The sequence below is a fragment of the Paenibacillus motobuensis genome (assembly GCF_039521865.1).
GTDB classification, from domain to species: domain Bacteria; phylum Bacillota; class Bacilli; order Paenibacillales; family Paenibacillaceae; genus Fontibacillus; species Fontibacillus motobuensis.
The window spans coordinates 115,344-173,014 of the sequence record NZ_BAAACX010000006.1 but is presented as its reverse complement, the minus strand read 5'-3'; the positions used below and the strand labels follow the sequence as shown (position 1 = coordinate 173,014).

General features: G+C 44.2%; 57 protein-coding genes and 1 pseudogene (2 of these 58 cut by a window edge). 4 read left to right on the top strand and 54 right to left on the bottom strand.

Annotated features, from left to right (window positions below; genetic code table 11):
* From ABD014_RS04645 to ABD014_RS04625, 5 genes are all read right to left on the bottom strand, one after another.
* On the bottom strand, positions 1-110 hold the start of the coding sequence (locus ABD014_RS04645; protein WP_343858051.1) for a cache domain-containing sensor histidine kinase. Its footprint begins 1,669 nt before the window's first position; the window shows 110 of its 1,779 coding nt (coding positions 1-110); it begins with the start codon at positions 108-110; the stop codon falls past the left edge of the window.
* Complete coding sequence (locus ABD014_RS04640; protein ID WP_343858048.1) at positions 107-1,684, bottom strand: response regulator; 1,578 nt, start codon at positions 1,682-1,684, stop codon at positions 107-109. The genes ABD014_RS04645 and ABD014_RS04640 overlap by 4 nt, the downstream gene beginning before the upstream one ends.
* Before the next feature lie 132 nt (positions 1,685-1,816).
* Positions 1,817-3,502: an extracellular solute-binding protein gene (locus ABD014_RS04635; RefSeq protein WP_343858045.1), complete on the bottom strand. Its 1,686-nt coding sequence runs from the start codon at positions 3,500-3,502 to the stop codon at positions 1,817-1,819.
* A gap of 65 nt (positions 3,503-3,567) precedes the next feature.
* On the bottom strand, positions 3,568-4,467 hold the full coding sequence (locus ABD014_RS04630; RefSeq protein ID WP_343858042.1) for a carbohydrate ABC transporter permease: 900 nt from the start codon (positions 4,465-4,467) through the stop codon (positions 3,568-3,570).
* A 28-nt stretch (positions 4,468-4,495) separates the two neighbouring features.
* The gene (locus ABD014_RS04625; protein WP_343858039.1) at positions 4,496-5,473 is read right to left on the bottom strand and encodes an ABC transporter permease; all 978 of its coding nucleotides are present in this window, start codon (positions 5,471-5,473) and stop codon (positions 4,496-4,498) included.
* Between the two features lie 316 nt (positions 5,474-5,789).
* Between ABD014_RS04625 and ABD014_RS04620 the strand changes: the two genes are divergently transcribed.
* Positions 5,790-6,479, top strand: a complete 690-nt coding sequence (locus tag ABD014_RS04620) for a Crp/Fnr family transcriptional regulator (protein WP_343858036.1) — start codon at positions 5,790-5,792, stop codon at positions 6,477-6,479.
* A 144-nt stretch (positions 6,480-6,623) separates the two neighbouring features.
* Here ABD014_RS04620 and ABD014_RS04615 read toward each other — a convergent pair whose 3' ends face one another.
* The 5 genes from ABD014_RS04615 to ABD014_RS04595 form a co-directional block, all read right to left on the bottom strand.
* Positions 6,624-7,181: a GNAT family N-acetyltransferase gene (locus ABD014_RS04615; protein WP_343858033.1), complete on the bottom strand. Its 558-nt coding sequence runs from the start codon at positions 7,179-7,181 to the stop codon at positions 6,624-6,626.
* 160 nt (positions 7,182-7,341) lie between these two features.
* Positions 7,342-9,576 carry an amylo-alpha-1,6-glucosidase gene (locus ABD014_RS04610; RefSeq protein WP_343858030.1) on the bottom strand — a complete coding sequence of 745 codons (2,235 nt, stop codon included), beginning with the start codon at positions 9,574-9,576 and terminating at the stop codon, positions 7,342-7,344.
* A 99-nt stretch (positions 9,577-9,675) separates the two neighbouring features.
* Positions 9,676-10,554: a carbohydrate ABC transporter permease gene (locus tag ABD014_RS04605; protein ID WP_343858339.1), complete on the bottom strand. Its 879-nt coding sequence runs from the start codon at positions 10,552-10,554 to the stop codon at positions 9,676-9,678.
* An 18-nt stretch (positions 10,555-10,572) separates the two neighbouring features.
* The gene (locus ABD014_RS04600; RefSeq protein WP_251409668.1) at positions 10,573-11,463 is read right to left on the bottom strand and encodes an ABC transporter permease; all 891 of its coding nucleotides are present in this window, start codon (positions 11,461-11,463) and stop codon (positions 10,573-10,575) included.
* Between the two features lie 21 nt (positions 11,464-11,484).
* Positions 11,485-13,197, bottom strand: coding sequence for an extracellular solute-binding protein (locus tag ABD014_RS04595; RefSeq protein ID WP_343858026.1), 1,713 nt, complete (start codon positions 13,195-13,197; stop codon positions 11,485-11,487).
* 268 nt (positions 13,198-13,465) lie between these two features.
* Here ABD014_RS04595 and ABD014_RS04590 point away from each other — a divergent pair, with 268 nt between their 5' ends.
* Both ABD014_RS04590 and ABD014_RS04585 read left to right on the top strand, forming a co-directional pair.
* Entirely contained in the window at positions 13,466-15,010 is a 1,545-nt protein-coding gene (locus ABD014_RS04590) for a response regulator (RefSeq protein WP_343858025.1), read from the top strand.
* 2 nt (positions 15,011-15,012) lie between these two features.
* The gene (locus ABD014_RS04585; RefSeq protein ID WP_343858024.1) at positions 15,013-16,725 is read left to right on the top strand and encodes a sensor histidine kinase; all 1,713 of its coding nucleotides are present in this window, start codon (positions 15,013-15,015) and stop codon (positions 16,723-16,725) included.
* A 76-nt stretch (positions 16,726-16,801) separates the two neighbouring features.
* On the opposite strand, the gene ABD014_RS04580 is transcribed toward ABD014_RS04585, so the two are convergent.
* The 44 genes and pseudogenes from ABD014_RS04580 to ABD014_RS04365 form a co-directional block, all read right to left on the bottom strand.
* Positions 16,802-17,461 carry a copper amine oxidase N-terminal domain-containing protein gene (locus ABD014_RS04580; protein WP_343858023.1) on the bottom strand — a complete coding sequence of 220 codons (660 nt, stop codon included), beginning with the start codon at positions 17,459-17,461 and terminating at the stop codon, positions 16,802-16,804.
* 104 nt (positions 17,462-17,565) lie between these two features.
* Positions 17,566-17,946 carry a VOC family protein gene (locus tag ABD014_RS04575; RefSeq protein ID WP_343858021.1) on the bottom strand — a complete coding sequence of 127 codons (381 nt, stop codon included), beginning with the start codon at positions 17,944-17,946 and terminating at the stop codon, positions 17,566-17,568.
* 104 nt (positions 17,947-18,050) lie between these two features.
* Positions 18,051-18,632 carry a YdeI/OmpD-associated family protein gene (locus tag ABD014_RS04570; RefSeq protein WP_343858019.1) on the bottom strand — a complete coding sequence of 194 codons (582 nt, stop codon included), beginning with the start codon at positions 18,630-18,632 and terminating at the stop codon, positions 18,051-18,053.
* Positions 18,633-18,810: 178 nt separating this feature from the next.
* Positions 18,811-19,416 (bottom strand): phosphatase PAP2 family protein, encoded by a 606-nt coding sequence (locus tag ABD014_RS04565; RefSeq protein ID WP_343858017.1) that lies wholly within the window; start codon positions 19,414-19,416, stop codon positions 18,811-18,813.
* 324 nt (positions 19,417-19,740) lie between these two features.
* Positions 19,741-20,274, bottom strand: a complete 534-nt coding sequence (locus tag ABD014_RS04560; protein WP_343858015.1) for a VanZ family protein — start codon at positions 20,272-20,274, stop codon at positions 19,741-19,743.
* 22 nt (positions 20,275-20,296) lie between these two features.
* On the bottom strand, positions 20,297-21,631 hold the full coding sequence (locus tag ABD014_RS04555; protein ID WP_343858012.1) for a HAMP domain-containing sensor histidine kinase: 1,335 nt from the start codon (positions 21,629-21,631) through the stop codon (positions 20,297-20,299).
* Positions 21,628-22,290 carry a response regulator transcription factor gene (locus tag ABD014_RS04550; RefSeq protein WP_343858009.1) on the bottom strand — a complete coding sequence of 221 codons (663 nt, stop codon included), beginning with the start codon at positions 22,288-22,290 and terminating at the stop codon, positions 21,628-21,630. The genes ABD014_RS04555 and ABD014_RS04550 overlap by 4 nt, the downstream gene beginning before the upstream one ends.
* Positions 22,291-22,587: 297 nt before the next feature.
* A complete protein-coding gene (locus ABD014_RS04545; protein WP_068781401.1) occupies positions 22,588-23,307 on the bottom strand; it encodes a YebC/PmpR family DNA-binding transcriptional regulator in 720 nt (239 codons plus the stop codon).
* A gap of 242 nt (positions 23,308-23,549) precedes the next feature.
* Positions 23,550-25,508, bottom strand: a complete 1,959-nt coding sequence (locus tag ABD014_RS04540; RefSeq protein ID WP_343858337.1) for a GTP-binding protein — start codon at positions 25,506-25,508, stop codon at positions 23,550-23,552.
* A 50-nt stretch (positions 25,509-25,558) separates the two neighbouring features.
* Complete coding sequence (locus tag ABD014_RS04535; RefSeq protein WP_343858004.1) at positions 25,559-26,047, bottom strand: GNAT family N-acetyltransferase; 489 nt, start codon at positions 26,045-26,047, stop codon at positions 25,559-25,561.
* A gap of 30 nt (positions 26,048-26,077) precedes the next feature.
* On the bottom strand, positions 26,078-26,692 hold the full coding sequence (locus ABD014_RS04530; RefSeq protein ID WP_343858002.1) for a cyclase family protein: 615 nt from the start codon (positions 26,690-26,692) through the stop codon (positions 26,078-26,080).
* A 23-nt stretch (positions 26,693-26,715) separates the two neighbouring features.
* Positions 26,716-26,859 carry a hypothetical protein gene (locus ABD014_RS04525; RefSeq protein ID WP_343858000.1) on the bottom strand — a complete coding sequence of 48 codons (144 nt, stop codon included), beginning with the start codon at positions 26,857-26,859 and terminating at the stop codon, positions 26,716-26,718.
* A 23-nt stretch (positions 26,860-26,882) separates the two neighbouring features.
* A complete protein-coding gene (locus ABD014_RS04520; RefSeq protein ID WP_343857998.1) occupies positions 26,883-27,494 on the bottom strand; it encodes a histidine phosphatase family protein in 612 nt (203 codons plus the stop codon).
* A 149-nt stretch (positions 27,495-27,643) separates the two neighbouring features.
* The gene (locus tag ABD014_RS04515; protein WP_343857996.1) at positions 27,644-28,621 is read right to left on the bottom strand and encodes a GNAT family N-acetyltransferase; all 978 of its coding nucleotides are present in this window, start codon (positions 28,619-28,621) and stop codon (positions 27,644-27,646) included.
* Between the two features lie 80 nt (positions 28,622-28,701).
* Positions 28,702-28,842 (bottom strand): RidA family protein, encoded by a 141-nt coding sequence (locus tag ABD014_RS04510; protein ID WP_343857994.1) that lies wholly within the window; start codon positions 28,840-28,842, stop codon positions 28,702-28,704.
* Positions 28,829-28,996 (bottom strand): RidA family protein, encoded by a 168-nt coding sequence (locus ABD014_RS04505; RefSeq protein ID WP_343857992.1) that lies wholly within the window; start codon positions 28,994-28,996, stop codon positions 28,829-28,831. The genes ABD014_RS04510 and ABD014_RS04505 overlap by 14 nt, the downstream gene beginning before the upstream one ends.
* Positions 28,997-29,010: 14 nt before the next feature.
* On the bottom strand, positions 29,011-29,799 hold the full coding sequence (locus tag ABD014_RS04500; protein ID WP_343857989.1) for an aminoglycoside adenylyltransferase domain-containing protein: 789 nt from the start codon (positions 29,797-29,799) through the stop codon (positions 29,011-29,013).
* A gap of 31 nt (positions 29,800-29,830) precedes the next feature.
* A complete protein-coding gene (locus ABD014_RS04495; protein ID WP_343857986.1) occupies positions 29,831-30,712 on the bottom strand; it encodes an alpha/beta fold hydrolase in 882 nt (293 codons plus the stop codon).
* A gap of 14 nt (positions 30,713-30,726) precedes the next feature.
* The gene (locus tag ABD014_RS04490; RefSeq protein ID WP_343857983.1) at positions 30,727-31,302 is read right to left on the bottom strand and encodes a GNAT family N-acetyltransferase; all 576 of its coding nucleotides are present in this window, start codon (positions 31,300-31,302) and stop codon (positions 30,727-30,729) included.
* Positions 31,303-31,334: 32 nt separating this feature from the next.
* Positions 31,335-31,883: a nucleotidyltransferase family protein gene (locus ABD014_RS04485; RefSeq protein WP_343857981.1), complete on the bottom strand. Its 549-nt coding sequence runs from the start codon at positions 31,881-31,883 to the stop codon at positions 31,335-31,337.
* 204 nt (positions 31,884-32,087) lie between these two features.
* Positions 32,088-33,059: a MerR family transcriptional regulator gene (locus ABD014_RS04480; protein ID WP_343858334.1), complete on the bottom strand. Its 972-nt coding sequence runs from the start codon at positions 33,057-33,059 to the stop codon at positions 32,088-32,090.
* A gap of 350 nt (positions 33,060-33,409) precedes the next feature.
* Positions 33,410-33,551: pseudogene (locus ABD014_RS24815) on the bottom strand (DUF255 domain-containing protein).
* A 344-nt stretch (positions 33,552-33,895) separates the two neighbouring features.
* Positions 33,896-34,990 carry a DUF6236 family protein gene (locus tag ABD014_RS04470; RefSeq protein ID WP_343857979.1) on the bottom strand — a complete coding sequence of 365 codons (1,095 nt, stop codon included), beginning with the start codon at positions 34,988-34,990 and terminating at the stop codon, positions 33,896-33,898.
* A gap of 593 nt (positions 34,991-35,583) precedes the next feature.
* Positions 35,584-35,847: a hypothetical protein gene (locus ABD014_RS04465; protein WP_343857977.1), complete on the bottom strand. Its 264-nt coding sequence runs from the start codon at positions 35,845-35,847 to the stop codon at positions 35,584-35,586.
* A 668-nt stretch (positions 35,848-36,515) separates the two neighbouring features.
* A complete protein-coding gene (locus ABD014_RS04460) occupies positions 36,516-36,746 on the bottom strand; it encodes a recombinase family protein (protein ID WP_343857975.1) in 231 nt (76 codons plus the stop codon).
* Positions 36,747-37,082: 336 nt separating this feature from the next.
* Positions 37,083-38,213, bottom strand: a complete 1,131-nt coding sequence (locus ABD014_RS04455) for a glycoside hydrolase family 88 protein (RefSeq protein WP_343858331.1) — start codon at positions 38,211-38,213, stop codon at positions 37,083-37,085.
* A gap of 28 nt (positions 38,214-38,241) precedes the next feature.
* Positions 38,242-39,846 (bottom strand): response regulator transcription factor, encoded by a 1,605-nt coding sequence (locus ABD014_RS04450; RefSeq protein ID WP_343857972.1) that lies wholly within the window; start codon positions 39,844-39,846, stop codon positions 38,242-38,244.
* Between the two features lie 5 nt (positions 39,847-39,851).
* Positions 39,852-41,645 (bottom strand): sensor histidine kinase, encoded by a 1,794-nt coding sequence (locus tag ABD014_RS04445; protein ID WP_343857970.1) that lies wholly within the window; start codon positions 41,643-41,645, stop codon positions 39,852-39,854.
* A 155-nt stretch (positions 41,646-41,800) separates the two neighbouring features.
* Positions 41,801-43,150, bottom strand: a complete 1,350-nt coding sequence (locus ABD014_RS04440) for an ABC transporter substrate-binding protein (protein ID WP_343857968.1) — start codon at positions 43,148-43,150, stop codon at positions 41,801-41,803.
* Positions 43,151-43,269: 119 nt separating this feature from the next.
* Complete coding sequence (locus tag ABD014_RS04435) at positions 43,270-44,091, bottom strand: carbohydrate ABC transporter permease (protein WP_343857966.1); 822 nt, start codon at positions 44,089-44,091, stop codon at positions 43,270-43,272.
* A gap of 26 nt (positions 44,092-44,117) precedes the next feature.
* Positions 44,118-45,026, bottom strand: a complete 909-nt coding sequence (locus tag ABD014_RS04430; protein WP_343857964.1) for a carbohydrate ABC transporter permease — start codon at positions 45,024-45,026, stop codon at positions 44,118-44,120.
* A gap of 195 nt (positions 45,027-45,221) precedes the next feature.
* Positions 45,222-46,229, bottom strand: a complete 1,008-nt coding sequence (locus ABD014_RS04425; RefSeq protein WP_343857962.1) for an anti-sigma factor — start codon at positions 46,227-46,229, stop codon at positions 45,222-45,224.
* Positions 46,226-46,720 (bottom strand): RNA polymerase sigma factor, encoded by a 495-nt coding sequence (locus ABD014_RS04420; RefSeq protein WP_343857959.1) that lies wholly within the window; start codon positions 46,718-46,720, stop codon positions 46,226-46,228. The genes ABD014_RS04425 and ABD014_RS04420 overlap by 4 nt, the downstream gene beginning before the upstream one ends.
* Before the next feature lie 177 nt (positions 46,721-46,897).
* A complete protein-coding gene (locus tag ABD014_RS04415; protein ID WP_379341072.1) occupies positions 46,898-47,536 on the bottom strand; it encodes an NAD(P)-dependent oxidoreductase in 639 nt (212 codons plus the stop codon).
* Positions 47,537-47,597: 61 nt separating this feature from the next.
* Positions 47,598-48,458, bottom strand: a complete 861-nt coding sequence (locus ABD014_RS04410; RefSeq protein ID WP_343857954.1) for a VOC family protein — start codon at positions 48,456-48,458, stop codon at positions 47,598-47,600.
* A gap of 182 nt (positions 48,459-48,640) precedes the next feature.
* Positions 48,641-50,647 (bottom strand): FtsX-like permease family protein, encoded by a 2,007-nt coding sequence (locus tag ABD014_RS04405; RefSeq protein ID WP_343857951.1) that lies wholly within the window; start codon positions 50,645-50,647, stop codon positions 48,641-48,643.
* A complete protein-coding gene (locus tag ABD014_RS04400) occupies positions 50,637-51,404 on the bottom strand; it encodes an ABC transporter ATP-binding protein (protein WP_343858328.1) in 768 nt (255 codons plus the stop codon). The genes ABD014_RS04405 and ABD014_RS04400 overlap by 11 nt, the downstream gene beginning before the upstream one ends.
* Positions 51,405-51,481: 77 nt before the next feature.
* On the bottom strand, positions 51,482-52,501 hold the full coding sequence (locus tag ABD014_RS04395) for a sensor histidine kinase (protein WP_343857949.1): 1,020 nt from the start codon (positions 52,499-52,501) through the stop codon (positions 51,482-51,484).
* Positions 52,498-53,169, bottom strand: coding sequence for a response regulator transcription factor (locus ABD014_RS04390; RefSeq protein ID WP_343857947.1), 672 nt, complete (start codon positions 53,167-53,169; stop codon positions 52,498-52,500). The genes ABD014_RS04395 and ABD014_RS04390 overlap by 4 nt, the downstream gene beginning before the upstream one ends.
* A gap of 167 nt (positions 53,170-53,336) precedes the next feature.
* Positions 53,337-53,777 carry an Rrf2 family transcriptional regulator gene (locus ABD014_RS04385; RefSeq protein WP_343857945.1) on the bottom strand — a complete coding sequence of 147 codons (441 nt, stop codon included), beginning with the start codon at positions 53,775-53,777 and terminating at the stop codon, positions 53,337-53,339.
* Positions 53,778-53,887: 110 nt separating this feature from the next.
* Positions 53,888-54,391 (bottom strand): hypothetical protein, encoded by a 504-nt coding sequence (locus tag ABD014_RS04380; protein WP_343857943.1) that lies wholly within the window; start codon positions 54,389-54,391, stop codon positions 53,888-53,890.
* A gap of 198 nt (positions 54,392-54,589) precedes the next feature.
* Positions 54,590-55,057, bottom strand: a complete 468-nt coding sequence (locus ABD014_RS04375; protein WP_343857940.1) for a hypothetical protein — start codon at positions 55,055-55,057, stop codon at positions 54,590-54,592.
* A gap of 153 nt (positions 55,058-55,210) precedes the next feature.
* Positions 55,211-56,275 (bottom strand): AI-2E family transporter, encoded by a 1,065-nt coding sequence (locus tag ABD014_RS04370; RefSeq protein WP_343857937.1) that lies wholly within the window; start codon positions 56,273-56,275, stop codon positions 55,211-55,213.
* Between the two features lie 36 nt (positions 56,276-56,311).
* A complete protein-coding gene (locus tag ABD014_RS04365) occupies positions 56,312-56,584 on the bottom strand; it encodes a hypothetical protein (RefSeq protein ID WP_343857935.1) in 273 nt (90 codons plus the stop codon).
* Between the two features lie 146 nt (positions 56,585-56,730).
* Between ABD014_RS04365 and ABD014_RS04360 the strand changes: the two genes are divergently transcribed.
* Positions 56,731-57,671, top strand: the 5' portion of a protein-coding gene (locus ABD014_RS04360; protein ID WP_343857933.1) for a TrkH family potassium uptake protein. It continues 412 nt past the right edge of the window; only the first 941 of its 1,353 coding nucleotides appear in the window; its start codon is at positions 56,731-56,733; the stop codon falls past the right edge of the window.

The following is a 57,671-nucleotide window of genomic DNA, read 5'->3' as shown; positions in this document are numbered from 1 at the left end:
ACAAGCAGCAATATAAACACCAGGAAAGTAAGCATCAACTTGTATCCGATCGGTATGTATCCCAGCCTTTTTTTATCAACCTTAACGATTGGTGCCCAGATCCCCTTCATTCAGTCTCTCGCTTTCGATATTCCAATGGAGTCAGACCGAACTTCTCTTTGAATTGTCTGCTGAAATAAGGAAGATACCGGTACCCTACCTGATCGGCCACTTCATAGATCTTCACCCCGGGCTGTCTTAACAGCTCACACGCTTTCTCCATGCGCAGCTGCACAAGCAGTTCATTGAACGTATTGCCTGACTTCTCTTTAATCAGAAATCCGATATGGCTGGGCGAAAAAGAAAAATGCTCAGCAAAATCTTTAATTGTAATATTTTCGCTCATCCGTTCCTTCATCAAGCCAACGACATTCCGGATGAACTTACTGTCCTTCGAATTGGTCTTCTCATACAGGCGCTCAGAAATTTCAAACATGCGCTGCCTAAACCATGAGCGGATATCGCTAACCGTCTCGAATTTCATCAAGATATCAAGATGGTGGATTTCCATACCGAGCAGCTCAAATAAATCTTCATTCTTGCTGCTTAAATACTGATCCAGCTTCCATATGATATAGTTGGACATATTATGAACGGTAAATCGCGAACGTAGGCTCGTAATTGTTCCGAACAATTTCTCCAGCTCGTCGCAGATTTGCACAAGCTCGTACTCCTCCATCGCGCTCAAAAGAGTGGTCATCCGTTCCTCCAGCATTCGTGCATCAAGCATCCCCGGTTCAGCGCTTACATCCTCATACTTGATCACATTCCCTTTGCCCAGGAACATCTTCCCTTCAACAGCCTCCACCGCTTGCCGGTAGGACATATGCAACTGATCCATCGCATGTGCGGATTCCCCAATTCCCGCTGTAATCGATGTTGCTAAATGCGGCTGTATTCTTTCGATCAAAATATTCACCATCTGGCTCACTGTAGCATCTTCCAGTAATAGCGCAATCCGCTCTGAAGTAAGCTTGCAGTATGGGATCATGCCGAGCCCCTTGATACTCTCATGCATTTTCTGCAGAAATATCCTCGACATCTTTCGTTGTGAAGTAAAATCCCCCGCTTGCCGCCAATGTAAATTGTCTAGTTCGATTACCGCGACGCGGATCGGCCAGTTCATCTGATCAAATCCGTAAGACTTCATCATATGAGAGAGCGATTCTTCTGACTCTTCCTCCCTTTCAAGCAGCCGAATCAGGATATCGCTCTTGACGATAGGAATCATCTCACGATATGCCAGCTCTACCTCGCGCTGCTTGATCTCCTCATCCAGATCCCGCTTAACCTTCAGTAATGATGAGATTAATTCACTGTCATTCATCGGCTTCAGCACATAGCTATATGCTTTCAGGGACAGCGCTTGCTGTACATAACTGAATTCCTGATATCCGCTGACAAATATGATCCGGATATTGGGTTTGCGTTCAAGGGCAATCCTTGCCAGCTCAAGCCCAGACATGTAAGGCATATTGACATCACTAACTAAAATATCAATCGGTTCCTTCTCCATGATTTCACAGGCCGAAAGTGCATTGTTAACGCTCCCCTTCACTTCCATGCCCAGATCAGACCAAGGAATAAATCGCTTCATCCCTTCCAGGTCAAGCTCCTCATCGTCTACTAGCAATACCTTATACATGGAACCCCCTCCAGATCATTGTCAGAACCTGTAAATCCATGATGATATCACTATCATACTTGATAAGAACAGCGATATCCCAAAGAATTCAATAAATTCTTTGGGATGCCACCAGTAACTATTACTTGGTCTCTATTTCTTATTCATTTTCGCTAGGTTTTCCTGCCATTTGGCCGTCCGCCATTCCAGAAGTCTATCATAACCAAGCGACACCAAATCTTTTTGACCTTGATCGAGGATTTTATCTACTTCCTCATCACTTCCGGCCATCACCGATTTCGCATAAATCTCCAGAAACATTTCGTCTACTGATGCCTGAATGATTCCTTCCTCCGACTCCGCTGCCGGATTTAGTCCCGTAAACTCGGTTACGTTGTACTGCGTAGGCCAAGTGATTGTCTGTTGGTAACGTGTTCTCCAATCCTGCTCTTCGAAGGGGAGATTGGCCATGTATTTGTATTTGGCAGGATCGATATAGCTCGTATTCCCTACGAACATCACCGGATTATTCTTGGATTGAATTTCAGCGACTTCCTTCGGATCGTAATTCTCTGTGAAGTTCGGTTTGCCTTCTTCGTCGAAGCCCTGCCAGTTCTTGCCTTCTGGGCCGAAGAATTGAACGTTCATCCCTTCAGGACCTGTATACCAATCAAGGAAAGCGAAGATGGCTTCAGGGTCTTTAGCAGCTGTTGTAATATAGGCTGCATTCCATCCAAAGCTGGTGTATGTCCCTGGGTAAATTTTGTTCTTATCAAGTCCCGGCTTATGGATCGGCCAGATCATGAAATATCCGCCATCCGGATCCGTCTTGGTCAATTCCGCTTGTGCTTCGCCAGCAAAGTCCGTTGGGCTAGCTCCCGCAAATACCGCTACTCGCCCGGTCATCACTCTCTCTAACACCTGATCTTCAGTTTGGTTAAAAGCGTCCTGGGAAATGAGCTTCTCTCTGTATAATTTAGCGATATATTTCTGAGCCTCACGGAACACCGGGTCCGTCAAAATCGAGGTCAGCTTGCCGTCTTTGGGAACAGCACGTAATCCACTGCTGAGATGCGTATATAACGCGCCTTCACCAAATGCTGTATATAGAACCCCTAACCCTTGCATATCCTGTGCACGATGCGGCTCAAATGGAACGATGCTGTCACCGTACTTCTCTTTGACTTTGACCAGATAGTCATACAAATCATCGGTGGTCTCAAGCTTAGGCTTGCCTAGCTCATCATAGATTTTCTTATTAATGACGTAGCCTGCATTTCCAAAAGGATTAGATGAATACCAGTTCGGGAACCTATACAGCTTGCCATCGTCATGCCGGAGAAGATTCAGATCGCCCATCCAGGTCTTCAGATTAGGGTACTTATCGAGATAATCATCATATGGCACAAGCTTTCCTGCCTGATAAAGTCTGTCGATGTCCGGGTGATCACGGTCCGTCCAGATCATATCCGGCAGTTCATCGGAGGCCATCATCGCACTAAGCTTCTGCGTGTGGGCTCCTGCTGCAGCAATCATATTGATCTTTACCTGCTTCTCCTCACTTAAGTATTTGCCAATCGGTGTACTCTCCCATTTGGGGAAATCGGTATTATTATAGTGGGCATAAGCCGAAAACTCCAACGGCTTCTCACCCAGCACCCATTTGCCATCCGTATTATTTGCTGTCGTATTGTTGTTCTTCTGCTGTTGTCCTTCGTTCTTGGCGGTTCCAGGATCAGGCTTGTTGGTATCACCCGATTTACTACATCCAGCCAGTAACGTAGCAAATACGAGACACAATGATGCCATGACTAGAAGCGGCTTCCTCATCTTTCTCATTCACGTAACCCCTCTCATTCTTGAATATATGTTCAAAGCTATTCGCCTTAAACCGTTGTTAAGTGCTACTCTTTCAGTGAGCCTACTAATACGCCTTTGACAAAATATTTCTGCAAGAAAGGATATACGAGAATAATCGGCATCGTTACGACGATCATCATCGCCATCGTAAGCGATTTCGAAGTAATTTGTTTCGTCTTCTGAAGAAGCGCAGCCGAAGCGCTATCTAGTACGGCGCTCTGTCCCGTCACAATGTTGGCATTCAACGTTTGCCGAAGAATGGTCTGGATCGGCAGGAGCTTCTCGTTGGTGATGTAAATGCTTGGCAGGAACCAGTCATTCCAATGCCCCACTGCGGTCAGCAAAGCAAGCGTAGCGATAACGGGTCCTGATAGAGGCAGAACAATCCGGAAGAATACGCCCCAAGTGCTGCAGCCGTCAATATTCGCGGATTCCTCCAATCCTGCCGGAAGCGTCTTGAAGAAGGTTCGGAATATAATCATGTTCCACACACTGATCAAGGATGGAATGATGAACACTAGGAAGGAATCCATCAAACCGAGCGAACGGTTCAGGAGATAGGTTGGGATCAGCCCGCCACTGAAATACATTGTGAAGACAAAGAACACCATGTAGTAGCCGCGCCCAATCAGATAGGTGCGGGTCATTCCAAAGGCCAGGAGTGCTGTCATAAAGATAGAACTTACTGTCCCGACAATGACACGGGCTACAGAGATCAGAAATCCATCGATAAGCCGACTGTCTTGCAAGATGATCTCATAGTTCTCCCATGTGAACTGTCTTGGCCAGAACGTAATTCCGCCCTTCGCGGTGTCTACGCCCACATTCAACGATACGGCAATCGCGTTCCAGAACGGATACAGTGCCGAGAAGGCTAGTAAACTAAGCAAAATATAGATCACAACGATTACAATTTTATCGCTCAAGCTAATTCTTTTTAGCATATTACACCTCCTGTGGGCAGACTCGTTCTTACCATAAGCTGTTACCGGATCTGCGAGCCAAGTAATTAGCCATCGTAAGCATGCCTACACTAATGATCGCCTTGAACAATCCGATCGCAATCGCGTAGGAATATCGGTGTGTTCCGAGACCTACTCGATAGACGTAAGTATCAATGACGTCCGACACTGGCCTCAGTACTGGATTCGCCGCCAAGAGCAAGATATCTTCGAAGCCCGCATTCAGTAGGCCGCCGATCGCAAGAATCATGAAGATAATGACGACGGGTATAATGGAGGGCAGTGTAATTAGATAGATCTGCTTGAACTTGCTTGCTCCGTCAATATCCGCAGCTTCATACAGATGAGGATCGACGCTGGCGATCGCGGCCAGATACACAATCGAGGCAAAGCCAACTTCTTTCCATACATTGACCGATATGAGAATAGACCAGAAGTATTGCTTCAAGGAGAGAAAATTGATCGGTTCGTCGATCGCTCCTACTTGCTGGAGAATCATGTTTACGCTGCCGTTCTCTGTCGAGAGCATAGCCATGGTAAGGCCGGCTACAATAACCCAGGAGAGGAAATGAGGTAGATAGGTGATTGTCTGAATAACTCTTTTGAACATCATATGGCGTACTTCATTCAGCATAAGCGCAAGAATAATCGGCGCCGGAAAGCCAATAACGAACTTCAATAAACTGATGATGATCGTATTGCGAATTAACCTCTCGAACTCGGGCGCATTGAAGAAGGCTACAAAATGCTTAAATCCTACCCATGGATTCTCCCAAATGTTCGCACCCGTGAACAGATTGTAATCCATAAACCCGGTTAATACCCCATACATAGGGAGATAGGAAAATATAAAAACCAGAATGATTCCAGGAATGACCATCAGTTGGACATCCCATTGCTTCCCTAAGCGCCTAATGAGGCTTTTGTTATGTGCTTTCAGTTGCCGGTACGCCGGTGGACGCGGCTGTTCAGTTGTCGCTTGCGGCATGTTCTTCCTCCCGTGTTCAATTGATAAGGATACCTGCTATAACTAGAGAAGACGTCTCCATCCATTTGCACGTAACCGTTTGCATTGGACTTAAGAACATTCTACCCTTGGGAATTTATTGAAACTATATAATAAAACTCCGATTTCTTATACTTCTACGGGATTTTTTCAAAATTACTTATTTAAAAAAGTGTAAAAAACGGTCCAACAGTGATAAACGACAAAAAGGACAGCTTGTATCATTTGCCGGATTTCCGGACTCTGAAGTACAGTATGTTATGATACTAGACGCGACATTTTACAGTAGGAGGAAATTATGAAGACGAAGCTTGATCAGAGAGGCATTCACGACTATATCCAGAAATATCATCTGGAGAATATATTTCCTCAGCCAGACAGGCTCCCTTTACAACTTCGGACTTACGAGCGCGGGGAGATCATACTACGCGAAGGAGCTGACTTAGACGGCATATATTTTCAAGTTGAAGGCAGAACCCGGGTCTCGTCCAGCGTTGAGACAGGCAAATCGCTACTGCTGCGGTTCTGTCATCCTTTATCGGTATTTGGTGATATCGAGCTCATTCAGAAGGTAGTCATTCAGTCCCAAGTAGAAGCCGTTCAACACACTACCTTCTTATTCATTAATAAGCATACGGTGGACACCGTGCTCATGCAGGAGCACGGCTTCTTACATGAGCTGCTGAAACAATTGTCTTACAAGCTGCAAACCTGTACCACTGCTTCAAGAGTAAATTTGTTAGCCTCGGTAGAGGAACGCTTCGCCAGCTACCTATTGACGACAAGACAACTGAATGAATTCGGCAAAGAGATCCTGACCCCGCATATTTCTGAGATTGCTTCATTGATTGGTACCACTCCACGGCATCTTAACCGTGTTATTCATAAGCTGATGGAAATGAATGTGCTCATTAAAGAGAAGAAGCAGCTCGTCATTTCAGATTGGGCACAATTAGAGGAAATATCGGGTGGCATTCGTTATGAGTAGGAGTTCCAACAGTATTTACGGCAATGTAAAGATTAGAGTAATCCGTACAGGTACTTTGGAGTAAATAAGAAGAATCAGCATGCCGATGGTTCGGAATGCTGATTCTTTGCTTCCATTTGAATCTATAAAATAACTGACAATGCATTATCTTACATTTTTCTCCCGATATTGTTCCTTTAGCAAGGAAAATAATACGGCATCGACGAACTGACTTTTTTCATAGAAGCATTGTTTCAGATAGCCTTCTTCATAAAATCCAGTCTTCTCGAGCAAATATCTGGATCTAATATTGTCAGGATCAATGTAGGCTTCAATGCGGTTCAGCCCAAGATCCTCGAAGCCAAAGCGCATAATCTCCTCCAGCACCTCGGACATCACTCCCTGTCCCCAGTAAGTCGGATTCAGCTCGAAGGTAATCTCTGCTTTGTAATGGTCCTTCACCCAATTGCGATAACCGCACGTACCGATCACTTTATTGCTCGACTTCTCTGCAATCGCCCAGCGGAACCCTATCTTCTTGATATAACGGCTGTTCCACGACTGTATTAGATCCTGTGCTTGCTTCAGCTCTACGAAGCTCTCTACCTCATAATACTTGGTTACTTCATCATTGGAGAAATAATGGAATAAATCGCCGGCATCCGCCGCCGTCAGCTTGCGTAGAATAAATCTTTCCGTTTCTAACTGAGGGAACAGCTTCATGATCAACCGCCCTTTCTCGCTTATTTCCTTCCATGATTATACATCTAATGATTCGGGTACGGATACCCTTTATTTCAATTTCGAAGGATTAAATCATAAGAGCACTCCTCAAATAGCTGCACCGCTATTCAAGGAATGCTTCTCATAATTACAAATAGATTTATAGTTTTATTACAGGGTGATGTTCCAAGCTTAATGGTTCGGCAAACTTGACACCATCAAGCATTTTCTGATTACGCTCCGCTTCAGCCGTACGGGATTCAGATAAGGCAGCGCTTAGCTCCTTGATAACATGGGCATCTCTGTCCTGCAGAGTAATGTGCAAATGATCCTCCATCTGCTTCACGGTTAATTCGTAACCCGACTGGACTTCAAGCCTTGCGATTTCAAACGGCACAATATCTATTACTACGTCAACCGCTATATCAATGAAGTTATAATGATAAGTCCGATAAGCGCTATTCTGCTTATAGCTGGCCTCGATCTGGCCCATGCCTATCTTCACTAGGTAATCCAGCGACTGCAATTCCGCTGGAATTCTCGGCGCGATCGTCAGGGTATGCTGAATCAGATCGGGACGCAGACCCAGGAAATACTGATACCATACGCGAAGATGCTCAGCATTTGACCAGGCTTGAAGATAAGCCCCGGTCAGCTTGGCCCATCTCTCTCCTGCCTGTGGATAGGCATCCATGTTCTCGGCTAAACCGCCGACGACCCCAAGATTCAAAGCCTGCCAATTCATATTTTTGAACAGCTTATATGCTGTCTCTTCCTGCCCCAGCTCGATCATCCGCTGCATGGCAATCCCGTTCAGCCACAGCCATACCGCACCGTTATGGTAAGCTGCATCCTTATGATATTGAGGCGTCAGATGGAAGGGATGGAATAACGGATGACGTCGCTCAAGAGATGCTACGCCCCAAGGATAGACAAGCTCTTCCCAGGCCGTACGCGTCGCTTGGCATTTGAACTCCTTGTCTTCGAACATGTCAAAGGCGAACAATTGGTTCGGCCGCAGGGCAAATTCCGCTTGATCCTGTGCATCCAGGCGATCCGCCAAATAAGGATGCGTCTCATCACGGAAATCCGCGGCAAAGTGCCACCGCAATTTCTCACCAATATCACTCCATTTGCTAGCGTTCTCCTCGTCGTTCATAAACTCTGCGAAGTAAACTCCGGAGCATAGTTGGTTGTACCAAAGCGCCTGAATATCATTGGCTCGTGTATCACGTGGTGAATAAGAGTTCAGATTCGCGTCTCTGGCGTCCATCCAGGTCTCATTGTCCGCGTGCATCAGATAGCCTTTATCGTCCACCCAATGCTTGATCGAGCCTTCAATACTGTTGCGGACGGCAGGGTACAGTTCCTTAATAATCTCCGTATCTCCGGAATACTTCACATAATCCTGTAGTTGGATGATGAAGCGAGGCGTACCATCTGTCGTATGGTAATCTATATTCTCTGGAGCCAGTATATTTGGCACTCGACCGAAGAAGATCGACTGCTCATCCGTATTCTGGAACTCGGCGAAGGAGAGCAGAATATTCCTGGCAGTCTCGAATTGGCCAGTTACAAGGCAGGCCCCGGGCAGAGATATAAACTGATCTCTTCCCCAATATTCATTGAACCAAGGTAGTCCGGCATAGATCCCATCGCCCTGCTGTCTCGTCACTAGTTGGTCCATCGTCATGTTCATCCAGTTCATTGCCAGTGCGAGATCCTGATCACTACTGGTCAGAAGAACATGCTGCTGCAGGAAGTTCTCCATACGCTGTATGCGCTCCCGCTTCCAGCGAAGACGATCGTTCCTCGTCGTATGAATCAAGGCGATCGCTTCATCCGCCGTCTTGGCGACGGCGATGTAGAACCCACCAGCATTTGCCTTCGAAGATAGAAGATGCTCCTCAAGCTGAACGGCCTGTCCATCGATGGAACTGACAGCAATGATCCAACTCCCTTCCATGGAACGGAAGATAGCCGCTTCCTCTTGGCTTCCAATAGGATCAAGATGCTCGCCCTGTAATTCGATTCCTATCGTATTTACGGCCCCAGCGATCCCAACCTCTACAATATTTTTGTAATCGAACATCCATAGCTCTTCGGTAAGACCACCGTCATAAATCCGCTCCAGCTTGTATGGATATACGCAAACATCGGATTTACGGTTATCCAGCTCCACCTGATCGGCCATCAGTGTATAGCCGCTAAAAATCCGGTTCTTGGCGATATTCATGCCTGCAAAATGAGCATGTTCCATATGATTCGTCTCATGAGACTGGGTAAAATAAAAAGCCGCCTCTTTATTGGTAAATGAAATGGCCCTGTTCGCTTCCGCGGGGACGAATATCTTCATCTCATCCAGAGCCTTGCTACTCGGTTGATGATTATGCATAACTAACCTCCTGTATTCACTACATTCGCCTAAATGCGAGGCCGCCATGAAAGATCACAGCGGCCCCTTGTAAAATTATTTTATTTGTTAATAGCAGTTTTATTCTTTGACAGAGCCTACTACAATCCCTGATACGAAGTATTTCTGCATGAAAGGATAGATCATAAGCAGCGGCAAGGTTGAGACAACGATCTTGGCCGCATTCAGAGTCCGGTCGGAAATTTTGGCAAGTTCCATCAATTTCTCCGGATCGGTGATGTTCTGAACCTCTACACTTAGCTGCTGAATATACGTTTGCAGCGGATAGTTGGAAGTTTTATTAATATACACCAACGCTCCGAAGTAGTCATTCCAGTGACCGACGATCGTGAACAGCATCACCGTCGCCAATGTCGGTAATACCACAGGAAGGAAGATCCGCATCAGAATGGTCCATTGCGAGGCTCCGTCGATCGTGGCCGCTTCCTCCAGCGATTTCGGCACCCCGCGGAAGGCGTTCATCAGCAGGATGACGTTGCCGATCGGAACAGCCCCTGGCAAGATCAGCGACCAGATGGAATCCAGCAAATGAAGCTCCTTGACTACCATGAAGGTAGGAATCAGACCGCCTGAGAACAGCATGGCGAAAATCACGATGTTCATATACACCTTCTGACCACGGAACTGTCTTGGGCTCTTGGAGAGCGGATAGGCGGTCAGAATCATTAATGTCATATTGACGAGCAAGCCTAGCACAACCCGTTCAACGGAGATCATGAATGAACGCCAGAACTGGGAGTCCGAGAGCAGCTTATCATAGGAGCTTAATGTCGGGTTCACCGGAAATATACTTACAAGATTCGCGGAAGCTGCCGCGTTATCACTGAAAGATATCGCCACTAGATTAAGCAGTGGAACGAGACAAGATAAGGTTAATGCCAGCAATAGAATCCAAATAATAATATCGGCAATGCGGCTTTTGAAAGTTTGAGCGGTAATGGGAGCCACCCCCTTCTTCTAGAAAATACGGTAATCAGTAAGCTTCTGAGCAAGCTTGTTCGCGGAAAGAATCAAAACAATACCGACTACCGACCGCAAGAGGCCTACTGCTGTCCCCAAGCTATATTGTCTTTCCACGAGACCTACCCGGTACACATAGGTGTCAATAATATCCGCCGTTTGATAGACCAGAGGGTTGTACAAGTTAAAGATCTGGTCAAACCCGGCGTTAAGTACGTTAGGCAGGTTCAAGGTCGTTACGAGAATAATCGTCGGCAGCATACCCGGAAGCGTGATATACCAGAGCTGCTTCCATCGATTGGCTCCGTCGATCGACGCCGCTTCATATTGCCCCGGATCAATCGATGTTAATGAGGCCAGGTAGATGATGGAGCCGTAGCCAAAGCCTTTCCATACATCGGTTAATACGAGCATCGGTCTGAACCATTTATTGCTGGCCATGAACAGAATCGGGTCAATGCCAAACCATCCAAGGAAAGCATTAATCGGCCCCTCATAAGAGAAAATGTTCATGACAACAGTGGCCAGAATCGCCCAAGAGAGGAAGTTCGGCAGGTAGACAATCGTTTGCATAAAACGCTTCGCGAACCGTACTCGAACTTCATTCAGCAGCAGGGCAAAAATGATTGATACCAAAGTGCCTGCGATAATCTTCCACACGGCTATAACAATCGTATTAGCAAAGATTTGTTTGCTGTCTGGAATTTGCAGCATGAACTTGAAATTATCCAGACCGACCCAGTGTGAACCGCTGATCCCTTTGGCAGGAATATAGTTCTGAAAGGCCATGACAATCCCGAACATCGGAATAAAGGAGAAAATAATCAGAAAAATCATGCCAGGCAGCATCATGAAGTGAAAAGCCGCCTGATCTTTTTTATTCTTCATTACGGATCAACTCTTTCAACTTCAATTGGAAGCAATTGCTTCGTTAACTTCCTTCGTAATGGTATCCCCACCGGTCTTCTTCCAGCTGTCTACAAACTTATCGAAGGAATCGGGAGATTGATCGCCAGTAATAATCTTCAGATACATTTCCAGCTCCATTTTGGATAGAGTTGGCCATTTCAGCGACATCGAAGGCGTAGTTCCGAAGAAGACAGGGTTTACTTCTTTGATATTCGCGTTCTTCACCATGCTTGCCGTCGTGATGCTGGAAGTATATCCGGCCCATGATACAGCATCTGGCTTCTCGCCTGTCTTCTCGCTGTCCATATACTTCTTATAAGAGTTATAAGCGGTGATATCATTGTTGCTGATCAATTTGCTTGTATCGCCGCTCTCCAGCGCTTCCTTCATGATGTCAACATTGCGATAAAACGCATCATAATAGTCGATGTTGACGATAATTGGCGATCCGGATACGTTCAGATTGCTATAATCCTCGAAGGCCTTCAGCGTATCGGCTTCCTTCTCTTGGTAGCGCTGATAGTCATATTGCAGACTGACCATCTTCATAGCCAATTCCGGATGCTCGAAGCCTTTACGAACTACAAGATAGCTGCTGGAAGGATTCCCAGTGAACATCGTCAGCGAACCGTCTTCTGATTGAGGAGCAACATAAGATATCCATTCTGCATCCGGATTCAATTTGAGGGTATCCGCAACAGTCCAGCTTCCCCACCAGTTATCCAGGAAGGCCCCGCTCTTGCCGCCTGTCAGCAGCGCTTTGCGGTCATCGCCGGTACGTACTGCAAACTGACGGTCGATCAAGCCTTTCTTGTACATCTCAGCGATCTTGGTCAGCGCTGGCTTCATTTCAGGCTGAATCGATCCGTATACAGCATTGCCATTACCATCGTCCATCCATTGTTTCGGATAAGCACCATACAAGGCAAAGATGTTGTTCAAGGAATATTGACCGCCGGAAATCCCGGCCACATTCTCATTATCCACGACCAGTCCGACCGTTTTTCCCGAACCGTTCCCGCCAGGGTCCTTCTCAATGAACTGCTCAATAATGTTCTCTACATCTTCCAGCGATTTAGGCTCTTGAAGTCCTAGCTTGTCCATCCAATCTTTGCGCAGCCAGAGAATTCCCGGGCCGTGCGAGATTTCCGTTGTAGGAATGGCCATCAGTTTACCGTCGAATTTAGCGCTGTCCAGCACACGGCCTCCGTACGAATCATAGATTTCCTTGATGCGGTCACTGGCCGTCTTATCATAGGCATCGGTCAGATCAGCAATCAGATCATTATCATACAATTGTTGCAGCGTCGAATAGTCAGGAACGACCATAATATCCGGAATGTCGCCGCTGACGATGGCCATCGATACCTTCTGGCTGTAGTCTGTGCCGTCATTCGCTTCGAACTTCGTCATATTCTGTACGTTGAGCTTCTCCTTGAAGTACCGGGTCCACACATTATTCGTCGCGTTATCCTTCTCGTAAGGGGTCCCGCTTAGTGTAGAATAGTTCGTGGCCATTTGACCCACGGTATAAGATACAGTCTCTGGATATTTGCCAAAAGGAGTAGTCATTGCCTCTTCCCAAGCTGGGTCACTCGATTTAGCAGCTGCAGAACCATTGTTCGCATTATCGGAATTGCCACAACCAACGAGGGATACCGCTAACAATGCTGCTAATACGATAGAGGATGCACGTTTTGTTCTTAATAACATTAGTAGACCTCCCAGTATTTCTCTCATTCATCAATGTAATTTCATTTTATCTTGCTCGATCGTTCTAATTATACGGTTTCAAAGCGCCGGCTTGCTTCAAAAACCTGCATTCATAAGTACTCTTCTATTCTAAGATTGATCTCCAAGAATCGTAAACGCAAAAAAATTACGTTTTATATCAAAAAATACTCGCTTTCATTGAACCAAATTGCCCACCAAACAAATGATATAATAAAATCATGCTAACAATGAGCGCAGGGGGATATAGATGTTAACGATATTGGTCGTAGACGATCATCAGGATGAACGCGAAGGAATTGCCTTCCTAATTGAAGAACTGGCCCTACCGCTACAGGTAGAGACAGCCGATAACGGTCGCAAAGCTCTTGAATATTTGCAGGAGCACTCTGTAGACATATTGTTCACGGATGTGAGAATGCCGCAAATGGACGGTCTTGAGCTCACCAGACAAGTCCTCGAGCTTCACCCTGAATTAAAAGTAATCCTATTCAGCGGCTTTGCAGAATTTGAATATGCCAAGACAGCTATCGCTCTGGGAGTCTCTGATTATCTGCTCAAGCCGGTTAATGTGGAAGCATTCCAAGCGACGATGAATAAAGTAATCGCGGAGTTGACAGATCGTCAGCAACAGGATGTACAGTCTCTGATGAAGCAAGCATATGCCAAGAAACATATTCTATTTACCTTGATCAATGGAGCCCAGGAACCGCCTTCCATGCAAGGTCTTTGGCATGACTTTCCAACTTACTATGAAGGCGTATTACTGATTGAATTCGAGAAGGATTTCTTCGAGAACGCCGATATGGAGTTTGAAGAGTATCTATTGTCCCTCATCGGGACTCCGGCAGACTATCTAAATTTGAACGTTTGCCAGAGTCTACTCCTATTCCCTGAACGCAAAGGGGTTCATTCAAGCCTCTCCTATCAAGAGTTAGCGATACAGATACACGACAGTATCCTGTTCAAATACCGGGTAAATTGCTATATCGGTATTAGAAAAGGATTGACAGCAATTCATGATCTGGCTGGAGTGCTACCTGAACTGGAGCCATTGATGGAGTATCGCTTCTTCCTGCCAGATACGTTCATCTTTGATGTAAAAAATGAGATGATGCTCTCTGAGCAGGACTTCCCTGATCTATCCGATAATCAGCTGATCGAACAGATTCGGGGAAATATTCGAGAACGGGATCTCTTCAACCTGAAGGCGAATATAGAACTGCTCTATCAGAAGTACGTAAGACAGGTTCAATTCTCGCAATTATATGTCAAGCATACTTTCTCTACGGTGTATCAGAGCATCATGTCGTTTATTAACGCTTCTGAACGAGAGATCAATCTCGGCATTGAGCAAATATACAAAGCCGAGGATTTACGGAATATCAAGCACATGATACGGGAAGGGATCGCCAAGCTTGAACAAAGCACAGGCAATCTCGAACCTGCTCCGAACCGGGATATTGTGGCGACTAAGCAGTATATCGAGGAGAACTATGCCGAGGATCTGAACCTTGAGCTTCTTGCCGCCAGGGTCTACTTATCCCCCCATTATTTAAGCTCGATGTTCAAGAAGACAACCGGCTGCGGAATTAATAAATATATCAAAAATGTACGGATGCAAAAGGCCAAGGATATGCTGACCCATACGCATCTGAAAATAGCGGATGTATGCAACGCCGTCGGGTACCGGAACCTCTCGTATTTCTGCCAAAATTTCAGGGATTTCTACGGGCAGACGCCCGAGAAATTCAGACAGTACAACCAAAGCGGCTATGAAGCGGCGGGAGAATAAAGATGCATAGCTGGCACTCTCTGAAGAAACGCATCCATAATATGAATTTTCAGTCGAAGATTAAATTTGCTTTTTTACTAATCAGCATGATTCCTGTTATCGTACTCGGGAGCTTCTGCTTCTCCGAGACAAGATCACTCCTGATCAATCAGTCCAAATCCGATCTTAATGCCGCGCTTGACCAGAGTGCGTTAACGCTTAACAGCCAATTGGAAGCGTATAATAAGATCGTCAACTTTCTCAGCTTCAATCAAGAGATTGTGAATGCGGCCAATCATACGTACACCAGTACTTTTGAAATGTATGATCAGCTCGTCAATGTCATCGACCAGAATTTCTACACTGCCCGGAACTTGAACGCAAGCATAGAGCAGCTAACGCTGTATACCGGGACCAATCTTCATCAGCATGGACAGACAGTACGACCCATTAGCGAGGTTCGCAGTACAACATGGTATCCGCTCGTGATGGAATCGACTAACATCTTGTGGTTCTCCGACCGCCATCATATTTATAGCGTACGCCGGGTGCTTAACACCAAGATCAAAAATCCGAAAGACAATATCATCTACGCCCGCATCAATTCCAAGAGCCTGCTTGAGCCTTTTGATTCCTTGGAAACCCAAGGCGCAGAGCTGCTTATTATGGACGCAGCCGGGCAAGCGGTCTATTCGTCGGAGCCAGATGGGGTGTACCCGGACTCGCTCTTCCGTGATCCATCCGTAGATGAGATGCACTGGAACGGCAAGAAGTATACGGTGCTGCATGCAAGCATTCCTACCTCTGGCTGGGAGGTGTTCCTATATAAACCTACCAGTCTGATCACCCAATCCGCATGGAGGATCGTCTCTACCGTACTGCTTATGATTATTGCCTGTATCGGTGCCGTAGTTGTGGCTGGCACTCTATTCTCGCGTAAATTCATATCTCGGATCGAGCAATTACGCCACAATATGAAGACTGTCGAGGAAGGCTCGCTTGAAGTGACAGTTCATAGCGACTCCAAGGATGAGATCGGTGATCTGATTCGCGGCTTCGGCAATATGGTCGTCAAAACGGAAGACTTGATCAACAAAGTATACAGAGAAGAAATTGCCCGCAAGGAATACGAAATGAAAGCCCTGCAAGCGCAAATTAACCCCCACTTCTTGTATAACTCTCTGTCGCTGATCAATTGGCGGGCACTGCGAATTCATGCTACTGATATTAGCGAAATGGCTCAGCTCTTGTCCACGTTCTATCGTACGACACTGAATAAGGGGAACAATATGATTCTCGTCTCGAACGAGATCCTGAATGTCCAGTCCTATATGAAAATTCAGTTGCTTATGCACAGCAACAGCTTCGATGTAGAGTATCAGATCGACGAGGCCATCCTACCGTACCATATGCCTAACCTGATGCTGCAGCCGCTAATCGAAAACGCGATTATTCACGGTATCGAAAACAGAGATGAAGGCGGCAAGATCAAGCTCTCCGGCAAATTGGAAGACGGCTGTATCGTGTTCCAGGTTGAAGACAACGGGATTGGAATTGAACTGGAGCAACTTGCTTCACTGCTTGATTCCAAGCCTACGGGCTATGGTCTGAAGAATGTGCATGACCGGGCCAGATTAATGTATGGACCAGAGTATGGAATTACGATAATGAGCGAAGTAAATCAGGGAACCCATGTAACCCTTAGATTCCCCGCAGCGGATGTAATAGATAACTGAAGATAAAAAAGACGGATTGCCGGATCAGATGGGCTGACCATCTCTTCCTGACAATCCGTCTTCTATTAGACTTCCATTACTCGTAAGTGATGTCTAAAGTATTCGCGCTTGAATCGTAGGCAACCGTGGCTCCTAGGCCTCTGGCAAAGACCTGGGCGGGCACATAGGTTGTCCCTTGAATTACCTTCGGTGCAGCACTCGCGGTCTCAGCCTTGCCGTTATAATACACCGTCTTGCTGCCCAGCTTTAAAGTCATTTTGCGATCCTCTTTCGTGGCAGTGATCGTTCCACCCTGCTTATCCCAGGCAACACTCGCCCCCAATGCTTCGGCGATCTCACGCAGAGGAAGTAAATTGGTGTTCTTATAGATCAATGGATCACTGTCAAAAGAAAGCTTCGTTCCGTTAACATAAACGACAAGTCCAGATTTCGCATAGGCTGGTGCCGCAGGCTTGGATTTGCTCGGTGTTGTGTTCTTAGTCGTTGATTTATTCTTTGTCGTCGTTGTCTTAGACTTGCTCTTGGAAGAATTGGATTTAGATTTACTAGACCCTCCCCCATTATGGTAATGATACTCTCCGTACTCAAGTCCCCACTTCTCGCAATTCGTACGGCAGGTATGTCCGCCGTTGGCATCCGTTCTACCCGGATGCGCAGATACCGAAGCCACAGAACTGGTGAGAAGCAGCATGGCGGCTATAGCACCGGCACATAGACTCCTTTTAGTTCTTCTCATGCAATATGCAACTCCTTTGTAAGATATATACAATGGTCCATATTAACATAGAGACTTTGGCTATTTCCAATAATTTCTTTCCATTATTGACTATTTATGGATAATTACTTGTATTGAATAGCTCCCCACATATTCCCATTGGGATCGATGAATTTTAGAACCCAGGCGAATCCTTCATCTTGATACAATGTAATCTCACTGCCCAAAGACTGCAATAATTGATGTAGTTCATGGATTCTCGTCGTGTTGAACAGCAACACGGGCAGGATCTGCCCGTTGACCGTGAAGTTTGCTTGACTCTCATCTTGCGACTCCCACAGCATTAACATCGGCCCTTCAGACAGGGTCAGAAAAGCCTGTCGATTCAAATCTGACTTACTCTGCAGTCGAAAACCAAGATTAGTAGTATACCATTGAACAGAGGCTTCCAGGTTTCTCACTGGAATCTGCACATGCTCCAGCTTATTCAGAAATGAATTTCCCACTAAATACACCCTTTCTGGATTTTCTTATCATAGACAATACTCGATAACTTAATATATTCATCCATAAATATATTAATCATCGTCCGCCTTATATCCCTTTCCATCTAAGGATAGATCTTCTCATGCCGTTCCAGCATCGAGATAAATTGTTCAATTCGCTTCTGCCTCGTCTCCTGCTTCTTGGCATTATTAATTCTGAACATAATTGCATATTTGTTCCGGCTGTCTAACATATCGTAAAATTCTTTTGCTTGATTATTCTTACTAAGCTCACTCGCGAAATCCTCCGGCAGGTTGGACTTGCTTTGGGATTCGTACGCGCTATCCCACTGTCCATTCTGTTTGGCAACCTCGATCACTTTGTAACCGGACGATTTCATTCTTCCGTTCGCAATAAGTGCCTCCGCTCTTTCCTTATTTACCTTCGACCAGATACTTCTGGCTTTGCGGGGAGTGAAGCGCTGCAACCAAGTCTCTTCGTCGCCCTTCTCCTTCCGACTATCAATCCACCCATAACATAATGCGCAGTCAAGCGCTTCACTATAGGACACTGTAGAGATTGTGGAATCCTTCTTCGCAATCTTCAACATAATTCCTTCTGAAGATTCGTGATTCTGTTCAAGCCAATCCTCGAAATCTTGCTGCCTGTTGAATATCATCATAGGCAAATCATTATTTTTCGCCATTCTTTTGCACTCCATGATCCCAATATTATCTCGTATATCGCTCCATTGCTTTGCTCTGATAAAGGGCAAGTTTACAAAAATCCCGCACCATCAAATCGTCCATTGTAAGACCATCCTGGTGCGGGAATATCATCATCTCTCGTTATAGAACACATTATACCTTGATCATAGTTGGATGTCACACCCGCTGTCCCCGAAATCTTCGATTCTTCTCGTAAGCAGCCTCCAGGTACCCTTGATACAGCCAGATCGATGCCGTCAGCCAGCAAGCACTGATTAAATATCCCCCAAGCACATCGCTAGGATAATGAACACCCAAATAAATGCGGCTAACACCGATCATCAGTATCAGGCAGGCCCCAACAACAATGACTGCGATTCTGCCCAATATATAGGGAATATGCTTCCAGACCAAGAAGACGATCGCACCATAGAGACTAAAGGCCGCCATCGAATGACCGCTTGGGAAGCTAAAGCCCGTCTCCTCAATAAGTCTATGCAGAGAAGGACGATCACGGCGGAATAGCTGCTTAAGCAATATATTAAGCAGAGCGGACCCAGTTACGATAATGATCAGGAACACTAGTTCACTGCGATGGTGCAGCACGAAATACAGGAAAATAAGCGTCACCAGCAAAATCACAATGACAGGAAGCTGGCTCCCAATCCATGTGAACACCTTCATTATTTTCGTCAGAGAATCCGATTCTTGCCCTTGCACCCAAGAAATTATCGTATTATCAAAATGATGAATCTGTGCTCCGCCGATCCAATATGCAATCATTCCAAATCCGGCTAAGAATAATAAACTGAGAAAAAATAGGTATGAAAATTTAAACTTAATATTCATAGCTGCCACACCACCTGAACTTTCAACGATATACTTCAGTATCGGTCACGCGGAATTGTCTATTCCTGACTTTGTCCGATAAAAACAAGAAATTCTAATAAATGTGAGGGGGACAGGAACTGACCCCGCACAAAGGATGTATCTTGCTTATCGCTATATTGTAAGCGACAATCTCTCCGTTGTACAAATCTCAAATGCGAAAAAAAGACCGGGAGGAATAATCCTGTCGGTCAAAGTGATAAGGTATGGTCCCTAACATCAGGGGCGTAGACGCCTCATGACAAAATGGCTGAGATAAAACAGTTGGGCGAAACGTACTACTACGCAAACAGTTACTACCAAGGCAAGTATATTTACAACCTTAACAGTCCTGTTTTTGAAAATCTTGAACAATAAAGTATAGATACCAATGCCGATTACCCCTCCAAGCGTATTGTCAAGTACATCCGTTATATCAGTTATTCCCATTGCAAAAATGAACTGTATCATTTCAAACGATAAGGTTAAACCGACAATCGGAAGGACTTTCTTCATAAAAGGCCATTTGCTTTTTAACATACAGATATAGATGCCCAACGGTATAAAAAGAAGTGTATTTTGAATAATTTCACGTAAGATTAGAGTTCCGTTTTCATCGAAAGACCCTTGAAATGGAATCAGGTTGATGACTCGTATCCCGTCTGATATTACAGGAGAATAAAATGGTAATTTGAAGAGAACAATTCCTATCAACAGCAGTAGATATACTACGAATAATGTGATTGTAAGTGTGTTTCGCTTTTCTGATTTCATTATTTTGTCTCCTTATAGTTGCTTACGCCTTCGGCAAGTCCATCCAAAACAGAACGCCGTCCGGGGTGTTTTCCAAAGCAAAATCAACGCCCATGGATTCCAGCGTTTTCTGTACAATGGTCAGTCCCAAGCCGCTTCGTCCGTTTTTCCGGCTCCGTGCCTTATCCACACGGTAGAACGGGTCAAACAGCTTCGGCAGCACCGTATCGTCAATCCTCGTCCCCGTGTTTAGTGTGCAAAGGCGGTAATGTTCAGCCACAGGCTCGCTCCATATCCGAATCTCGCCGCCTTTGGGCGTATTCTGCACCGCGTTCAAAATGACGTTGGATAGTGCTTTTTGGAGCATTTTAGGGTCGGCAAGACAGGTATACCCGTCGGGAATATCCGTAACAATACGCTGACCGTTTGCCTCAGACAATGTTTGAAAGTCAGACATCATGTCAGCGACTGTATGTCTGATATCCAGTTTTTCAGGAACGGGTACGATTTTTCTGTCGCTTAAACTAACAATCCCCAGTATCTCGGAAATCAACTCGCTCTGCGCGTCCATCATCTTCACGCATTCGCGCAGATATTTAGGGTGGTCCTTATAATCGCCTACATTCTCGAGCATTCCCTCCAACAAGATACTCGTCGCCGCGATAGGCGTTTTTAACTCATGGGAAGCCGCCGAGAAGAAATATCGCTGTGTTTCCTCCAGCTCGCGCTCCCGTAGGATTTCGTCCTCTAACTTGGATATGGTTTCCTTCAGCTTGTCATACATGAAATAAACGTCACGGGCTAATGCACCAAGCTCATCTTTACGCTCTGACGGAGGCGGGACTTCTTCGAGATTAGCCATCCTCCCGGCGCTGTCTGCGAGGCGCTTGATTGGTTTGGTCATCTGCCGCGCAAAGACAAAAGCGCAGACAAGACAGAGCGCAAGCATTACGGCAAACACGGCGACTCCACGAACGATTAAATCACGATAAAACGATTCTAAGCCCGTCATGCTTTGGGCAACAATGGAAAAGTTCTCATCATTATGCACGACATAATAAAAATCGCCCTCAAAACTGTCCGGTGTGTCGGCATTCGGCGTGGCGTATATCAAGCCGCCGTCTTTATCCGTAATAATGAACTCAAAAGACTGGTTGTTTTCGTAAAAGCGCTGAGCCACTTCCGCAATGTCGCTGTGATTGTTTCTTTGAATTCGTTCCACCAAAGGCTGATATGAAGCTATTATTTGCCGGGTCTGTGTCGTTTTGTAGAATGACCTAAACTGTTGCGAAAATAACGCCGCCGTCACGCCGACAAGCAACAATATAGAGATTATCGTATAAGTAAATACCTTAATGAAAATCCCACGGTTTTTCATGTAGATTCCTCCAAGCGGTAACCCACGCCCCGTACTGTTTTGATGATATTCTCAGGCAGCTTCGCCCGTAGGTTTTTGATGTGGGTATGCACAGTGCTTCCGTCTCCGTCAAAATCATAGCCCCAAACGCGGGATAGGATAATTTCATGAGATAGCGTCCTGCTCCTGTTCTGAACCAATAACATAAGGATTTCAAATTCTTTGAGTGTCAAGGACAACTCCTCGTTATCATAAACCGCCTTGAAATCTTCCGGCAAAAGCGTCAGCTTGCCGCAGCTGACTTCCTTCGCCAACGCGCCGCTTCGCCGGAGCAAGGCTTCCACACGTTTCAGAAGAAGTTGAATCTTGAACGGCTTTGTCACATAATCATCCGCTTCCGCATCAAACGCCTTGATTTGATTCTCCTCATCGGAAAGCGCAGTCATCATCAGAATAGGGGTATTGTTAATCTTGCGAAACTCCCGCAAAAGCTCATGGCCATTCATTCCCGGCAGCAGGATGTCAAGAATGACAAGCTGATAGGTGTTGTCGTAAAACTTGGAGTACGCTTCGCTACCGTCCAAGCAAGTATCTACCTTATATCCTGCCTCAGATAAAAAGGTCTTAACTGTATTGCAGATATGCTCATCGTCTTCGACAAGCAGGATTCGTATAGACATAGATGTATCCCTCCACAAAAAGAATATCACAGCAATCTGTATTTTCCCTGTAGTTTTAGGTTGTTGTTTTTTCACTTCCCCTGCTTAACAGTTCCCCTATGGTTTTACTTTTACTAATGTGAAACAACAAATTTCCTGAAAATGGGCGCAAAAAACGCCATAGGTTTTTTATGCCTATGGCGTTAGTGCCCCAACCTTCACAAATAGCATTGTCTATCCCTGTCTGCAAAGCCCTATTGAAGCCTTGTTAAATAAGGATCTCTTGTAATGGCTATTCATTATATATAGTAATCGATCTTAGTCTTCAAGCTCAACGTTGTGATACACCTGCTGCACATCCTCCAGGTCTTCAAGCGCATCAACCAGCTTCTCAAACTGAGCTTGTCCATCTTCAGGCAGAGTTACATAGTTCTGAGCAATCATGCTAAGTTCAGCAATGGTGAATTCCGTGACCCCTGCCGCATTGAACGCGTCCTGCACAGCCTGGAATTGATCCGGCTCGGCATATACGATGACCGATTCATCCTCTTCAAGAATATCACGAACATCTACATCTGCTTCCATTAGCAATTCGAGTACTTCATCAGAAGTTTTACCCTCTACCCCGAATACCGCTGCAGAATCGAACATATAAGCGACAGAACCACTAACACCCATATTACCGCCATTCTTATTAAAAGCGGCGCGCACAGCAGACGCCGTACGGTTCACATTGTTCGTCAGTGCATCGACAATAATCATCGATCCATTCGGACCAAAGCCTTCATAACGAAGATCGTTATACACTTCATCTGCGCTGCCTTTTGCCTTGTCCAATGCACGGTCAATAATTGCCTTCGGTACATTATAAGTCTTCGCACGTTCAAGAACGACCTTCAACGCGCGGTTCGATTCGGGATCCGGCTCGCCCTTCTTAGCTGCCACATAAATTTCTACGCCAAATTTAGCATAAACCCGGCTTGTATTTGCATCTTTTGAAGCTTTCTTCTCTTTAATATTATTCCACTTACGTCCCATCTTGTTCACACCTCATTATTATTTATGATTATTTATCGGAACAAATGGCAGGTGGTGACGATTTATTGAGTATCAAGTTCATATATTCAACCCCAAAGCATGATTTATACCCAGTTTATTATATATCGTACAGAAGTCCGAAAACAAGCCGTTCATCATACTATACGCGAATTACAGATCGCTATGGGCGAATTCGTTCACATCATATTCATCTATTTGAGCAGTTGATTGGGTGAGCTGCATCATCTCTGCACATGCATATGATCATCCGCTTCCTCCCAAGGAACGCTGTATGCCTGTCCTTTGGCGCAAAAGATCGATGCCGAGGTATACTCCGGATCTGCATTCTTATTATAACTCCGACTCTCAATGACCAGGTCCGCCTGATGACACGGTTGATAGCCGCCAAGCTGCATGGACAACGCCCCCTTCCCCTTTGAAAAAGAAGCCAGCTCAGCACTATAGTTCATAAAGGTAGCTACCGGCGCCGTTCCACTAATATATGCCTGATCTCCATGCGTCTCCGGGGGATCAAATGAACCATGTGCTTGACGAATATCCGACATCACACGACCGACCAGTTCTAAATCGACCTTGATCTTAAATGAATAATAAGGTTCCAGCAAGATATTCTCTGCCTTCTCCAGCCCTTGCCGCAGTGCTCGATGCGTCGCCTCGCGGAAATCGCCGCCGCTCGTATGCTTGTTATGAGCACGTCCATTCAGCAAAGTCACAATCACATCCGTAAGCGGTGATCCGGTCAACAGACCGTGATGCTCACGCTCCAACACATGCTGACCAATCAAATTCTGATAACCAGTGCTTAAATGATCGGGATGACACTTATTTTGGAACACTACCCCGCTATCCCGCGGCCCAGGCTCAAGCTTCAAATGAGCTTCCGCATAATGACCCAGCGGCTCAAAATGGCCACAACCATACACTTCGCCCGCAATCGTCTCTTTATATAATATCTCCGGCGTGCCGAAGGCGACCTTCAGCTTGAAGCGCTCCATAACGACCTGCTCCAGCACTTCAAGCTGAATCGCCCCCATCACATGGATATACAGCTCCTGCAGAGCTTCATCCCAGATGACATTTAACGAAGGGTCCTCGTCGCCCAGCATTTGAAAATAACGCTGTACCTCTCTGACAGAGAGCTTCGGATCGAACAGAACCTTAGACTTGAGCGCCGGCACGAGTTCATACCTGGCACGTTGCTGCAATTCTCCCAATCCATCACCGACAGCTGCTGCCGACAGCCCGGTTACCGCGATCAGCTGCCCTGCTTCAGCTTCATCGACAATTGTAAACTTCTCGCCGTTATAGATACGTAGTGAGGTAACTTTCTCCTGCACCTCTTCACCGTTGCTGCTCACATAATTTACTTCATCGCGGACCCTCAAATTACCCGCCGTAATCTTCAGGAAAGAAAGTCTTGTTCCTTGCAGCTCATGCCGTATTTTATAGACTCTGGCAGCGAATGCAGTCTGCCGATTATAAGTAGTACTGGTCAGCATCTCCAGATTATGAAGAAAATCGTCTATTCCTTGATCCATCAGCGCCGAACCAGACATGACCGGGAACAATTCGCCCTTCTTGATCAGTCTAGCCAACACTGCTACAACTGCATTTTCATCATAATCGCCCTCTAGATAGTCCTCCAGCAACTGCTCATCATGGTCGGCGACTGCAGCCACCAGCTCCTCTTCAAGATTCGCAGAGCTTAATTGTCCATTCACTCTTACTATATCTGGGGTTAACTGCCGATGGATTTGCTCCAGAACGGCTTCTAGATCCGCACCGGTTCGATCCAATTTATTGACGAAGAACAGGGTTGGAATACGATGCTTCCGCAGTAATTGCCAGACCGTCTCCGTATGTCCTTGAACCCCTTCCACTGCACTTAGGATCACAATGGCATAATCCATGACCTGCAGTGACCTTTCCATTTCTGCCGAGAAATCAACGTGTCCCGGCGTATCAATAAGACAATAAATGGACCCTTCATAATTCATCATCGCTTGGTCCGCAAATATCGTAATTCCGCGGGCCTTCTCCAGTTCATGTGTATCGAGAAAAGAGTCCTGGTGATCCACCCGTCCCTTACTCCGAATGCTGCTCGTATGATAGAGTAGCTGCTCGGCAAATGTCGTCTTCCCGGCATCAACATGCGCCAATAGTCCGATCGTCTTATTCATATATCCGCTCAATTCTTTTCACTTCCCATTTGCCAAATAGCCTGTTGTAATTATAAATCAGCTTCCATACACAAAAATTCAGTATCTTCTCCATTAACCTTGGATTGTACCGTTCCTCTTAGGGCAAAACCGTTCTTCTCATAGACCCGTCTGGCTCGCTCATTGAAGCAAGCTACAACTAGTCTGAACTTGCTCTGACCATGCTGCCCTAGTAGCCACTGCATGCCTGCTTGAACGAATTCACTTCCAAGTCCTTGCCCTGTGAGGGCAGGATCCATGCCGAGGCCAATGTCAATGCGCTGCTCATCGGTATAGAGACCGGCCGCATAACCGCCAGGTACTCTGGCAGAGAGTCCGAAGCAGAAAAAGCCAACGATTCGGCCAGCTTCGTCTGACACGCAATAGTAATCGCCGTTTAATAGTTCAGCTACCCCTTCTTCATCAGGGTCCATATTATAGAAGTTATAAGGAGCCGGATATTCCCAGTGGGATATTGTTACGGCTGCCTCTCTGGTCATTTCCTTAAAAGTATAATGCATCTGTAGTATCCTCCTCTATGTCCGTGCCTCTTAATCTATTCTAGCAACAACCCTTGCTATCGCTGAATCAGCCTGTATACGCATTGGTAATGCGATGATCTCAAAGTGACTCACATCTAATAGCTTCTCTACATTCGCTAAATTTTCCAGAATCAAAATATTATGCTGAAAAAGCACTTTATGTACCTCAAACGGATATTTATCGGGAGACGGTGTATCAAGCCCTATCATTTTTACCTGTTTACGTACTAGCAGCTCGGCAAATTCCCTAGTCAAAATTGGATATTCTGCAAAATACTCATTCTGACCATAACATTTACTATGACCTGTATAGAGGACCACAATATCTTGAGGCTTAATTAGCGTCTCATATTTCTCCTCATAATCTATAATCTCCTGCCCCGATACATCCAGTAGACAAGCTCTGCCTATAAATTGTTCCAACGGGAACTCACTTAAATAACGTTGAATATCCAATAGATGCATAGGACCATCAATATGGGTGCCTGCATGCATGTTGATATTCAACTGGTGATTGTTATAATAATCCTGCCTGATATGTTTTGATTGTAGCAGCGATGTCTCTTGATCCCCGGGATACACAGGCAGGCCATTCTGTATTAAATGAGTCAGATCAATGAACATTTACATGCCCCCCAGCAAAATTCTTAATGAATGTTATTATCTCTACGCTCCACTAACAAATCCCGTATCTCCTGTATGTTCCTCGCTGTCTCTGACTTCTCAATCGCGGTGCGGACTGCACTGTATATGATGAGCCAGGTAATAAATGCTCCTATAATCCATAACATCCCCTCACCTCCTGCAAAACGGTTTATTTATAATGGCTTATATCACCGTGTAGTAGAATCTCCCATGCATCCTCTTCGAAAGAGACTTTACAGAGACATGCGGGATGGATGTAAGGAAGATCCCATAAGTTCTGCAGCAGACGCTCCTCAAAATAGGCCATCAACAGTTTAACAACAACGGTATGCGTTGCGATCAGAACGGACTTGCCTTCATGCTCGCGCACAATTTCCGTAAGCTTCTTGTGAGCGCGGTTAAATACCTCCTGATAAGTCTCACTTCCAGCTACGCCAAATTTCCCTGGATCTTTCCAGAAATATTCCATCTGATCCGGGTATACGACCTCGATCTCCTCCTGGGTCATTCCTTCCCATACCCCCAGATTAATCTCTTTGAATTCATCCGTCTCGAAAATATCAATCTTTCTATCAGCTCTGATTAGTTCCGCCGTTCTAAGTGCTCTTGGACTTGAACTTGCGTAGATAACGTCGATAGGCTCGTTCTGTAGCGCCTCACCAAGCCATTTGGCCTGCTGAACACCTAATTCCGTTAATGGCGAATCCTGGTGTCCCTGCATCCGGTGCATCACATTCCATTCCGTCTGTCCATGTCTGACAATATAAATATGAGTTTTCATATAGTCCCACTCCTTAAGCAACATAGCTTTATATAAGGTGCATTCTACTTGATTCCTTACACAACAACAAGCCTAAATAAGGATTAAAAAAGCCTGCATATGCAGGCCTAATCAAATCCCATTCGTATATCATTTCTACCAAAATAACATTATACCTGCTTTAGAAACTTAACCATTTTATATACGCCCGGTACGGCCTTGAATTTAAGACGGTCACGATTAATCGTTAGCATAGGAGCATTCAATGAATCGTTATTGGTGCGCATGTATTCTATTCCCTTACTCACCGCAAGCTCTATAGCTTTTAGTTTAAGCGATAACGCGATCCTTTGGCCACGGTAATCTCGCCGAACACCTGTATATTCGTTATACATGCTGTTCGCAGTCTCAAAGTGCAGCAAATGAGCGACTCCGATGAATTTATTCCCATCCAGTGCTACCAGCACATTTTCAGGCTCAGATTCCGGCAATTCCAGGGTCCACTTTCTCCATTCGTGAAAATCAAAATAATCTCCGCTGATGCCAGGTATATCCTGTGTCGTCTCTTTATACAGCTCGTACAGCATTTGTTCCCGGTCAGGGTCATCGATTTCAGTGAGCGGTAGAATTGGATAACGGTTATTGATGTCTTCAAACATACTCCTGTCAAATGAGTTCAGCTCCAGAACAGATTCGAAATTATGTCTCTCCTGTTCATAACCATGCTCTCGGGCAAAAGCTATAGAGCTGTCCTGATCATCGTGCACCTCATAATTCAGCTTGCTGGCGCCAATCTCGTTAGCCCACTGTTCCAATTTTTTGTACAATGTCGCGCCAATCCCTTGATTCCTATAAAGCGGATTCACAATGAGTACATGATTTAGCTCTCCTGCCTCTGTCCATGGCGCTCGCCAGGAGATACCGTATCCAATAATGGCTTCATCTTCATCCACAGCAACGATCCGCATACGATCATGGCCAGTCAACTGTCCTAACTCATTCTTCCCCAAAGTACCCACTGCTGGGATCTTTGAATCCTCCAAGGCCAAATTATCCGCATGGGTCTCCTCAGAGAATACATAATTCAACAAATCAGCAACCTCGGAATAATCGTCCGGGGTTCGCATTTTTCGAACCGTAAAGTTCATTCCTTCACTCCTTATATGGTTATGTAACCATTTTCAGCTAAATACAGTAGAAAATCGAGGAAAAGAATGAATATAAACAACTAATCCACTTCAAAAATAGAGTCCACAATAATAGGCAGATTATCTCTTACCGATACGGCCCCAAACACAGATCTGGCATGCTGTCCCCGCTCTTCAAACAATTCATACATCAGATCGGAAAATCCGTTAAGCAAAATCACTGCCCAGTTTGCCCTTTGGGCTCGAACCGGGACCCTTGCCGGACACGAACATAAGCCCATTTACGATGACGTAATTAGCGTATTTAGCGGCAGGACCACTTGCTTCCGGCAGTATAATTCCCAATTCATGTAACCTCGCATCTACAGCTCCCATATAAATCCCCTCAATCATTGGTCTAAATACTGTGCTTCGCCTGCCTTCATAATCTCCCTCTTCATGAACCCGGCAAATTCAGTCAACTGCCCAGGATCGGACTTAAACTTCAAGCCGCCCGTACCTTTATATTCCGCAAGGCATTTCCAGATCAAATCTTTGTATTGTGCCGGCAGCGCTTGAGTTCCCCATTCCCCACCTTCCTGTTTGGAGGAGATCCTCCCCTCCTTCAAGAACAGCAGAACTCGGCATAAATTCAACGTATAATACACCGGATTCTCTAAGATGCCCTCCGACGCGTCCTCAACATCCCCAAGTATTGACTGAACATAATATCTGCTATCTATTGGTTTAAAAACCTCTTCGATTGGCCGGCCGTATAATGTAATTCCCCTGTAATAAGTGATCATGATATGAGCCGCTAGATCCGGATCTTCAAAGCCGCCGCACAAATAACCTTCATCCGATCGATATCTGTCCCTGTGAGCTGCTGAATAGTGCAATTCGAACGGTGTTGGATAAGTAAAGTTGGATAAACAGGTTTCTAAGATTACACTGAGTTCAATTCCTGCGGCACCCTGGGGCAAAGCAGCTTCAATCTCAATCAGTCGCTTAGCTATTCTACGGTAGCAATCAGCAGACTCGGGCCTGCGGAGCACCACCAGAAGATCCAGATCGCTCTTGTTCGGATTGTAGCATCCCATCGCCATAGATCCGTGCAAATATACACCAACTAAATTGCGCTCTGCTTCTTTTAGGAAAAGCTCAACGGTTTGCTTCAATTCCTCTTGCTTCATGTCCATCGGACAGATCCTCCCTTACTACCAGACAACATTAGGAACCTATAAAATAATGGATGATTTCTGAGTCTATCTCTTCTGCCTGTTCATGATTAATAGCATGCCCGGCATGGTTAACGATTCGATAATTCAGACCGTGAGCTTCTAATCTCTGAATCGATTTGGGATAATTGCTAAGCATATCCTGATCACCGATTAAGAAGCGCGATTTGTCCCGAATACTGGAGATTTGCTCATCGTTAAATATTGTCAGCTTGTGCTGCGCCATAGACTTGTTATTGAAATATTTAAGCAAGTAATACCAATGCTTCATCAATTCCGCATTGCTCTCAAACACCGTATAATTGGGACCGGATAGCTTCTTTAACAGTCTTTTGCAGCTCCCCTCACTTGGGAACAGCGCCTCCGGCAGAAAGGCTTTCATCATCTTGCCCATCACTTCAGCCTGGCTAGCTGCGATTCCACCAGACATGCATATGATCTTGATGACCTTCTCCGGTCTCATAATGGCATAATGATACGCTAAATACGCTCCGTAAGAGACCCCGGCCACATATATCCTTTCGATACCCAGTCCATTTAGTACTTCATCCAACCAGACGGTTTGATCGAATTTCACATAATAATCTACATTAGGTTCGCTCTTCCCGGATCCCCCTATGGCATCAACCGCTATGACGAAGAAGCGCTCAGATAGACGTTGGATATTGTAAATCCACATCATCGCCGTATTGTCCGCAGTTCCATGAAGCAACAGCAGCGGCGGATTCTCCGGCGCGCCGGCGGTCACCACATGGGTACTTCCGTAAGAAGTCATGATGTCATGCTCTGCATATTCGACCTTCCAATCTTCTAACAACTTCTCATAAGAATGATAGATGAGTTCACGACCTGCTTCAGATTTGTATCTGCGCATACTGCTCGCTCCAATTAATTTATTTTTTTCTTAGGAATAATACTGTTCAAGAAACTTGTCGTCATATCCTTGGGGACCATTTCCATGTAGATATCATCATAGAAAGCACCATTTAAATGGCATGCTCTGCTTCTTCTCCCGAACTCGCGAAATCCAGCCTTGTCGTAACATCTGTAGGCAGAGTGATTGAATTCGTACAATTTAAGCATGATATTGTTGAGATTCAAAATTTTAAATCCATATTCGGTCAACAACTGAATCGCCTCTGTACCGTAACCTTTATTTCTGGCCGTCTCTTCCCCGATAAAAATACCCAACTCTGCAGTTCGATGTACTTCATTGATTGCAAAAAGGCTGCAATTCCCCAGTAATTCATCCGTCTCCTGCAGCACGATCGCATAATTGTGGTTCTCTTTCGCCAGATTCTCAAGCACATTCTTTTCCCGGAGCAAGCTAAAGGATTGAGAAGCTGACCCCAATCCTAAAGAGAGCCGCATGTTATTAATCCATTTGGTGTAGGTCTCTACATCGTCAGCATTTACTGGGGACAAATAAATACGGGGGCCTTCTATTTTTCTAAAATACTTCATTCTGATCCTCCCCTATATGTTGTGTACTTACACTAGTCCTTCATGATGGTCAACAAAGGCCATAATCTATCCCATTCCTTCTTCCCAACCCGTTCCAGATAATAAGCCTGATCCAGAAAGAACGGACTTCTTCTGACCACCATCCTGAACAAATCTTCTAATCCATGCGGGGCACAAATGATAAGTTGATCCGTCTCGTCAAGCATGGCTCCAACAGCTGTAGCTGTCTCAGGCCAGCGCTTTACTGCATCCAGCGTAGAAAGATAAGGACTCTCACCATTACGAATATGCATTCTAGCCTGGTTCTTCACCGACCATTTATCATTGCCGGTGCTGCGCTTCAGTTCATCTTCTAACTGCCGATCTCGTTCCTCTGATACATCCCGCGGATCATAATAGATCACATCGATGTCACTGTATGTTCCACGGTTTCCGTATCCATGCAGCCGATCCCAGACATAATTCCGAATGTATCCGGCTGCGATATAGCTCTGAGGCAAATCCAACTGCCGTACTAGCTTCAGATCTTTGATAATCTGTTCTTCCTCTCCTAAGAGTTGAATCAATCTCGTCTCAAGCATAGGGTTCCTCCTTTATTTATGATCACGAGTCTATGAGTTCGATTCCATATATTGTAACATGGATGAACAGGTATGAGATACTATGTAATGCCGGATTCAAGACTATATATGGAGTATCAATCTCTGAATGTGGGGAAGACAACACCTTTCGAGCATAAAAATAAGGACGAAGCTATAATAGCCTTGTCCTATGGGGGGAGCGTCTTAACCCTTCTCCTTAATCGGAAACAATAAATCAAGCTGTAAATCTTTCATTTTACCGCCTTTTTGTATAAAGTTATAAAAATTCAACGTTTCTTCAAATCCTTGCCCCGCAACCGTTTCCGGCGATGTCCAGCGTGGGGAATCCCAGTCATTATCATATTTATCGCTTGCGTCAACCCATTCTTTTAATAAACGCCAGTCCTCGAAGTCCCACGCCCTCAACACATGTGCAGCATATAACCCACCGTCAAAAGTTCGTTTTACTAATGGCGCGGGTACCTCTATGTCGTAGGGAATGGATACCCACACCTCATATACATGTGAAGGTTCTCCGATTACTGCTGCCCCCTTAGAGCAGTCAAAACCAAAACTCCGGGCGTCGGGTTTGATCTTTAGCAATCCGCTTTCTTCTACAAATTGCGTTATCATGTCAATCGCTTTACCTTCGCAGCCCTCTCCCGTTGCGTAAGCAGCAGCCACAGTCATGGGCGGCAGATATACAATCCGCACATCTTTGTCTGCCAGTTTGTTCAAATTTTCACTTGCCTTGTTTAGATCCTCCATTGACTTTTCCTCCTTGAAGTTGATTTTAGAGACAGTCAATGAATCCACAACCTCCCGTAAACTTGCGTCGTCAGGTAACGCGAATTTCGCACCTCTGAGATTTAGATATTCGACAAAGGCTTTGATGACGCTGCGAATGGTAGAGAGCGCGGTGATTTCGTCTTCAATATCCGCAAGATTACGCTCAAAGGCTTCGATTGCAACGCACGCTTCCGCGCTTTGCAGAATCTCGGCAATCTGTTTGAGCGGTATCCGCAGTTTACGCAGAACGATAATCTGACGCAGACGTGTGATGGTTTCAGCATCGTATGCGCGGTATGCGGAATCTTCCTTTTTCGTAGGAGTAATCAATCCGATTTGCTCGTAATACCTAAGTGTTCGGGTTGAGATTGAAAAGTCCTTTGACACTTGACTGATTGTTTGCAGTTCGATGACTATCTCTCCTTTCGAGTAAAAATATACAGGTTGACGCGACGTTAAAGTCAAGAGAGAAACCAAAAAACTCGTTATAAAAACGCACGGAAAACCAAGATTATGCTTGCCGTGCATTTAATTAAATTTCAAACTCTCCCACCGTGATAGGCTCACGCGGAAAAGAATTCTATCATTCAATGATACCCCAAACCAGGCCTTATTCGAATATTGTTCTTGTACGTCAAACAAAAAAACTCCTCCATAAAGCAAGAGCTTCTATAGAAATTGATTCACGTGAACATCTCATCAATGACAGGTACGTGTGGGTCAATAAATAGCTATATTCAATAGAAAGGATTGTTGCGCTCGGCGACTTCAATAGCCACTTCAGACCAAGGGGAACGAGATCACTGGGTTATGCGCATGTTGCAGAAAATACGGCGATTTTTCCGCGGTTAATCTATTGGGTACTTTTGGCGTTGTTATGGAATTCCGCACCTTTTCAACTTGATGAATTATGCTTTTTTTACAATAGAGCAAGGGTGACTACCCTTTTTATTGTTTTGCTTCACAAAAAAACTGCTATGCTGAAATTCAGGGCAACCAACTCTTAAAAAGAAAACGCCCAGTTAGGACGCTCTCTTAAATACTAATATTAATTTATTGAAAAGCAAAAGTTTAAGAGTCATTCAACAACCATTAATTATTGAGTTTCAGTTACTCTGTGCTTACGATAACTCCTGTCATAAGGAAGGCCTGAACAGGCAGTTCTTTTTAGTTTGTTCGATAAAGGACAAAACTGAATTCCGTCTGATCGTTTAGCTCACAATTTAATCGTGTATAAAATTATTCATTTCGTATTCCAAATAACTATTATAATTCTCAAAACCTGAAAAACAAACACGCGCTCTGTCCAATTCATTCTTAAGTTCCAATAAATAATTATATTTGTATTCTTTTTTTAGTTTATAAATTTTCTGTTTTTCCTCTAAAAAACCTGCAACCAATCCAAATATTATTCCAGATGAATTAACCCATGCTTTTGTAGAATCAGATAACTCATACATTGATGTTACAACAGGCATTGCTACCGGAACAAGTACACTTTTCACTCCAAGCCATCCAGAAACACGAATCATATCAAAGCTTTTTTTAAAATCTTTTTGTGAATCTAATATATCTTTTTTGTGATCTTCAATAATATCATTAACAATTTTAGGATCCCTACAGTTTGCTATATCAGAAGCCAGCGAATCCATACAATCAAGAAATCTATGCCTTTCGTCTTTTCGCTTTTCTCTAAACTTCAATAAATCTTTGGCGGAAATATCCAAGATATTTTCCGGTATAAAATCTTGTATTATTAGCGATGCAAGTTTTTCAGAATTGTCGTTGTATACTTCAAAATCATCTATTTTACCATCGTAACTAAAATAATTAGAACCACACCATGCAGCACTACTATCCGTGATTAGTTCCAGTTTATTTGCATTCGATATATGATTTGCCAAATATAGCATATACAAACCAGCAATATATTCAGGAACTTTTAACCACTCACTATCACTATCTTTTTGCCCTTTAGCAATTATTAGATTCCTTATTTTTACATCAGCCTTATCTTTGTGCAAGTTTATATACTTATTACTCATTAATTTATAATTACCTAAAGCAGGAGCGTGCCAATCTGTCCCATTATATTTATCAATAAATTCATCTGCAACATCACTAGCATACAAACTGGGATCAATAGGCTGTCCTATTGTCCCATCCTCCATCAATTCAAGGATATTTCTACTATCTTTGGGTATGTATTCATTAGGAACAATTCTATAGATTCTATCCCATAATAAAGCTGAAGTCCACAACCACTTAGGATCTTTAAATTCTATAGTAGGATAAAATAAAGCCATTCTTTTCTTCATATTAAACTGGTCTCCTTAAATTTCCTTAGCTATATAGTACATCAATTATCTCTGCTGCAGATCAGCTTAAACTCCTTACGACTGTATGGATCATGCGTACTTTTTTCCCTTGCCAAAGCCCTTCCTGTATAATTTTAAGACTTTCATCATATGATTTATCCTTGAACATTGTAGTTCTCTCTCCAAATATATTTTGGGATTAGTTTTTAAATGCTTAAAGGATTTAAATCAGTTGTAGAAACAGTATAGATTTTACTTCTATAATCATCCCAGCATAGATCTAAAAATGACGATATTTTCATATAGCTTTGTGAAATGATTGCGGCCTCATCGCAATAAATTCTACTACGTAATGCTCCTCCGTGATGAGCATTATGTATCCTTGAGCTTATCTTCAATCTATACTCTTACTGATTCGACAAACCTTTTCTTATTGCTCATCTTTCTTGTCTTCGTTCCATAATTTCAAATCTTTATCAACTTCTGCTTTCTACTCCTTGATGTCTATAACATCTCTTACTATACTCAAAGACTTGATACGCTGAATTTGAGAATTAACTCCATACTGTTTCATGTGTCTTGGCCAATCCGGGTCATGAAGTCCTATGCCCTTCATCAAATGAAGTTAATGGATCATCTAATAAAGTAAAGTTTAACCAAGTCCTTTGTGTGCTTTCACTTCTTATCTCTGACATAGCAAATATATATGCCCATAATAGCGCTCTTATACGAGAAGCATTAATTAGTGGTGCAGCCTCTACTAATATCCCTCTGTGCTCCGCCAAAAATTTCATATCAATTTGACGACCAGTTCTTACAGGTTCGATTATCTTTAAAGCCGAATTCATCTGTCCCATACAACTCTCCATAGATCATTTGAATTTTGGTAATAACCATGTCCAAATCGTCAGCTAACAAATTATCAGCCAACTCTTTTTGTGACGCTAATTCTATTAGCGCTTGCTTAATTCGTTCCACAATTTGTTGCTCATTAAATAGTTTTTCCTTCAGTATGAGATTATTTTTATAATCTTCCATCTCTAAATAAGCATCTTGTAGTGGCTTAATAGATAAAACGATATCTTTACAAACTATCAAAATATGAATCAATGAATCGGATTGAGGAGTATCACACTCTTATCAAGGTTGTAAGTTTATCTTGACCAAACGGAGCAATGAACTCACGTTCAGAAAAATTCCTCAAACATTTTAAGACTAGCATCCCCAGTCATCTAATACATTTTTAACTCGAGGAGATTCTAACATACAGCCAACACCATCCTAAGGATAAATAATCTGTCAAACCTCACCAATGACTAAAGTACTAAATTCGACGTTTTCCGCAAATTCCCTTTTTTCATTAATAATTTACATCATTAGTATGAGTTCATGTAATAGCAAACCGAGTTGTTCCATTTCTACATTATATCCTTGATACCTAGACAAGATAGGTAGTCCTCGCAAGAGGCTAAACCTTCTAACGCCATCGTATATCTTGTTCGGCGTAATGATTACCGTCTTGAGTTCAAAAACGTATCTTTATGAGTGCCCAATCCTTGTTTTCTCCACGCCCTAAACGGTCAATATCCATGACCACTACCCCATCATAGAGCTGATCTTCAACATGCCGCAGTAACATCTGCATTTCTTTCCGGGACTCGATCTTTTCCTCAGAGGTTACTTTTTCATTTAACCTATAGGTCCAATTCTGATTCTCTGCCAAGGCAGGAGGGTAACCACTTGCTCCAAAGAACATCTTCAAGTTCACCATCATCACGAGATTTACTAAAATAGGCGGCTATGCGCTTATGAGATACTAATTAGTATAAAGTACAACTAAAACATCAAAAATCGGCTCTGACCTGACTTTAATTGCAAAAAGTACACTTGCATGAAGGGGATTTCGAAATTCAGGGAATTAAATGTATGATTTACAATTACCTTATCACCATCTATTCGCCATATTGCTTAAACCCGCTAGAATGCCAATTTTCCAATTTATTGAATAGCTTTTCTAGCATGGCTTGCTTATCCAGCAATATAAAACAAAGCCCGGTCCCAGGAATCCACCCGAACCGGACTTCTTAATCATTTATTTTACATACCAATAACCTTTAATCCCCTTCTCTAACCGCACCAAAGCCTCCAAATAGAAGTAGTCGCCCCAGATCATATAATCATCCGGCGCACGATCCCCTCGAACATGATAAGAGCCATGCTTCAGTAACCCTTCCGCATCCGGAAGATCAGTAGTCGCATACTTCTCTACCAACGCTCTCATTATGCGATCCAGAGCTTCCTCGAACAATTGACGGTTGGAGTCATCACCTTCATCCGCAGTCAATTCCAGCAACTCCAGTAATCCACACGCGGTGATCGCGGAGGCCGAGCTGTCTCTCGGCGTTCCCGCTTCAACCGGAACATCAAAATCCCAGTATACCACGTCATCCTCTGGCATATGCTCGATGAAGTATTTCGCAAGGCGCTTCGACGTATCCAAGAAGGCCTCGTGCTTCGTATAACGATAGGCCAGGGCAAAACCGTAAATACCCCAGGCTTGGCCTCGCGTCCATGTCGAGCCATCCTCATAACCTTGATGTGTACCCCCGCGAATCGCATTTCCGTTAGCCCGATCGAAATAAAAAGTATGATAGGAAGAGCCATCCCCCCGAATGAGGAATTTCTCGCTGATCAACGCATGCTGCATGGCGACATCATAATATCTCTGATCCTGAGTTTGTTCAAACGCCCAGAACAGCAGCGGGAGATTCAGCAGACAGTCGATGATCATCCGCCCACCATTTTCCGGATCATCCTCAAGGCCCCAAGCTTGGATAATTCCGATTTGTGGCCGCCATCGCTCTAATAATACATCTGCCGCTTGAAGCGCTACTTCTCTTGCTTCGGTACTTCCCGTCACTCGCCATTCCGCCACCGCCGACAGAGAATATAAAAATCCGATATCATGGTGATCGAGAGCGACATGCCGTTCCAGCCTATCCTTGAAATTAGCCAGATAGGCTTCTGCAGAGTCTTTGTAAAATGGATCCTGCCCATATTCATAAGCAAGCCACATCATACCGATGTAGAATCCCTCGATCCAATCATTATTTTCTCCCCATTCGTAACGCTGTCCCTCAATAATATGAGGCAGCATGCCCGGATGCTTGACGATATTCTGTCTCAGCTTTGTCAGGGCATCCGCAATCGCTGCGTTCCACATCATTACTCATCTCCCCAAGATTCATTTCTCATCCATTCCAGGATGTGTATTCGCTCGGCGTCATACCGATCTCCCGCTTGAATAACTTAATGAAGTAGCTCTTATTGGCGTATCCCAGATGATCCGAGATCTCCTCGATTGTCTTGTTGGATTGCTCCAGCAGTTGCTTCGCCTTCTGCAGCTTCACCATATTGACGTATTCGATGAAGTTCTGGTTGGTCTCACGCTTGAATAGGCGGCTGAAGTAACTGGAATTCAAGTTCAGATAAGCCGCCATATCCTCAAGCGTTAATTTCTCAGTCACATGCTGGATGACGTACTGCTGTGCCCGAATGACCTCCGTCCGTTTGGAACGGATCGACAGAATACTTAATTTTCTGGACAGCTTCAGCAAATATTCCATTATCCAGCTCTTCAAATGCTCCATCGAGTGAATACTATTGACTACATCGTACAGCTTATCTTCGGATAGATCCGGTTGAGTTCGAAGCGTAACCATCGTCTTCATCTGGAGCTCCATCAGTAGCTGTAGCACCCATTCCTTCACATTCGCCGGATGGAAGCGATGATCCTCAACCCATCGTGCCCATTCGTCGATAATGTTCTTCAATTGCTCCTGCAGATTAAGGGCCAGACTATCGTTTATTTTCGAGAAAAAGGCAGCGTACTCCCCATACATATCTTCCGTGGAAAATACCGTCTTCTCGAACCGATGCAGCTCATTTTCCCTTAAATAGAAGCGCTGACTGCCATCGTTCAGCATCGGCAGCAAGATGCGGCGCAGCTCTTCCGGCGTGTCTCCCTGGCGTCCCAACAGACAAGTGACCGAGATCTTTACATAATGCTTGATCGCTTGAATCGCCTTTGGTATAGAGTAATATAACAACTGCTGCTCCTTGGTAGGATCATCACAGCAGACGAGAATGACCAGTTCATGTTGGCTATAGCGAAAAATAACACTGCGGTGCATCGCATCCAGTACTTCTTGTAGGACATTTTCCACCGCAAACACCATCGTATGATCGTTCATTTGACGGGTACGAATCATATCGGACATGCGATCCACGCTCACGACTAATGGAACATAGTGCTTGGCATCGAGCATTAATCCGTTCAGCTTAGCTTGCTTGAGCCACGCTTCTTTCGTCCAGGAGAGATGAAATAACGTATCCTTCAGGAAATTCTCCTTGAGGGCTGAGCGATTCATCGCCTCGATCTGCATATATCTCAGAGCCTCCGCTGTCTGTTTCCTCTCCTTGCTCAGATCAGCTGATATATGGCCTAACAGCTGTTGCAGTTGTTCCACATTCAAGCTCTCTTTCAGAATATAATCGCTCGCTTTTAGCTTCATCGCTTGCTGAGCATAAGCAAATTCATTATGGCAGGACAGAATGACCGACCGAAGCTGCGGATTCACTGTACTGAACTTCTCCAGCATCTCGAGACCATCCATCTTGGGCATCCCGATATCGGTAATGACGATGTCTGGCCATCTCCTCTGCGATCCCTCCCAAGCCTCGAGACCATTCGAATAACAGCCCATCAGTTCGATATCAAGCTCTGCCCATGCCACGTTCTCGGAGAGATAGCGCAGCACCGGATAGTCATCATCCACCAGAATCGCTGTCAACATGCAGCTCACCTCGCTTTAGTCTCATACGGAAAATGAATTACGATAACTGTCCCAACATCCTCTTCACTATGCAGTTCCGTGTATACCTTCCCACCATAAATCAGGCGCAATCTCTGAAATACATTCAGAACCCCGATTCCGGAGAAGCCCTGTCCTGGACCATCCTTTGCGTTACCCTGATCCTTATCCATTTTGGCGTGCAGCTCTTCCAACCTCGCCTTGCTCATGCCAGCTCCATTATCACGAACTGTAATTTTGATATTACTGGCGTCTTGCTGCTCTATAAGTTCCGCCTCAATGAAGATATTACCATCAAATTGCTCAAAGCCATGGATGATTGCGTTTTCAATAAAAGGCTGAATCATAAATCTTGGCACTAGCGCCCGTTCACAACCTGGATTCAGGCTCACATCAAGACGAACCTGATTCGCATGACGGAAGTTCATTAATCGGGTGTAGTGCCCAATCGTATCGATCTCCTCCTGCAGCGTGATGAACTCATTATCACGGTTAATTGTCATGCGCAGTAGCGACGACAGCGATTCAATCAGTTCCGCATTCTCACGGTCCCCCCGGCTCAAAATATTGAAGCGGATAGAATTGAGCAGATTGAACATAAAATGCGGGTTGATCTGGGCTTGCAGCATCTCAAGCTCTGCCTTGCGTTTCCCTGCCTGCTCGATCGTAATTTGTTCCACCATGGACTCAATCCGATCCAGCATGTTATCAATCGTTCGTGCGAGTAGAGTTACCTCATTATTACCGCGAATTCCAGAACGCATATCCAGTCTGCCCCGCCCGATATGAGTAATAAAGCGGCTTAAATCACGTATTGGCTTCGTAAAGGTTGCTATTAATACCGTCAATAGAATACAGAAAATTGTGAAGAACAAAGCCTGCAGTCCAAAGCTGATCAATAATATTTGTCTATTCTTAGAAATGGCCGATGACAACGGAATCAGACTAACCAACTTCCAGTCATTTGCATGAATTGCCTGCTCAGCATATACATATTTTTTGCCATTAATATCGACTGTACGATCATGCTCACCCTGTTCCCACCAGTCCATCCTGCTCCCGATGAATGAGCGGTCTGAATGTGAAATCACCGTTCCTTCTTCATTCAGCAGCATGACCTGTTGATTCGGGCTCAAGCTTTTGGTGAGCAGACTGTTGATTTTCCGCTCGTTTACGCTAATCACAACATAACCGATAATACTATTGGATGAAGTTCGAATCGGACGGCCGATTGTGATTACATAGGATTCCTTCTTCTCTACCCCATCATAATAATTAGGCTGTAGACCCACCCAATAGGTGGAGAACGCCGGGGCATGATCCAATTTCTCAAACCATGGCTGACTAGATAGCTTATAAGGATTGTAATCGCTATACGAATAATTGGTATATGTAAAATCGTTCTTTCCCAGGATAGTAACATAAAAATCATCATACTGACGTAACAGTTCATCCAGCATGCGGATCAGCCTGCTGTAATTTAGATGATAGTCGTCTTTCTCCTCCAGCGACCCTTTTTTCTTCTGGCCCCACTGTATCTGCTGCCTGATCTCCGAATTCATGAGAGCCACATTGGATAACTCCAGGGTCTGGTCCAATACGCTGTTTACTTCAGATTGAATTGCCCGTAATCCATCTTCGGAGCTGGATACAGCACGCTCTAGAAGTAGATCCTTCGTCAAATAATTGGTCATCAGGTAAATGCCGGCGAGCGGTAGAAGAAAACAAAGCAAGGCTGACCAAATCAATTTTCTGCGCAAAGAGAAATTAAACCTATTCATGATTTACAGGCCCCACATCTTAGATGAATTGGAATAGGGAAAACATAACGTTTTCCCTTATACCATCATTGTATAGCCCTGCTATTAGGAGAACCAGAGTTATTATTGTACTTATCCGGTGCAATAATTTTACTATTTTAATTTTAAGAGGGAGTTTAATTGTTGTTTACGACTTCAGTAATTTTTTGATCAATACTGTCAATCGTCTTATCAATGTCCTGCTTGTTCATCAGATATAGTTCTGCTTCAGGGATAACGACATTCTTCGCTTCGTCCGCATATTTGGCAGGTACAGAAGCAGATCCAGGAGCAGAATTCTTCATGGTGTATTTCAACGATTCCACATTAATCTTGGAAGGATCCTTGGACGAATTCACGATGGTATCTACCAGCTTATCTGTATCCGATTTAGCCCAGCCAGAGAATACTCTTCCGCCAATCTCCAATCCTTGGGAGGTATACCATCTAACAAATTGATAGGCAGCTTCTTTATTCTTGGATTTCGACGCTACCGCCATATAAGTGGGTTGAACCGGAGAATAGTGCTGGCTCTCTCCTTCCAATTTAGGAAGCGGTGCGAATACCGTTTCAAAAGTGGCCGGGATTGCATCCGTTCCACCGGATTCCGCTACCATCCAGTCGCCAATTGGCAGCATAGCCGCAAGCCCGTTGAAATATTGGTTACGATAAGCTAACTTTTGCGAAATAATATCCTCATACGGATTTGCGCTCTTATCCTCATACATCATTCTCTTCATCATCTCAAGGTTTGATTTCAAGAGCGGATCCTTTGCATTAGAAGTTCCATCGTTCTTCAGGAACGTATTGTCAGAAGATTTGCTCATCAACTGCAGTTGGAAGTAATCCGGCCAGTTGTGAAGATAAGCACCGAAGCGTTTCTCAGCGCCTTCTCCTTTGGTTAAGGTCTTCGCATATTGCTCAAAATCTTTCCAAGTCCAATCCGTGGGTACTGGTAAGCCTGCTTCATCCAGCATCGATTTGTTCAAAATGACAAACCAGCGCTGCATCGATGATGGAAGAGCATAGATCTTGCCGTTCACATGCGTATCTACCAAGTATTCGTCCTCATATTTATAGCCGTCTTTCGCGATATAATCATCTAGCGGTTCGAACAAGCCGATATCCGCACGTTGAGTATAATTTGTATAAGGCAATTCAACGATATCCAACTGATCATTTGATGCTGCCATCAGATCCAGTTTTTGCATCGAAGCTACGGAATCGCCCTTTTCATTCAGAAGATCCAGTTCTACTTTAATGTTCGGGTGCTCTTTCTCAAACTCAGGGATGATCTTGCTCCATTGTGCTTTTGCATCCGTCTGCCAAGTGCTAAGCTTCAGTGTAACCTGCTCTGCTGCTGGCGTATCCCCAGAGTTGTTCGCACCATTCGCCTGTGATTCTGTATTCTTTGCATTACCACCACCGCAAGCTGTAACCGTTAGAGCAAGAGACAAGCTTAACAACAATACTGACCATCTTTTCATCCTCATATAGACCCTCCTCTAAATACTTATGTAAGTAATCGCTTACATCAACAGCCTACCATACTCAAATTTGTTTCGAAGTTTCCTATTTTTACGGAAGCGAAACTATTTTGACTTCATTATCCCTTAACACCACCAAGCGAGATTCCCTCAATAACCTGCTTCTGACCGATGGCAAAGATAATCAACAGTGGAAGAATGGCAGATACCGCCCCAGCCATCATCAAGGAATAGACATCTCCGTATTGATCCCCAAACAGTCTGATTCCAAGTTGAACCGTGAACAGCTCTTTTGATTTCAGGAAAATTAACGGGTATTGGTAATCATTCCAGGTCCAGATAAAACGAAGGATGGCATAGGTAGCTACACCTGGGCGAATAAGCGGCAAAGCAATTTGCCAGAAGGTGCGGAAGTAACCCGCTCCGTCGATTTTAGCGGACTCGAGATATTCATTGTTAACGCCCATAAAGAACTGCTTCAACATGAAGGCTCCAATAATGCTAAAGCTGTTAAGGAGTATAAGACCCGTATGCGTATTGATCAAATCAAACCAGTTGAACAGTAAAAACTGCGGCACCAATGAAGCCTGAGGCGGTACCATATACAGAGCAAGTACAAATACGAACATTGTATCCCTGCCCCAGAAGCGTAATTTTGAGAAGCCATAGGCCGCTAGTGCGCAGACGATAACATTGATAACCGTCGTTGTGCTTGTGATGTATATCGAGTTCCAGTAATAGCGCAGAAACTGACCGCTCCATACAGTCCTGTAATTCTCTACAAGGTTCCAGTGCTTCGGAATCCATTCAATCGGGAATTTAAATACATCCGACTCGGGCTTAAAGGAAGTCGACAGCATCCATATGAAAGGTAGTACGAATAAAATTCCGATCAGCGCCATTACGATCGTCCATATTAATTTCGACATATTGATTTTCAATTTGAGTACCTCCTCTCGTTGAGTTCTTAATAATTAACCCATTTTTTCTGGGCCAGCATTTGCAGAGTAGTAATGATGAGACAGATTACAAACAGAACCAACGCCATACTCGAGGCGTACCCCGTCTTTAATTGGTTAAAGGCTGTATCATACAATTCATAGACGATAACCGTCGTAGAATTGGCCGGTCCCCCTTGTGTCAGCACCTGAATCAGATCGAAAATTTTGAATGTACCGATGATCCCTGTAACTAATAAGAAAAATGTCGTAGGCGATACGCAAGGCAATGTAATGCTGCGGAACTTCACCCATGCATTTGCTCCATCAATCTCGGATGCTTCATACAGATCCTTAGGAATGGATTGCAATCCGGCTATGTAAATAATGATGTTGTAGCCGAGCATAATCCATAATTGAATCATCATCAGCGACGGCAGGGCGTAATCGATATCGGCAAGCCACTTTGGTGGGTTGTCTACGCCAAGCGAGATCAGCAAATTGTTGACCGGTCCCAGCGAAGGATGGAACAACACCTGCCATACCATGGCTATAGCCACGATACTCGAAATATAAGGCAGAAAGTAAACTACTTTAAAGAAACTTTTCATATAAATATGTTTATCAATCAGAATGGCCAGGAATAGTGCAATGATCATGGTAACCGGAACAATAATGATGAATATTAAATTGTTGACCAGGCTCTTCATGAACACACTATCGTGTATCAGCTTTTCGAAATTGCCTAGTCCGGCAAACTTCATGGCGCCGATTCCAGCAACAAAGTTCCAATTCGTGAAACTAAGCAGCAAGGAACCGATCACCGGAATCAAACTTAAAATGATCAGTCCCAGCATTAAGGGAGTGACAAATAAATACCCGGCGATCTGCTCCTTTATCCCCATGCTGAGCTGTAAGGATTTTTTGGACTGCTTCATTCTCTCTCCTCCTCGGCAGTTGTCTAGCAAATGTAGTATCTGTTGTACTTTCATTGTAAGAAAGCTGACTCTGCCTCATAAGAAATAGAAATGTGCATTTTGGAACGAATTTTACTTTTTGCTGCAGTATTTGGATTAGGGCATCTACAGACAAAAAAAGCTTCCATAGTTATGGAAGCTCATTGTTAAAAATGACTAGTACTTGTCCACCACGGCCCCCAACACAGCTCCACGAACATAAGCTTTGTTGGTCAAGCTCTTCAATTGTTCAGCCGTTCCTGTCACTACAACACCAATAATTCTAACATCGTTTGAATCAGGTTCTGCCTTATCTCGCTTTAGATAATCGTATATACGACTATACTCCGAGTAATACTTTCCTTTCTGCATCAGTCCATTCTGCAATGATTTAATAAAATCATTAACCTCAGCATGATCATAATCCCATCTCACACCAAATCCGAATATAGATCTCGCTTCTTCTGGAATCGCATAAGACATGTTACCATTTCCATCTTTATATGGCTTATACCTATCTTTATTGTTGTACGTGTCCACCCAATACCACACCTGCTTAAGCCCCTCAGGAAGCATTGATTTCACTTCCTCTAAGGAATAACTCTTGTCAAAAGAAATCCCCATCTCGACTAGCTTCCCTGGATCCATTTCTGATAAAGAGGGTAGGTCATTGAGTATTTTTTCATTATAATTAATCTCGGGTATATAGAACATCATCTCACGTTGCCCATTCGAACTATTAAAGGTCCTATTGTATTCATATTTGGCATCAGACATAACTTGGTCAGGAACAGGAATGTTAGAATAACTTTGGTTCGTACTTCTCACTGACATATTCAGATCCAAATTATAATCAACCTGCCTTGCATCCCAGGGAATGGGTACACCTCCGATGACTTTATATCGATGAATTTCAAGTTTACCCGATAGAAATCCCCTTTCTTCGGTATAGTAAGATTCAAATAAATTTGGCCCGGTGATCTGTTGGAAATTTTCTTCTTGCTTAAATACTTTGGTAAACATATAATTAGTCACCTGTGCGTTGCCAATGATTCCTCCGAGTAGGACAACCACTGTCACAACCAGTGAAATGATAATGTTACGAATCATCGTTCTTCTCTTCGCCCTTTTTATTACTTTAGTTAAATTCTTATCCTCTTCTTGATCTTCCCATGGTACGGTCATTTAACATCACCTCTATACATTTTTTGAAATTGTTTGCGAGCGCGATATAAAGTTGCCTTAACGATCTCGACTTTAATGCCTAAAGCGTCGGATATTTCTAAGTAGGACATGTCTAATTCATACTTCATAATAAGTAGCTGTCTGTGCAGGGGCTGCAGTACGGAGAGAATACGTTCAATATCTTCCCGTCTCTCCTGCTGTAACAGCTTATCCTCTGGTAATTCTAAATCCGGAACCTCTATCGATTCATCGAATAATTGAAATCGCTTGTTGCGTCGGCACAGATCATAATAGCGATTAATCGCTACCTTATACATCCATGCACTGAACTTACTAGCCTCGATCGAATCCAAGTACAGAATCGCTTTATACACGGTATCCTGAACAACATCCTCAGCGTCGGCGCAAGTGGCCCCAAGTCGGATTAAATATTTTTGGATCTCCATCATTTTTGGTTTCAGTATCTGATGCAGCTGCCCGGGCTCCATCATGCACCTCCTTTCAGATGTATAACGCCTGGATCGTGCAAATGTTATTCGTGATTTTGTAAAAAATATAGCCACCCATTATACATGACACAGTCGCAAAGCAGATACAACAAAAAAACGCCCGCAACTTGTTCGCTGCGAGCGTTTCGTATTTAAATATTCAGATAGTAACCATCTGAATCAAGATTCTGATACGACCGTAAAGCGTTCATTAAGGTGCTGAGGATGCTCGATCTCATCTACCACCGCAACCGCAAAATCCTCATAGCTGACATAGCTATCTCCTTTGGAGTTGACGAGAAGATGATCCTTCCCTGTCTGGTAAGCTCCGGTCCGTCTGCCGATCGCGAAGTTAGCCGAAGGACTTATAAAGGTCCATTTGATCGAATCGGTTGCTTGCAGAATCTCCAGGTTCTTGCCCTGATTTGATGCCGTCGGAAAGAAAATATCCGGGAACCCTGGAGTGTCCATCACTCGGGTCGTCTTCGCTTCATCCACATACAAGCTGCCTGCCCCGCCAACCACGATCAATCTCGTGTTCGGCGCCCCTTTCATCGCTTCAATCAGTACGTTACCGGCATCCACATGCAGATGCTCCTGACCAGCTGGTGCGCCAAAGGCATTAACTACAACGTCGAAGCTCTTCACATCTTCGGCGGTTAGCTCGAATACATCCTTCTCGATCACAGGCACGTCTTTATTGTCCAATTTGGATGTATTGCGCACAATAGCCGTAACTTCATGTCCACGATCCAGCGCTTCTTTCATAATACGACTGCCTGCTTTACCTGTTGCTCCAACGATTGCGATCTTAGCCATTTTAATTACCTCCATTATTCATGATATTTATATAGTAAGTTCTAACTAGCGATACTTAAGATCATGACTTAACAACGAGACGAATACCGATTCCAAATGGATCAGTGAGTTCAACGAACCCAGCAGCATGCTGATGTGCGACATCGGCATCATGGAGACGTCTCACAATATCTTCAACAGCTTCCTGATCAGGGAGCGTAATTGTGAAGTAACGCAGCCCCGTGGCATCCTCTGGATTCGGAGGCGCCCCGACGCCCGCCCATATATTTAATCCTATATGATGATGATACCCACCGGCTGAAATAAATAATGCATCTTGTCCATAATGGGCTACAATATCGAAGCCCAGAACCTCCGTATAGAACTGTCTGGCCCGGTTCAGATCACCGACATGGAAATGAACATGTCCGATCTTAGTTCCTGCCGGCAGACCACTCCACTCGGCTTGCTCCGATATATCCAGCAATCCCTGGATATCGACAGGGTCAGTGGTCATCTTATATTCGCCCAGTTCGTCTCTCTGCCACGTATCGCGCGGCCGATCGGCATAAATCTCAATACCATTACGGTCTGGGTCATTCAGATATAATGCCTCGCTAACAAGATGATCCCCTTGGCCGACTGGAATTTGATGCTTAATCAAGTTCCGCAGAGCCAGTCCCAGGGACAGCCGATCTGGAACGAGAATAGCAAAATGATATAAACCAGATACACTTCTGCCTTGCAGTATGTGGAATCGCTCGCTCTCTTCTAGAACAAGCAGAACCGTCTCTCCATCAGCGGTAAGCTCAGCGAGATGCCCCTCTCGGCGCAACAACTGGAGCCCAATAACTTCCTGATAGAAACGCAGCGAACGGTCTAAATTCGTGACCTTTAATCTTACAATTCCGATCTCTGCCTTAGGATGAATCGTTGCTTTCATTTCTATCCCTCCTTCTATCTATAATTATTTAATGTAATCGCATTGGTTACAATACCTGTAATCATTATAGTTACAACTCATTTTATTGTCAATCATTAATTTGAACGAATATCTATCGTGCAAACAAAAAAGGAACTTTATAGCCAGCGCTATTTCAGTTCCTTCTTATTATGGGTTAACAATTAGTGATATATATTTCTCAAGAAACCCACATAGGTCACGATGAAGTATACAGCGTACAACACTGCGAACACAAATACCGCCAACAGATAATACCAGAAAATCCCCGCTTGAATACCTGTGTAATAAACAAACCGCTCGCTGGCAAATAAGCCGATGAACATGCTAAGTACAATGGATATGAGGAATGGACACAAATAGTACACGCCCAATTGCTTCAGAACAACCCGATCCGTCTCTTTTCTGCTCAATCCCAACTGCTTCAAAATGGAATAACGGAATTTATACTTCGATGAATCACTAAGCTGCTGGACTGCTAGAATGGTCAAAGCAGCACATAGAAAAACAATCCCGACGTAAGCCAATACAAATGCGATAGATACTAGAGCTAATCCTACCTCTACAATATCGTTATCCCTTACTAGTACCAGTGAGGAATAGCTTATGATGCTATTACTGCCTTGTCCATGTTGAAATGTAGAGTTAAAACCTCCAATTTCGTTCAATAATGATGGTCGAATGGAAAGCAGGCGCTCGCTTAAACCGGCTGGTGCTTGGCCCTTAATACTTACAGCCAATAAGGAATAATAAGGGTCCATCGACTTCAAATATTGGTCGGGAACAACAATAAGATAGTCTGCTCCGTTCATTCCATTTTGAGAAAGTGGCTCGGTGAATGTCCCCTTATAAGTAAGAGTCTTGTTGTCAATAAGTGAACCACTTGCGGCGAGCTCTTCCAAATACGGCTTTACTCTTTCGATACTTTGAATCAAATAGCCGTTATCAGCCAGTTCCACGGTTTCGTATCCGAGCATGGACCGAATATAATTATAATCACTAATGCCAATATAAGTATCATAGCCAAAATAGGAGCCGCCTAGATCATCCTGCCATGTGCCGTCTACATGTTCATAAAGATACTGGTTGATGTGATCTGTACCATTCTCATATATATTATAACTATGCTGGTCTTCGATTGCTGAATCTTCTGAGATGATGTTTAGTTCATCACGGAAGTCATAATTTGTATCCTCATTGAAAACCAACACATCGAATGCCAAGCTTTTCCCTAGCTCTTTGTTCTGATAATCGGTAAACATCATGACGACCATCCATGCAAGCAACGCTGTTGTAAACAGGATCGTCAACGTTCCCATCGTAAAACGCATCGTTTTAATTTTTGAAGACAACTGACGAAATACAAAAATGTTTGCCTCTTTGTATATCCCCTTGTGCTGTTTTTTAATGTAACTGAGAAAGAACGAGGATAGCCCTATATACAACAGATAGATCGCTGCAACCAGGCCAGCAATATAAAACCATACTGATCCTAAGCTCATGTTGGAAGTAAGTGCAAGCAAGTTAAATAGAATGATATAGGCTATAGAGATGAATACGAGCAGCTTTTTCCATGTGTTTTTTTCATTTTTGACGAGCTCATTATGTTTATCCATGGAGATCAAGCTGTTTATCGTCATCTTCTTGAATTTCCGCTTTACTCTGAACAATGCCAATACATAAGCAGAAAAGAACAAACCGAAGGTCAGTAGCAGGTTCCAGAGACTGAAGTCAGGTGAAATGTGATATTCAGCATTTACAATAGAATAGAATATATTAGTAAATGCAATCTGGAAAAACATCCCGGGAATGAATCCGGCAAGCAAAGAAATAAACCCAAGAATCATGTTCTCCCTCAGGAAAATAGAAGCGATCTGTTTCTTATTCATGCCTAGAAGCAAATACGTTCCAAATTCCCTGCTGCGTTTTTCCATCATAAAGTTTACCATGTAATGAATTAGCCATATGACGATGATGATGATGAAAAAGGATGCCAGGCCAACAAAGGTGATAAATATACCAAATTCCCGATAGACATCCTTCATATCCTGGGAGAACATCATGCCATTGAAGGCAAACATAAGCGAAGCTACAATAGCCATGGTCACGATGTAAATAATGTAGTCTTTCGAGGACCTCTTGACATTACGTAGAGTGAGTTTACTCAGCATCTGAGACGTCACCTCCTGTAAGGGAGAGAACATCCAGAATTTTATTTAGGAACTCACGTCTTGAATCATTACCTTTGACTAGTTCATGAAATATTTCACCATCCTTCAGGAACAAAATACGCTTGCAATAGCTGGCAGAAAATGAATCATGCGTAACCATCAAAATGGTAGCATCCATACGTTCATTCATCGCTGTAAAAGTGTCTAACAGCATCGTAGCAGATTTGGAATCAAGCGCTCCTGTTGGTTCATCTGCAAGGATCAGCTTCGGTTCATTGACCAAGGCTCTTGCACAGGCGCAACGCTGCTTCTGTCCGCCTGACACTTCATACGGAAATTTATCTCTGATTTGATAAATACCTAGCTGTTCCATCGTTTGTTTAGATTTTATATGGATTTCTTTTTTTCCTTTTCCTTGTAATGACATGGCCAGGACAATGTTTTCTTCAATCGTCAGGGTATCTAGAAGATTAAAATCCTGAAATACAAAACCAAGATTATGTTTGCGAAATTCTGCTAGCTTCTCTTCGTTCAGCGTCGTTATGTCCTGGTTCTCAAAATAAATATGACCAGAGGTCACCGTGTCAATCGTTGAGAGCATGTTCAGCAAAGTGGTTTTGCCTGAGCCTGAAGGACCCATAATTCCAATAAATTCGCCGGAATTGATATCAAAGCTGACTCGATTCAGAACTTTTGTAATGTTTGCCTTGGTCCCGTAATATTTCTCTACATCACATACTTTAATCAATCCACTCACCTGTATCTCATTCCTTTCGTAACGGATAACACAACTATAGTCTTTAGCATTCTTATGTTGTATATCGTTATCTTTCACTAATCTTTCAGTTTTGAAAGAAAAGAGTGTTTAGGAAAGAGCAGAATGATCTCTGTAAATTCTCCTTCTAGGGATTGGGCGCTGATTTCAAGTCCTAGCTTATTGCAGAGCTTCTGGCAAAGATACAGTCCAATCCCCGTGGATTTGCCTCTGTTCCGCCCATTGGAGCCAGTAAAGCCTTTCTCAAAAATACGCGCCTTGTCTCCTTCGGGTATGCCCATTCCGTTATCCCGAACCGTCAATTTGATTCCGCTATGTATCGTCTCGGCATGAAATAATATCATACCGCCGTTTTCATTCTTATATTTCATAGCATTGAGCAGAATTTGTCCCAAAATAAATTCCAACCATTTGCCATCGGAAAATACAGTAATACGATCACATTCTACCTTGGCGCTCATTTGATTCTGGATCATTAAGTACTTATTTTTCTTCAGCACATTCAATATTACAGCCTCTAATTCCGTTTCCTTGATGATGTAATCTTTGTATACCTGGTCCGACCTGGCATAGAATAATGCCTGTTCTACATCGTTATCCAGTTCGGTTAAATATCTTTCTATGCGCCTACTGTTATCCTGTTCTTGATTATGGCAGGCAAGTCGTATTCCGGTGATCGGAAGTTTAACCTCATGAATCCAGCCTTCGATAAATTCACGATAATCCTGCTGCTCATTCTCCAGCTGATAGATCCGCTCCACCACTGCTCGGTTGGATCTTCTGAGTATTTCCCGATAAAGCTGGTCCTCTAGACGCCATGAATGATCCATGAATTCCTGCATAAGATAGGGCTGATCAAGTCCCTCCATTAATGCATCGATCTTGTCAAAATAGCGCTTCCGCTCCACATAGTTCACCACGATCCAAATCAGAAAGATAATCCCCCATGTGACAGCAATAAGAGATAGAGTGACTGAGTTGTTTCCAACTGCAAATAGATAAAGGGACAGAAGAAACACTCCTATCCCATTCATGAGAATCAAGATGATCTTATCTTTCAGATAATTTCCGAAGCTCATATCCGATATCCTACCCCTCTTTTTGTCTCGATAAAGTCAGACACTCCCAATTGCTCCAACTTGCTTCTGACTCTAGTCACATTCACACTCAGGGCATTGTCATCGATAAACACATCGTTATCCCACAGATATTCGATAATATCCAATCTAGGAACGACCTCGCCTTTTCGTTGGAACAGGTAATGCAACAGTTTGAACTCGTTCTTGGACAGTTCTTCCGATTTGTCATCATATATGAACTTGTAGGATCGGAGATCCAACGTAAGTCCTTTATGTATGAGAATCTGCTCCTCGGCTCGCTCACTGTTCTTTGTACGTTTTAAGATGGTAGATATTCTAGCCAGAAGCACGGAGGGGTGATAGGGCTTGGTTATGTAGTCGTCGCCTCCCAGAGAAAAGGCCTGCAGTTCATCGATAGAAGTATTTCTTCCGGTAATAAAAATGATGGGGACATTTGAAAACTTACGAATCCCCGTGCATATCGAGAACCCGCTATAATCTTGAAGGTTGACATCCAGCAGTATTAAATCAGGATGATGAACTTCCACATCACCTGCTGCATTTATAAAGTTTTCTGTACTTACAACTTCGTACCCTGTATTTTTCAGCAAAATCTCTAACTCTTCCCGAATGGATTCTTCATCCTCGATAATCAATACTTTTGCCATTACGATATCTCCTTTCTCTTCACTGAAGGCTTAAGAGAGGTATACATTCAACATATGGAATAACCGACGAAGCCGAAGCCGCGCCGGTTACAAGATTAATTCCAATACACCCCTGTCGCAGGAGGCTGGGTATTTATAATAATTGGATATTGTCGTTCCTTCATTTATCAATCACAGACATTAGCTTCCTTCCCACCGATATCCTCAACGATATCCTGAAGCGTCACCTTGGCCAAAGTATCCTCCATCGCCTTCTGTGCTGCCGAGAAGATCGGCTCGATCGATGTCTGGATATTCCTACCCACCGGGCATTCGGGATTGGGCTTCTCATGCACTGAGAACAGGCCATCCTCTTCCACGACATGCACGGCCCGGTATACGTCAAGCAGGGTGATTTCCGAGATATCGCGAGCCAGTTTGGCTCCGGCTACACCCGGACGCACATTGGCGAGACCGGCCTTGCTAAGCATGCTCATAATACGGCGAATAACGACTGGATTGGTGTTAACACTACCGGAAATATATTCTGAAGTAGAGACGCCATCTTTGTTCAGCTCGAGCAGTGACAATATATGAATAGCCACAGCAAATCTTGAACTGATCGTCATAGAGTATCTCCCCCTTTCGTCATCCATTGTAACAATGATAGTTACACTAACGTAAAAATGTCAATAGTTTGTTGTAAAACGCAACAATCATCCTCATGAATATTCGACCATTATAGTCGATCCAGTAAAATCATCATATGCTCCAGCAAGGAGGCAAAGTCGTCCGCGATCTCCTCACCGAATTTGCGGTGGAATTGAAGCGACAGCTTCAGTAGATGTGGAGCCTGCTTATCCCCATAGGTCGTTCTGATCTCCAGCTTCGGCTGGTAGCTAGCGCCCCATATCTCCTCGACCAAGCGGGCTATCTGCTTGCATTCTTCCTCAGGATCATGAATCGGAATAAAGAATACAGGCTGGATCGAGCATCCCGGTTTATGACTGTCTAGCTCCAGTATTTCGCTAGCTAAATCCGCTGTATCGGCCCACAAACGGAGCTCCGCATGAATATGCTCCTTCTCCGGCAGACAGAATCGCAGTGAGTAATAGCGTGACATCGTAGACAATTCTATGCGATCATGGCGACCGATGACCAGAACCTGTCCACTCAGGTCTAGATCATATACGGCTCCCTCCAGCACAACCTTCAAATTTTCAAATATTGTCGGGTCAAACATTTTATGCAACGACTCCCTCTCTAATCGAGACGCCCTTCCGTCCCGCAGTCTCCATCCTTCCTATTATACATTGTGCAGCAGCATTCTACATTAACCAGCTTGTCCCCAGAAAAAAAGAGCACGGCACGCCCCGTCTAATAGGCGATAGTACTCTTTTGTCCGATCTATACACTTAACTTCCATTGCTGAAGTGAATGATTATTCGTAGACAATCATATCACGGAGTTGCTTGGCTAAATCAATGAACGGTCCTTCGGATAGATTATCAAATCCGAGATGGTTGGCTCGCAAGCTTAATAACCGATCCCCTGGAGTAACGCCGAATTGCTTCCATGTCTCCTCCGGCAGGCGTATATACCGATCCTTGTCCAGATACGCCCAGCAGAACAGCCGATGCTTAAAAGTAACGGCTTCACCCGCAGGAATTGTAAAATTCTGTACCTGTGGCACATTATTAAAAATTGCAGCGAGCGGAGAATTGGAGATTCTCTCCTTGCAGAGTACGCTGAAGCCTTTCAGTGTATTCCGGCCAGACATTAGAATGACGTTGGATTCAGTAGTAATATAGTATTCCTGCAGGGCTTGATCCGACAGGCAGAAGGAGCCGTCAGGGAGTATTTTGCTCCAGGCGTAGAAGTACTTCCCAGCTTTGGCGGTAACCGCCATAATTATCATCCCCCCGAGAGATAATTCGATTAAGTTAGTTCAAAATCGTTCACTTTTGAACACATACTATTTAGTAAATTAATCATCTCTTATGATGCGGGGATGGAGATATGATATTGATCACGGTTACATGATAAAAAGCTCACACCTGATTTATAATTTATGGATGTTGTACACTTTAAAGGCACGAATAGCAATTATTTTCATCATCATATATACAGGTATGGCCAGCAGCATCCCTAGAATTCCGGCAAAATCACCGGCAATCAGCAACAGAATAATCGTTGTCAATGGATGGATATTAATGGTCCTGCCGTAAATATAGGGCGAGATCAAATTCGCCTCGATCTGATGCGACACTACTACGACTACAATGACCCATATCACCATAGCCGGAGAAATAGTAAAGGCAACAATGACGCTAGGTATCGCTCCCAGCAATGTTCCAAAATAAGGAATAAAGCTAAATAGGCCCATGACTAATGAGAGCATTAGTGGATAAGGCAGGCCAATAATCCAGAATCCAATTAGGCTCATCACGGTAAGAACAACGGCGTCGATCATTCGTCCTGCAATAAAGCCTCGCAGCATGCCATCAATTTCCTGCAGTACCTGGTCCCCGTCTTCACGGTACTTGGATGGAAGCGCACTGACTAGCATCGGTCTGACCCGACGATCTTCCTTCAGCATGTAATACAGCATAATCGGCACCGTTCCGACTACGATCACAAAGTCATTCAAGAAGCTAAAAACATGCGATATATATCCGCTGGCTGCTTGAATCGCTGAGTTGGCATACTCCATCAGCTTGTTCGTGATCGATAGATCCGATTCATTGAACATGGAGAAATAACGGTTCTCCCGGATTTCGTTCATTTGTGCTTGTAGTCCGTTAATCAGCTTCGGCACATTATTAATGAACTCGGTAATCTGATGTTCTAGTGGTGGCCAGACAACGACCAGAAAGACCGTAATTACGCCCGCGAACATGAGGTAGATCAACAGAATCGATAGAATCCGGTTCATGCGCTTCTCTTCCAAATAGATAACGATCGGGCGCAGCAGATAATACAAGAAAGCAGAAATCGTCAGCGGTACGATCAGAATTTGAACCAAGGTAACAATTGGATTAAATATAAAACTGACCTTGGATAATAAATAAATGATCGTTAGCGCCATAATAATACCGAGACTTCTTCGGTAATACGGTTTATCCATCAAGGGCTGTCACCTCAGTCCTTTCGCAGAATTACCCTATTCTTCTACTGAATATGTATTCCAGGCTGCATCTAGCAAGCCATCGAACCATTCGTCATCCTGCTCGATCCGTTCATCTACTGCTAGAAGCTCTTCTTCAACTCCTGACTCCTTCGCATAATGAAGACTGTAGTCCCAGTCCCGGCTATTTTTACTGAAAAATGTGATCTCATAATTCGCCTTATGTGCGTCAACCTCAAAAATCGTCTTGCCTACATAAGCCCCATCTTCATCTTTACGCATCTCGGATTGTAGTATTTTGAAATTCATTATGGTTTGCTCCTTTATTCATTGGATTCGATATTCCCATAGGTTTCAATTATAATCATTATTCGAGGTAGAAGCACCTCCTTACTGCAATATCGTAACATTTTTTTGTCCAATAGCAATAATCACGATGATGAGGTGAAGATTCATTGTCACAGCGAAAAAAAGCACCCCGCTCTCTGACACCTGCGGAAATCTTATCCTACGGCTTCGGCATTATTATTATCATTGGCGCATTCCTACTGTCTCTGCCCATTTCCTCCGTGAAAGGGCATAAGTTGAATTTGGTAGACGCCTTCTTCACAGCTACCTCGGCGACCTGTGTAACCGGACTAGCTGTGGTAGATACTGGCGTTCATTTTACATTGTTCGGTCAGATCGTTATCCTCTTGCTTACCCAACTGGGTGGGCTGGGCTTTATGACCTTCGGAACGTTAATTGCTCTTGCCCTGAACCGACGGATTACACTCAAGGACCGACTCGTGCTGCAGGAAGCAATCAATTACAATTCCATGGACGGCTTGCTCGCACTGATTCGCCGTGTCGTCTACTATACGATCACGATTGAAGGAACCGGGGCTCTGTTGCTGGCGGCCAGATGGGCTATGGAGATGCCGCTTGGCAAAGCCATTTATTTCGGCATCTTCCACAGTATATCGGTATTCAACAACGGTGGATTTGATCTGTTCGGGTCCTATTACAGTTCCAGCGGATTTGGCAACTTTCGCAATGATCTATATATCAATATCGTTGTAATGATACTTATTTTCCTCGGCGGTATAGGATTTATCGTCATTCATGATCTGCTGCAGTATCCTAAATCCAAAAAATTATCTCTGCATTCGAAGATTGTATTGACAATGTCGGGTTATCTGATCGCGATCGGTGCGCTCGTTATTTTCGCTATCGAGATATTCAATCCCGCTACCCTGGGAGAATTGCCGCTAGGTCAGCAAATATCAGCAGCCTTCTTCCACTCCATCAGTTCCAGATCCGGAGGGGTTAGTACAGTGGACGTCAGCAGCATGAGCCACTCCACACAATTCTTCATCGTGCTGCTTATGTTTATCGGTGCGGCACCTGGTTCGAC

What these genes read in the sequence shown, in the direction of transcription:
- ABD014_RS04640 (WP_343858048.1), bottom strand. Translation starts at nt 1,684, where the DNA reads ATGTATAAGGTATTGCTAGTAGACGATGAGGAGCTTGACCTGGAAGGG.
- ABD014_RS04635 (WP_343858045.1), bottom strand. Translation starts at nt 3,502, where the DNA reads ATGAGAAAGATGAGGAAGCCGCTTCTAGTCATGGCATCATTGTGTCTC.
- ABD014_RS04630 (WP_343858042.1), bottom strand. Translation starts at nt 4,467, where the DNA reads ATGCTAAAAAGAATTAGCTTGAGCGATAAAATTGTAATCGTTGTGATC.
- ABD014_RS04625 (WP_343858039.1), bottom strand. Translation starts at nt 5,473, where the DNA reads ATGCCGCAAGCGACAACTGAACAGCCGCGTCCACCGGCGTACCGGCAA.
- ABD014_RS04620 (WP_343858036.1), top strand. Translation starts at nt 5,790, where the DNA reads ATGAAGACGAAGCTTGATCAGAGAGGCATTCACGACTATATCCAGAAA.
- ABD014_RS04615 (WP_343858033.1), bottom strand. Translation starts at nt 7,181, where the DNA reads ATGAAGCTGTTCCCTCAGTTAGAAACGGAAAGATTTATTCTACGCAAG.
- ABD014_RS04610 (WP_343858030.1), bottom strand. Translation starts at nt 9,576, where the DNA reads ATGCATAATCATCAACCGAGTAGCAAGGCTCTGGATGAGATGAAGATA.
- ABD014_RS04600 (WP_251409668.1), bottom strand. Translation starts at nt 11,463, where the DNA reads ATGAAGAATAAAAAAGATCAGGCGGCTTTTCACTTCATGATGCTGCCT.
- ABD014_RS04595 (WP_343858026.1), bottom strand. Translation starts at nt 13,197, where the DNA reads ATGTTATTAAGAACAAAACGTGCATCCTCTATCGTATTAGCAGCATTG.
- ABD014_RS04590 (WP_343858025.1), top strand. Translation starts at nt 13,466, where the DNA reads ATGTTAACGATATTGGTCGTAGACGATCATCAGGATGAACGCGAAGGA.
- ABD014_RS04585 (WP_343858024.1), top strand. Translation starts at nt 15,013, where the DNA reads ATGCATAGCTGGCACTCTCTGAAGAAACGCATCCATAATATGAATTTT.
- ABD014_RS04580 (WP_343858023.1), bottom strand. Translation starts at nt 17,461, where the DNA reads ATGAGAAGAACTAAAAGGAGTCTATGTGCCGGTGCTATAGCCGCCATG.
- ABD014_RS04570 (WP_343858019.1), bottom strand. Translation starts at nt 18,632, where the DNA reads ATGGCGAAAAATAATGATTTGCCTATGATGATATTCAACAGGCAGCAA.
- ABD014_RS04565 (WP_343858017.1), bottom strand. Translation starts at nt 19,416, where the DNA reads ATGATTGCATATTGGATCGGCGGAGCACAGATTCATCATTTTGATAAT.
- ABD014_RS04560 (WP_343858015.1), bottom strand. Translation starts at nt 20,274, where the DNA reads ATGAAATCAGAAAAGCGAAACACACTTACAATCACATTATTCGTAGTA.
- ABD014_RS04555 (WP_343858012.1), bottom strand. Translation starts at nt 21,631, where the DNA reads ATGAAAAACCGTGGGATTTTCATTAAGGTATTTACTTATACGATAATC.
- ABD014_RS04550 (WP_343858009.1), bottom strand. Translation starts at nt 22,290, where the DNA reads ATGTCTATACGAATCCTGCTTGTCGAAGACGATGAGCATATCTGCAAT.
- ABD014_RS04545 (WP_068781401.1), bottom strand. Translation starts at nt 23,307, where the DNA reads ATGGGACGTAAGTGGAATAATATTAAAGAGAAGAAAGCTTCAAAAGAT.
- ABD014_RS04540 (WP_343858337.1), bottom strand. Translation starts at nt 25,508, where the DNA reads ATGAATAAGACGATCGGACTATTGGCGCATGTTGATGCCGGGAAGACG.
- ABD014_RS04535 (WP_343858004.1), bottom strand. Translation starts at nt 26,047, where the DNA reads ATGCATTATACTTTTAAGGAAATGACCAGAGAGGCAGCCGTAACAATA.
- ABD014_RS04530 (WP_343858002.1), bottom strand. Translation starts at nt 26,692, where the DNA reads ATGTTCATTGATCTGACTCATTTAATACAGAATGGCCTGCCTGTGTAT.
- ABD014_RS04525 (WP_343858000.1), bottom strand. Translation starts at nt 26,859, where the DNA reads ATGTTATGGATTATAGGAGCATTTATTACCTGGCTCATCATATACAGT.
- ABD014_RS04520 (WP_343857998.1), bottom strand. Translation starts at nt 27,494, where the DNA reads ATGAAAACTCATATTTATATTGTCAGACATGGACAGACGGAATGGAAT.
- ABD014_RS04515 (WP_343857996.1), bottom strand. Translation starts at nt 28,621, where the DNA reads ATGAACTTTACGGTTCGAAAAATGCGAACCCCGGACGATTATTCCGAG.
- ABD014_RS04505 (WP_343857992.1), bottom strand. Translation starts at nt 28,996, where the DNA reads ATGGGAGCTGTAGATGCGAGGTTACATGAATTGGGAATTATACTGCCG.
- ABD014_RS04500 (WP_343857989.1), bottom strand. Translation starts at nt 29,799, where the DNA reads ATGGACATGAAGCAAGAGGAATTGAAGCAAACCGTTGAGCTTTTCCTA.
- ABD014_RS04495 (WP_343857986.1), bottom strand. Translation starts at nt 30,712, where the DNA reads ATGCGCAGATACAAATCTGAAGCAGGTCGTGAACTCATCTATCATTCT.
- ABD014_RS04490 (WP_343857983.1), bottom strand. Translation starts at nt 31,302, where the DNA reads ATGAAGTATTTTAGAAAAATAGAAGGCCCCCGTATTTATTTGTCCCCA.
- ABD014_RS04485 (WP_343857981.1), bottom strand. Translation starts at nt 31,883, where the DNA reads ATGCTTGAGACGAGATTGATTCAACTCTTAGGAGAGGAAGAACAGATT.
- ABD014_RS04470 (WP_343857979.1), bottom strand. Translation starts at nt 34,990, where the DNA reads ATGAAGAAAAGAATGGCTTTATTTTATCCTACTATAGAATTTAAAGAT.
- ABD014_RS04465 (WP_343857977.1), bottom strand. Translation starts at nt 35,847, where the DNA reads ATGGGACAGATGAATTCGGCTTTAAAGATAATCGAACCTGTAAGAACT.
- ABD014_RS04460 (WP_343857975.1), bottom strand. Translation starts at nt 36,746, where the DNA reads ATGTTCTTTGGAGCAAGTGGTTACCCTCCTGCCTTGGCAGAGAATCAG.
- ABD014_RS04455 (WP_343858331.1), bottom strand. Translation starts at nt 38,213, where the DNA reads ATGTGGAACGCAGCGATTGCGGATGCCCTGACAAAGCTGAGACAGAAT.
- ABD014_RS04450 (WP_343857972.1), bottom strand. Translation starts at nt 39,846, where the DNA reads ATGTTGACAGCGATTCTGGTGGATGATGACTATCCGGTGCTGCGCTAT.
- ABD014_RS04445 (WP_343857970.1), bottom strand. Translation starts at nt 41,645, where the DNA reads ATGAATAGGTTTAATTTCTCTTTGCGCAGAAAATTGATTTGGTCAGCC.
- ABD014_RS04440 (WP_343857968.1), bottom strand. Translation starts at nt 43,150, where the DNA reads ATGAAAAGATGGTCAGTATTGTTGTTAAGCTTGTCTCTTGCTCTAACG.
- ABD014_RS04430 (WP_343857964.1), bottom strand. Translation starts at nt 45,026, where the DNA reads ATGAAGCAGTCCAAAAAATCCTTACAGCTCAGCATGGGGATAAAGGAG.
- ABD014_RS04425 (WP_343857962.1), bottom strand. Translation starts at nt 46,229, where the DNA reads ATGACCGTACCATGGGAAGATCAAGAAGAGGATAAGAATTTAACTAAA.
- ABD014_RS04420 (WP_343857959.1), bottom strand. Translation starts at nt 46,720, where the DNA reads ATGATGGAGCCCGGGCAGCTGCATCAGATACTGAAACCAAAAATGATG.
- ABD014_RS04415 (WP_379341072.1), bottom strand. Translation starts at nt 47,536, where the DNA reads ATGGCTAAGATCGCAATCGTTGGAGCAACAGGTAAAGCAGGCAGTCGT.
- ABD014_RS04410 (WP_343857954.1), bottom strand. Translation starts at nt 48,458, where the DNA reads ATGAAAGCAACGATTCATCCTAAGGCAGAGATCGGAATTGTAAGATTA.
- ABD014_RS04405 (WP_343857951.1), bottom strand. Translation starts at nt 50,647, where the DNA reads ATGCTGAGTAAACTCACTCTACGTAATGTCAAGAGGTCCTCGAAAGAC.
- ABD014_RS04395 (WP_343857949.1), bottom strand. Translation starts at nt 52,501, where the DNA reads ATGAGCTTCGGAAATTATCTGAAAGATAAGATCATCTTGATTCTCATG.
- ABD014_RS04390 (WP_343857947.1), bottom strand. Translation starts at nt 53,169, where the DNA reads ATGGCAAAAGTATTGATTATCGAGGATGAAGAATCCATTCGGGAAGAG.
- ABD014_RS04385 (WP_343857945.1), bottom strand. Translation starts at nt 53,777, where the DNA reads ATGACGATCAGTTCAAGATTTGCTGTGGCTATTCATATATTGTCACTG.
- ABD014_RS04380 (WP_343857943.1), bottom strand. Translation starts at nt 54,391, where the DNA reads ATGTTTGACCCGACAATATTTGAAAATTTGAAGGTTGTGCTGGAGGGA.
- ABD014_RS04375 (WP_343857940.1), bottom strand. Translation starts at nt 55,057, where the DNA reads ATGGCGGTTACCGCCAAAGCTGGGAAGTACTTCTACGCCTGGAGCAAA.
- ABD014_RS04370 (WP_343857937.1), bottom strand. Translation starts at nt 56,275, where the DNA reads ATGGATAAACCGTATTACCGAAGAAGTCTCGGTATTATTATGGCGCTA.
- ABD014_RS04365 (WP_343857935.1), bottom strand. Translation starts at nt 56,584, where the DNA reads ATGAATTTCAAAATACTACAATCCGAGATGCGTAAAGATGAAGATGGG.